Source organism: Pseudomonas sp. NFX224 (assembly GCF_048565165.1).
Lineage (GTDB): Bacteria > Pseudomonadota > Gammaproteobacteria > Pseudomonadales > Pseudomonadaceae > Aquipseudomonas.
Window position 1 is genome coordinate 5024104 of the sequence record NZ_CP183416.1, and the last position, 57671, is coordinate 5081774.

Genomic DNA, 57671 nt, shown 5'->3' on the forward strand with positions numbered 1-57671 from the left:
CTGTACCACCACGACAGCCTGCCGGCGCTGACCGGTCGCTATGCCGACTATATCGCCTGGCTGCAGCGTCAGGACGATGCACAGGCCGAAGGTTTCTGGCGCGAGCGTCTGGCGTTGCTGGAGGCCCCGACCATTCTGGCCAAGGCTTCGGGTGCCGCGGGCTCTGGCCACGGCGTGATGTACAGCGACCTCAATGCCGAGGCGACACGCAAGTTGCACAGCTTCGCCAAGCGTCAGCGCGTGACCCTCAACACCTTGGTGCAAGGTGCCTGGCTGTTGCTGTTGCAGCGCCATAGCGGACAGCGCAGCGTGGCCTTCGGTGCGACGGTGGCAGGGCGCCCGACCGGTTTACCCGGTGCCCAGGAAATGCTCGGCCTGTTCATCAACACGTTGCCGGTGATCCAGACCCTCGACCCGCAACAGCCGCTCGGCGAGTGGCTGCGCGAGTTGCAGGATTACAACCTGGCCGTGCGCGACTACGAACACACGCCGTTGTCCGACGTCCAGCGTTGGGCCGGGCAGGGTGGCCAGGGCTTGTTCGACAGCATCATCGTGTTTGAAAACCATCCGGTGGACCGTGCCTTGCGCGGTGGCGAGGAAGGCGAGTTGCGCTTCGCCGAAGTCGGCAGCGGTGGCGTCACGAACTTCCCGATGGACTTGATGGTCAGCGCCAATGACGAAGGCCTGGAAGTCGAATACCTGTACTTGCGTGATCGCTTCAGCGAACAGGAAGTCGAGCGCATTCGTGCCCAGCTGGAAGGGTTGCTGCGCGCCTTGCCGGAAGACGCCGACTGCCTGCTCGGCAACATCGGCTTGCCCGAAGCGCGCTTGAGTCTGCCGCAAGCGTCTACCGACAACGCTGATCTGTTGCATGCGTTCAATCAGCATGTGCGCAGTCAGCCACAGAAAGTCGCGTTGTTCTGCGAGGATCGTGAGGTCAGCTATGCCGATCTGAATGCACAAGCCAACGGCCTGGCGCAGCAACTGATCGCTCGCGGCATCGGTGCGGAAAGCCGGGTGGCGGTGGCGTTGCCGCGTTCCGAGCGCACCATCGTTGCGTTCCTCGCGGTGCTGAAGGCGGGGGCGGCGTATCTGCCGCTGGACCTGGCGTACCCGGCCGAACGATTGGCGTACATGCTCAGCGACTCGGTGGCGAGCCTGTTGATCTGCGACAGCGATCTGGGTGAACGCCTGACCTTGGCGGACAGCCCGCCGCGTTTGCTGCTCGATCAACTGACCGTGGCTGACAGCAGTGAATGCCCGGTTGTTAATCCACTGCCGGGGCATTTGGCGTACCTGATCTACACCTCCGGCTCCACCGGTCAACCGAAAGGCGTGGCCGTGGCGCGCGGACCGATTGCCCGGCATTGCCGCGGCATCATCGACCTCTATGAACTGGCGCCACGCAGCCGCGAACTGCACTTCATGTCGTTCGCCTTCGACGGCGCCCAGGAACGTTGGCTGAGTGTGATGCTGGCCGGTGGCAGTCTGGTGATCCGCGAAGACTGTTTGTGGACCCCGGAACAAACCCTGGAAGTGCTGCATCGTCATCAAGTCACGGTGGCCTGCTTCCCGCCGGCGTACCTGCAACAAATGGCTGAAGTGGCCGAGCGCCTGGGCAATCCGCCGGCGGTCGAGGTGTACTGCTTTGGCGGTGACGCGGTGCCGGACGCCAGTTTCGAACAGGTCAAGCGTGCCTTGCGTCCGCAGCGTCTGGTCAACGGCTACGGCCCGACTGAAACCGTGGTCACGCCGTTGCTTTGGCGTGCCGAGGCCAGCGAAACCTGCGACGCGGCTTATGCGCCGATTGGTCGTGGCGTGGCCGGGCGTGGTTTGTACGTGCTGGATGCCGATCTCAATCCGTTGCCGGTGGGCGTGAGCGGTGAGTTGTACCTGGGCGGCGAATGCCTGGCGCGTGGTTATCACCAGCGTCCGGGGATGAGCGCCGAGCGCTTCATTCCCGATCCGTTCGAGGCCGGTGGCCGCATGTACCGCACCGGCGACCTGGTGCGCCAGCGCGAGTGCGGCTTGATCGATTACCTCGGCCGACTCGATCAGCAAGTGAAGATCCGTGGTTTCCGCATCGAATTGGGCGAGATCGAAGCACGTCTGCGTGAATGCGCAGGCGTGCAGGATGCCGCGGTGGTGGTGCACGACACGCCGACCGGCAAACAGTTGGTCGGTTACGTGGTGGCTGCCGGTGCGGTCGGGCTGGATCGTCGCTTGAAGGCTGAACTGCAAGCGCAAATGCCGGACTACATGGTGCCGGCGCGAATCCTGGTGCTGGAGCGTTTCCCGCTGTCGGCCAACGGCAAGCTCGACCGCCGCGCACTGCCGGAACCGGAATGGGCGCTGGGTGGTTATCGCGCACCGCGCAACGCACTGGAACAGGCGTTAACCGTGATCTGGCAAGAGGTGCTCGGCGTGCCGCAAGTGGGCATCGACGACAACTTCTTTGAACTCGGTGGCGACTCGTTGCAGGTACTCAAGGTCATCTCGCGAGTTCGCAGCCAGCCGCAACTGGGCTTTGAATTGAAACTACGCGACCTGATGCAGAAACCGTGCATCGCTGAACTCAGCGGTTATCAAGCAGCCGAGCCGGCCAGGGCACCGGACCCGTTGCTGGCATTGAATGGCCGTGTTGCCAACGTGCCGGCGCTGTTCTGCCTGCACGCCGGTTTCGGCACGGTGTTCGACTACGAGCCGCTGGCCCGGCGTCTGGAAGGACGACGCACGGTGTACGGCCTGCAATGCCGCATGCTGCTTGACCCGCAGTGGCAGGACGAATCGCTGCTGGTGATGGCCCAGGCCTATACCCAGCGGATTCGTGCGCAGCAGCCGGATGGTCCGTATTACCTGTTGGGTTGGTCGTTGGGGGGCGCGTTGACGCAACTGGTTGCCCATGAACTGGAAGCCCAAGGTCAGACGGTTGCGTTTGCCGGACTGGTCGATAGCTACGTGGCAGGTACGGCGGAAGCGGGGGACTGGCGCGAAGATTTAGCCGACTTCCTTAAGTTCGTCCTCGGTCAACCGTCTGAAGAAGCAGAGACGCTGATTGCCTTGAAAGCCGCAGGCCTGAACGAGCGTGAAGGTGCCGCAGCCGTGATCGAAGCGGCAATGCACGGTTCCAACGAAAACGCGGCGCTGGGCGCGAGCGAACTGACGCAGATCTTCGCCACCGGTTCATCGCTCAAGCAACTGGCCCTCGCCCAGCGGCAGTTGCCGAAGGTGCAGGCGGCGGCGCATCGCTGGTGGGTGGCCGAGCGTGACGACGAGCGCCGGGTGTTTGAGGCGCAGGTCGGCCATCACGGGGTTGATCGCTTGTTGGCGGGCGGGCATTACGAGTTGCTGCGCGGTGATGAGTTGCTCGACGAACTCGAAGACTTGCTGGAGCGCCGGCCGGCGATCGCCTAAAAACAATTGTGGCGAGGGAGCAAGCTCCCTCGCCACAGATTTCCTTATTTGTGTAAAAGGATTCACCTCATGGCCGTGTTGCCAGAACTTGAAGCTTTCCTCGAACTCGCCGAGTTCGGCCGGCTGACCGGCAAAAGCCGCGCGATGCACGAACAGACCCCGCAACAGGCGCGCATCGATTTCGAAGCGTCCTCGGGGTTTCTCGATGTGCCGCTGGACAACATCGTCTGCGAGCACTTCACCATCGCCGCACGCGACGGCCACAGCCTGGCGGCGCGGCTGTATCGCGACGGGAATACGGTCGGCGGTTTGCAACCGGTGATCCTGTATTTCCACGGCGGCGGCTACGTAGTCGGTAGCCTCGATTCCCACGATGCGCTGTGCCGGCGCTTGGCCGCGCAAGGTGGTTTTGCCTTGTTGACCGCGGATTATCGACTGGCGCCGGAGTGGCGTTTCCCGACCCCGGTGCAGGACGCCTGCGATACCGGCAACTGGCTGGTGCGCGAGGGCGCGGCTCATGGCCTGGACGCGTCGCGGGTGGCGCTGGCCGGTGACAGCGTTGGTGCAACCTTGGCCACGGTGCTGTCACTGATTGCCGTGCGTGAACCCGAAGAGTTGGTGTTGAAACCCAAGGCGCAATTGCTGGTGTACCCGGTGACCGACGCCACCACACACCGCGCCTCGCACCGGGACTTTGCCGAAGGTTACTTGCTGGAAACCCCAACCCTGGACTGGTTCTACGCCCACTACGGCCGCACCCCGGCCGATCTCGCGGACTGGCGCTGTTCACCGCTGCTGGCCGAAGACCTGTCGGGCATGGCGCCCGCCCTGGTGTACCTGGCCGGCCACGATCCGCTGCACGACGAAGGCCTGGCCTATGCCGAGCGTTTGCGCGCTGCCGGCAACGACGTGACCTTGCTGGAACAACCGGGCATGACGCATGACTTTCTGCGCATGGCGGGGTTGTTGAGTGAGGTGGAAGGGATTCATGCGGAAGTGGCGGGGTGGGTGCGCACAAGGCTGTGAGTTGAAGTGACAAAACCCGCCATCTCGGTGAAAGGGGATGGCGGGTTTTTTTGTGCCCGCGATGACGGCATAGCGTCCAATTCAAATCCTGACCCATAAAAAATGCCCGCATCTCACGACACGGGCATTTTTCATTTCAGCTCAGGCGACTCAGAAGTCGTACTTGGCCGTTACCTGGAAGTTACGCGGCTCGCCGTAGAAGGTCGTGCCGAAGTTGCCCAGGCCTGTCAGGTACTTTTTGTCGAAGACGTTGTAGGCGTTGGCGGTGAAGCTCAGGTGCTCGTCGTACTGATAACGGGTCATCAGGTCGACAAGGGTGTAGCCGCCTTGCTTGAGGGTGGCGGTTGCACCTTGACCACTGCCATCGACGCTCGGGTTGAAGCTCTGGCCGTAAAACGCGCTCTGCCAGCTCACACCACCACCGACGGTGACCTGGTCAAGTGCGCCGGGCAGACGGTAAGTGGTGAACGTGCGCACGACGTGTTCCGGCTTGGTGGTGGCCAACGGGAAACCGTAGATGCGCTGTTCGTCCTTGTCACGGGAGCGGGCGTAGGTGTAACCGGCCGACAGGTTCCAGCCTTCGGCCAGTTCACCGGCCAGTTCCAGTTCCACGCCCTTGGTGGTGGCGCCGGAGGTTGGTTTGTAGACGTCTTGACCGGTGTCGGTGTCGGTGGTGACGTACTGGGCGACGTTGTCCTGCTCGATGCGGAAGAAGGCCAGGCTGGCGTTCAACTTGCCTTCGAAGTAGGCCGCTTTCAGGCCGGTTTCGTAGCTGTTGCCTTCCACCGGCTCCAAGGTCTTGCCGCTGGCGTCCTTGTAGATTTGCGGCTGGTAGATGCTGGTGTAGCTGGCATACACCGAGTACGTATCGTCGAGGTCATAGACCACACCGGCGTAAGGCGTGACCACGCCGTGTTCCTTGTAGCTGGCATGGGTGTCGGTCAGGCTCGCGCCTGGATAGTAGGTGTAGTCTTCGTTGTATTTGAAGGTGCTGACACGGCCGCCGAGGATGAACGACAGGTCGTCGGTCGGACGCAGGCGCGTGGCGAGGTAAGCGCCGTTCTGGCTTTGGGTACGTTCGTACTTGCCGTTTTTCGGGAATTCCTGTTTGGCGATGTGGCCTTCCCAGTCAAAGATGTTGCCCGGCACCAGTTCGAAGGCGCTGGTGTCGTAGGTGGAACCTGTCTGACGCGAGTGGGAGGTCATGAAGCCCGCGACCAGTTCATGCTCACGGCCGCCGAGGGAAAACGGACCGGAGACATTGATGTCAGCAGTGTTCTGTACGCGGTGGCCTTCCCAGCGACCCCAGTAGAAGAACATGCCTTCGCCGGTGGCGCGATCCGGGTTGCCGCCGCTGGCGGAGGCCAGTTGGGTGTCGTGATCGGTGGTTTTCTGGTCCAGGGTGGCCTTGAGTTTCCAGTCGTTGGCCAGCGCCTGTTCCAGGGACGCGAAATAGGTGGTGCTCTCGAAATCACGACGGCTCCAGTCGGAGCCCGGGTTGAAACTGCGCGAGAAATCGGTACGGCCACCGTCGCTGTAGAACGGCGAGTTACCGGTCCAGGAACTGCCGCGCGGGGTGGCGCTGGACTTGTCGACGCCCAGGGTCAGCAGGGTGTCGTCGGTCAGGTCAGCTTCGAGGATGCCGTAGTACAGGTCTTTCTTCTGGCTGTAGTGGTCGATGTACGAATCTTTGTCTTGCAGGGCGCCGACGAAACGGCCACGCACGCTGCCGGTATCGTTCAGCGAACCGGAGATGTCGCCTTCGCCGCGGTAGTTGTCCCAGGAACCGGCGGTGGCGCTGACCGATGCCTTGAAGTCCTTGGTTGGTTTCTTGCGCACCAGGTTGACGGTCGCGGCCGGGTCACCGGCACCGGTCATCAGGCCGGTCGAGCCCTTGATGACTTCGATGCGGTCGAGGCTGGCGGAGTCGTCACTGTTGTTCGGGTTTTCACCGTAGACACCGTCGTAGGGAATGTTGACGCCATCGTACTGAAAGTTGGTGATGGCAAAACCACGGGTGGAAAACTCGGTACGGTCACTGTCGTATTTTTGCATGGTGACGCCAGGCGTGTTGCGCAGGACATCACCCACGCTCTTTGAGCCCTGGTCATCCATCTGCTGACGCGTCACCACGGTCACCGATTGTGGCGTTTCGCGAATGGTCAGCGGCAGCTTGGTGGCGGTGGTGGTGGCGCCGGTGGTGTAGGAACCGGTGTCTTCAGTGGTCAGGCCCAGGGCCTGGCCGGAGATGGTGGTCGCGCCCAGTTGCAGGCTCGAAGAGCCGCCGGAAATCAGCGTCACGCTGTTGCCGTTGATCTGGAACGAAATGCCGGTGCCCTTGAGCATCTCGGTCAGGGCCGCAGACGGCTCCAGCGAACCGGACACGGCGCGGGACTTGATGCCGGCTACCTGGTCCGGGCTGTAGAGGATCTGCAGGTTGGTCTGCATGCCCAGCTCGGTCAGTGCGCTGGACAGCGGCTGCACGGAGATACTCACTTTTACAGGCGCTGCGTTGGCCATGTTGCTCCCCAGCAACGTGGCGGTCAGCAGAACGCTGGTCAACAGGGTTCTATGCAGAGACGGGCGCTGTACGGCCAGTGCGAGAGGTGTGCGGCGTGGAAGAGATCGCATTACTTACCTGTGCTCCTGAAAAGTGTTGTGCAGAGTTTTTGTTAATAGGAATGATTATTAAGACGAGATGCGAATGCGAAACCGGAAAAGAAATGTGAAAAAAATGTCATTGAGGTTCAGGCAGGCATCAGCTCGGTGACGACCCGGCCGCTTTCCATGCGCACGAGTTGGTCGGCGACATCGAAATAACGGTCGTCGTGAGAGATCACGATGATGGTCTTGCCCAGGCGTTTCAGGTCCGGCAGCAGCTCGGTGTAGAAAATCCGGCGGAAGGTCGGGTCCTGGTCGGCGGCCCATTCGTCGAATACCAGCACCGGTCGTTCTTCCAGCCAGGCGTTGACCAGTGCCAGGCGTTTGCGCTGGCCGGTGGAGAGGTCGGTGGTGGTGAAATTGCCGTCCTTGACGCTGACCTTGTGTGCGATCTCCAGGCGTTGCAGGTATTTGTTGGCGTCTTCCGGGATCTGCGTGTCGCCCTGGACCACGTCGTCGAACAGGTAGTAGTCGGCGAAAATGGTGGTGAACAACTGGCGATAGTCGTCGCGGTTCTGCGCGTCGATGGCCTCGCCGTTAACGCGGATCTGCCCCTGTTGCGGGGTGTACAGGCCCAGCAGCAACTTGATCAGCGTGGTCTTGCCGCAGCCGTTCTCACCGACGATGAAGGTGATGTCGCCCTGTTTGATCGTCAGGTTGACCGGCCCCAATTGAAACGGCGCGGCGCCGTCAACCGACGGGAAGGCGTAGCGCACGTCCGCCAGTTGCAGTTCGTGCACGGCCGGTTTGACGTTGCCCTGATCGCTGAGCAGCAGGTGCGCTTCCGGGGTGGAAAACTGCTCGGACAATTCGGCGATGCGGCGGAAGGCGATCTGCGCGCGGCTGACGATTGGCAGGGTGCTGATTAAGTGTTCCAGCGGACCTTTCATGTACAGCAGCACCAGCACGAAGCCGCTCATCACGGTCTTGTCGGCGCTCGGCCAGAAGGTTTGCAGCGCCAACGCCAGGCCGATGACCACGAAGAACAGCATCGACCCGAAGGTCTTGGCGATGACGAAGGTGTTGATCGAACGCACCTGGGTGTTGCAGATGAATTCGGCAGTGCCCTTGATGCCCGAGGTGAACATGCGCTGGCGGCGTGGGCGGTGAATGCGCAGTTCCTTGGCGCCTTCGGCGATGGCGTTGTAGTGCTTTTGCAGTTCGTCTTCGGCGTCACGGGCGGCCATGAAGCCTTGCACGCCCTTGCTCTGGGCATAGGCCTGAATCGCGGTGCCGATCAGGATCGCGGCGACCATGATCAGGAACATCGGCCACGAGAGGATCGCCAGGTAGCCCATGCAACCCAGGGTCACGGTCACGGAAATCGCCAGCGGCGCGAAGGCGAAGGCGAAGTCGCTGATGGTGTCGACGTCGTGGGTCAGCACCGGGATCAGGCGATGGCTGCGGTAGCGCTCGATCTGTTCGATCGGCGCCGACAGGACTTTTTCACCCAGCTGTTTACGCAGTTTGGCGATGATGTGCTGGCCGACGTAGTTGGTGCCGATGTCGGAGCAGATCGAGCTGGCCAGCGCCAGCAGGCACAGGCCGGCGAACAGCGCGACCACGCCCTGGGTCAGGCCGCTGTCCGAATGCAAAGCGTTGTTGATGGTCGCCAGCAGCACCGTGACGCTCAGGCCGCCGACCATGCCCAGGAAAATGGACGCGGCGACGATCAGTCGAAAGGGTTTGAGCAGGGCGAACAATTCGCCGATGGCGCCTCGGGTGGGCTGGATCATGGAAGACAGTTCCTTGGGTCGGAAGGCAGATACCCAGTAGAACGTCTGGTCGAGGGGTTAATTTAGAGAGGTGCCGACTGGTGGTGAGGTTGCTCCTGCCACTAAACCCTGTGGGAGCCAGCCTGCTGGCGATAGCGGACTGTCAGGCGATATTTTAATCGACTGGAAGTCAGTCATCGCCAGCAGGCTGGCTCCCATAGGGGGAAAGTGGTACGCCTTAGAGCTGGCGCACGACACGAAAGCCCATCCAGTCGCCGCGCTCCTGCGGGTACTGGCTGTTGCGGTTGCCGGAGCGGGAGAACACCGGCGCTTCACCCCAGTCGTTGCCGCGGATGCGCACGGCTTCGCAGTTGGGTTCCAGCCAGGCGCTGCCGTCGGTGGGTGCGCCGACGTAGTTCGGGTGTTCGCAGTCTTCGACCCATTCGTAGACGTTGCCGTGCATGTCGTACATGCCAAAGGCGTTGGGCGGGTAGCTGCCCACTGGCGAGCTGTAGCTGTAGCCGTCCGCCGGGCCGTAGGTGTTGGCGTGTTTGGCGATGCTGTATTCCTTGCCTTCATCGAACGGGAAGGGGAACGGGCCCTGGGTGCCGCCGCGTGCGGCATATTCGCGTTGGGCTTCGCTGACCATGCTGTACTTCTGCCCGGTTTTCTTCGACAGCCAGGCAACGTAGTTCTTAACGTCGTCGAAGTTCATGCACACCGCCGGCTGGCGTGGGCTCTGTGGATAACGCGGTTTGCTGGCGATGCATTCTCGGCCGGGGCGGGTATCGCCGTTGGCGATGGTGACGCCGCTCTCCTTCACGTAGCTGTCCCACTCACCGGCGGTGATCTGGAATCGGCTCATGGCGAACGGCTTGGCGAAGGTCACATCATGCATCGGGCTTTCATCGGGCTCGCGACCGACTTCGTCGTCAGGGGTGCCCATGGTGAAGGTGCCGGCCGGTAGAACGACCATTTCCGGGCAGTTCTTGCAGTCCTTGAATACCTTGCCCGGTGGCGGGGGCGTGGCGGCTTGCGCGGCGGCGGGCAGCAGGCCGGCCAACAGCGCGGTCAGGGCGAGGGCCTTGAGGGGAGACAGCTGATCACTGTTCATTTGTCATCTCGATTTGAAGAAAAGCAGGGTGCCCCTGTAGGGGGCGTCAGGCCGTTTTGTTGAGCAAGGCCATGAAGCGGTCGACTTCGTTTTCGCTGTTGAGCAGGCCGGGGGCGATACGGATCACAGGGCCGACGTCGCGGTCGACCGAGTCACAGACCACGCGGTTCTGCATCAACCCGCTGGCGACTTTTTCGCAGTCCGTATCCTTGATCCGGAAGAAGGTAAAACCGGCGGACAATTGCGGACTCTGCGGCGTGACCAGTTCGATCCTTGGCTGTTCCAGCAGGCGATTCTTGGCATAGGTGTTGAGCGCGTGGATGCGTGCCTGGACCTCGGCCTTGCCCAGGTCCAGGTGCAATTTGAACGCTTCGTCCGCCGCCCAGCGGTGTTCGAAACTGTGATAACCGCCAGGGGTCATGATGGTCGCGAAGTCGGTGGATTCGCTGAAGGTCGGAATGATCGGCGTGACGTCCTTGACCTCGGCGGAGCGGGCGCAAATGATCCCGGTGCCGCGAGGACCGAACATCCATTTGTGGGTGCCAGCGATGAAGAAATCGCAGTGCATGTCGGGAAAATCGAGGTTCTCGACGCCAAAACCGTGCACGCCGTCGACCACATACAGGATGCGATCCTTCTCGTCGCGCTGACGGTTCAGCTCTTCGACCAATTTGCCGATTTCACCAATCGGCAGTTTCACGCCGCTGCCCGATTGCACCCAGGTCATGCCCAGTACGCGGGTTTCGGGGCGGATGCCTTTGCGAATCGAGTCGAGCACTTCATCTACGGAAATGTCGTGGCTGTTTTCGAACAACTTGAGTTTGCGCACCTGGGTGCCCTGGCGTTGCTGGCGGAATTCCAAGGTGTAGTGGGTGGAGTAATGCTCGTGTTCGCTGACCAGGATTTCCTGATCCGGGCGCACATGAATGCCGCCGTAAATCATTGCCAGGCCTTCGGTGGTGCTGCCGGTGAGGGCGATCTGCTCAGGCTTGGCGTTGAGGTAGCGACCGGCCCAGACCCGCACGTTGTGCTCGCGCTTCTCGGTTTCCTGCAGGTCCCAGTCCATGGCGCGGCCGGGGTTGCGGTCGATGTTGGCGCGGTGCAGGTCGATCGCGTTGCGCACGGGCGTCGGGTGCGAGGTCACCAGGAAGTTGGCGAAGTGCAGGTAGTCCGGGTCCTGATTGAATAACTGGCGCAGTTGCGCCCATTTACCCTTGGGCAACGGTTGCGGATTGGTGGCGGCCAGCGCCGGCAGACTCGCACCGGCAGTCAGGGGCAGGCCGGCGGCAAGAATTCCGGCCTGCTTGAGGAATGAACGACGGTTGGTCATGGCTTCGGCTTCGCTTGGCAATAGTGGCATCAGTTTTTGGCGACGGGTTTGGAGGACTTTTCCACCTGGTCCCAGACCCGGAGGAAATTGCCGCCCCAGAGCTTGGCGATGTCGGCCTCGCTGTAACCGCGACTGATCAGTTCGGCGGTCACGTTGCGCGCCTCGCTGACATCCTTCCAGCCATCGAGGCCGCCGCCATCGTTGAAGTCGGAGCTGATGCCGACGTGGTCGATGCCGATTTTTTTCACTGCGTAGTCAATCGCGTCGCCGTAATCCTTGAGGGTGGCCTTGGGTTCTTCGTCGACGATGGCGTAGAGCTGGCTAGCGTATTCGCCGAAACGTTGCTCGGACCACACGGTGATGATCGGATCGCCCGGCATCAACGCCATCTCCAGGCCTTGCAATGGTTGCAGGTCGAAGCGCGCACGCAGGGCGTTGAGTTTGTCCTGGGTGGCCTGGCTCAGTGGGCGGATGTAGGTCGGGAAACCGACAATCTGCACCACGCCGCCGCTGGCCTTGATCAGTTGCATTTCGTGGTCGCTCAGGTTGCGCGGAATGTCCACCAGCCCTCGCGGTGCCGAGTGCGACGCGACCATCGGCGTGCGGCTCAAACGGGCGACTTGCTCAAGCGCTTTGGTCGACATCTGTGACACGTCGATGATCACGCCCAGATCGTTGAGGCGGTGCACCGCTTGTTTGCCGATGTCTGAGAGCCCCCCAAGAGCATCCCGCGAGTCATTGAAAAACGGCAGCGGCCGCGACGAATCGGCCCAGGCATTGTTGCCCACATAGCTGAAACCGAACATGCGCATGCCCCGTGCGGCCCACTTGTCCAAGGCATTGAGGTCGTTACCCAGCGGGTAGGCGTTGAGCATGCTCATGAAAATCGCAAACTTGCCTTCGCCGTGCAGGCGACGGAAATCGTCGGGGGTGTAGGCGATGGCGACCTGATTGGGGTAGTCGCGCACCAGCGTGGTGATGATCTTGAAACGGGTTTCCTGCTCGAAGCGTGCTTCTTCGATGAAACCGGCAGTGGGACGATGCGGCGCGTTGGGACCGTTCCAGATTTCCGGCCAGCCGAAGATGGTCAGCGCCGCGCCGGACAGGCGTCCGCGCCCGGTTTTCACCAGGTCGAACTGGCCGCTGCCGTCTTTGTCGGCTTCGTTGCCGGCGGTGCCGAAATCCATCGGCACGGTGATGTGACTGTCGAACGAGAGAAGACGCTCATGCAGTTCATTGGCCTGTTTCATTACCTTGATCGGGTAGCCGGGATTGTCCTTGAACCAGTAATCCCAGGCCGCGAAGCCGGCGCCAGCGGTGATCGCCAGGGCCAGCGGCAGGCCGATGTAAAGAGCCTTTTTCGAACGTGGTTTTGTCATTGCCGTCTCAGTCAGGTTCGCCGCAGGGGGCTTTGCTATCTGGGAGGAACGAGTGGTTGATCCGGAAATTTAGCTGTTTGTGCCGACCTCATCGCTGGCAAGCGAGCTCCCACAGTGACCGCCGTCCATTGTGGGCGCTGGCTTGCCAGCGATGCTTCTAAATTTTGCAGGGCAACAAACGTTCTAGCTTGGATAAAGCCTGCTTCATGGCTGACACAGGTAGGGCAATGACGATTTCTCGACGATGGTTCATGGCGGGCCTGGCGCTGACCAGCGCTGCCGTGCCGGCGGCTTTTTATGGGCATCGCGAATGGACGAAACCGGATCCGACGATCACCCCCGGCGAAGCTTCATTCGATGTGGCGGACGTCGCCGGTCAACGCCTGGCGGATACGCTGCGCGGTGTCTGGCAGATTCGTTTCGAAGGTCGTGACGCGGGGCTTGAAGGCTTGCCGCGGGATGGTCTGGAAGTGTTTCTCGACATCGGCCACAAAGGTCGTGGCCTGATCGGTTTTCTCGACACCGCCGAACGTTTGCGTTCCAGCGAACAGCCTCGATATCGGGTGCTCGGCGATCTGGCCGGAGTCAAACCGGCGCAGTTGAGCTGGCGACTGGTCAGTGCCAATGGCAGCTGTGACTACGAATTCAGCATGACGCTGGATGAAGTCTGGGCCGGTTTCGGCAATGCTGGCAGCGGCTCTTTGAGCGGTCGCGTGCTGGATCTGGATCGGCCCTTGATGCTGACGGCGCAGGACAATCGGTTCGTCGCCGTGAAGAAAGTCTTCCCCGAAGCCCGCGAGCGCACCGGCCTGAATCCACCGCTGTTGGGTTGGCTGACGTCCCAGGAACATCGCCTGTTTCACCAGCTCTGGCATGCCTCCCGGGACAAGTGGCACACCTTGCCCGAAGACAAACGCAACGCCTTGCGCGGTATCGGCTGGCAGCCCGGCCCACGGGATCAGGAGCGTGATGCCCGGGGCAAGCGCAAGGATCGCAATGGTTCGGGCGTGGACTTTTTCTTCATGCACCGGCACATGCTGGGCACGGCGCGTTCGATGCAGGATTTGCCGTCGTGGACGCATTTCCCGCTGCCCCAACCTGAGTTGGCCCGGGACCGCATCGGCTTCGCCAACTATTTCGACAACCACGATGGCACCGCGCTGCCGCCGACCTGGCTGGCCGAGGACGATGACGAGTACTCGCAGTGGGTCAGCGACATCAAGACCGCAGAGACCTATCACAGCAATTTCCAGGTTTGGGAATCGCAGTACCGCGACCCGCGTTATCTGTCGAAGCTGACGTTGGGGCAGTTCGGTTCGGAGGTGGAACTGGGCCTGCATGACTGGCTGCACATGCGCTGGGCTTCGGTGCCGCGTGATCCGTCCAATGGGCAGCCAGTGCCGTTCGCCCGCGATCCGGCCGACTTTTCCGCACGTTGGTATGCGCCGGAGAATGACTTTCTGGGTGACCCGTTTTCGTCTCATGTGAACCCGGTGTTCTGGCATTTCCATGGCTGGATCGATGATCGTCTGGAAGACTGGTTCCGCGCCCATGAGCGCTTCCATCCGGGGGAAGTCAGTCGCCTGCAGGTCAATGGCGTGCCGTGGTTTTCACCGGGGCGTTGGGTCGAGATTGCCGATCCGTGGCTCGGGCCGGGCACTCATGGTTGCAGCACCACGCCGGGGTTGCAGGCTGGCAAGTCGGTGGAGATGGACCCGGAAACCATGAAGCTGGCGCTGCGGATTACCTTTGGCGAGGATGAAAAGACACTCGCGGATCTGTTCCGCAAGGTGCCGCAGCGACCGTGGTATGCGCGGCATTTGAAGGCCAAGGCCTAAAGCAAAAGATCGCTGCCGAAGGCTGCGATCTTTTGATCTTCAGAGCGTTTGCCACCCACCCCCAAGTGCCTTGTACAACGCAATGCTCGCCTGCATCCGCGACAGCCGCAGTTGTACATTCAAATCCTGCGCCGCATACAGCGTGCGCTGGGTCTCCAGCACTGTCAGCAAATCCTCGGCGCCGGCTTCATAGCGGCTTTGCGCAATGTTGAACGCGGTTTGCGCCTGGTTCAGTTCTTCGCTTTGCCACTGCCGTTGCTCATCCAGTCCGCGAATGCTGTTCAGGGCTTTTTCCACGTCGGCGAAACCATTGATGATCGCCCCGCGATAGCTTTCCAGCAGTTCTTCCTGCCGGGCTGTGGCTTTGTCGCGTTCGGCGCCGAGGCGGCCGTTGTTGAACACAGGCGCGAGCAATCCGGCGGTGAGGTTGTAGAACGGGCTGCGCAGAATGTCGCCCGCGCGGTCGGCGCCGGAGCCGATTTCCGCGCTGAGGGTGACGGTCGGCAACATCGCGGCGCGGGCCACGGTGACGTCGGCCTGGGCCGCGGCCAGTTGCGCTTCGACCCGGGCGATGTCCGGGCGACGGCTGAGCAATTGACTGGGCACGCCGGCATCGATGGCTGGCCATGACAGTTGGTCAAAGCGCTCCTGGCCGAGGGACAACGCCTGCACCGGACGACCGAGCAGGGCGGCGAGGCTGATCTGCGCGTCCGCGGCCTGTTGCTGCACCAGCGGCAATTGCCGTTGCTGTGCCGCCACCAGGCTTTTTTGCTGGGCCAGTTCCAGCGCGGTGGCCGAACCTGAATCGAAGCGGGTCTGCACCAGTTTCAAAACGTTCTGCGCATTCGCCAGATTCAACTCGGCAATGCGGCTTTGCTCCTGCAACGACAGGGTTTGTGCATAGCCGTTGGCAACACCGCTGAGCAACGTCAGCTCCACCGTTGCCTGATCGAACTCGCTGGCGCGCAGGGCGAATTGTGCGCTGTCGCGGGAGGCACGCTGGCCACCCCAGAAATCGATCTCGTAACTGGCCGTCAGATTGGCGTTGAAGTAATCCACGGCGCTGTTGTCGCTGTCGGCGTCCAGTTGGCTGTAGCCATCGCCGCGCAGCAGTTTCTGGCGATTGGCGTTGGCACCGGCCTTGATCTCGGGCAACTGCGAGCCACCAGCGACCACGGTTTGAGCCTGTGCCTGACGCACTCGGGCGATGGCGGCGGCCAGGTCGTAACTGCCGACACGGGCCTGTTCGATCAGGCGTCCCAGTTGCGGACTGCCAAAACGGTTCCACCATTGCTGGTTGTCGCGGGTGGCGCCGATGGTGTGCGGCGATTGCCAGGCGGCGGGCGGCGCAATGCCGCTGTCCGGGCGCGGGGCAGGGCTGCCGCAGGCGCTGAGTAGCAGGCACAAGGTCAACAGGCTGAGTTGCGGCTTCATAAATCGATCATTCACTGGTAAGGGCCGTGACCGGGTCGAGTCGGGCAGCTTTGCGGGCCGGCATGAAGCCGAAGACAACACCGGTGACCAGGGCGCAGCCGAAGGCGCCGAGTACCGCTATCAGGGAGAACGCGACCGCGACTTCGCTGAGAATCAGCACGCCGCCGACGATCAAGGCCAGGGCAATCCCGGCGAGCCCGCCGACCACCGAGAGCATCACTGCTTCGGTGAGGAACTGGCGCAGGATGTCCCGCTGCCGGGCGCCGGTCGCCATGCGGATACCGATCTCGCGGGTACGCTCGCGCACGGTCATGAGCATGATGTTCATCACGCCGATGCCACCCACCAGCAACGAAATCGCGGCGATCGAACCGAGCATCAGCGACAGGGTATTTTGCGTGCGCGCCTCGGCCTGGATCATCGCCGCGTTGTTGGTCAGCTCGAAATCCTTCTTGCCGTTGTGCAGGCGCAGCATCAGTTGCTCGATAGCGTGTTCCGTCTCTTTGACCTTGCGCGCATCGGCAGCGGCAATTGCGATGTACTCCGGATTGTGCGTGCCGAACAGCCGCACGCTGGCGGCAGAGTAGGGGATGGCGATGCGGTCGTCGCTGTCGGAGTCGCCGGAGCTGGCGCCTTTTTCCGCCAGCACGCCGACCACCTGGAACGGCACGTTCTCGATCAGGATGTACTGGCCGATGGGATTGGCCACGTCCTTGAGCAGTTTGGTGCGGACCTTGTGCCCGATCACGGCCACCGCGGCTGCATTCTGTTCATCGGCCTCGGTGAAGTAGCTGCCCTCGACCACGGGCCAGTTGAAGATCGCCGGGAAATGGGTGTCGTTGCCGCCGACGTAGCTCAAGTGGTCGAGGTTGCCGAAGCGCACCCCGGCTTCCTGGCCGTTGACCGGCATGATGCGCATCACTTGTGGCAGGCTCGCCACGGCTTTGACTTCGTCGAGGGTGATGATGCCCAGCGGCGTGCGCGGGTTGGGTGCCGAGCCGCTGAGGTAAATGATGTTGGAACCGAACGCGCCCATCTGCGCCATGACCTGGCGTTTGCTGCCTTCACCAACGGCCAGCATCACCACCACCGACGCCACGCCGATGATGATCCCCAGCAGGGTCAGTGCGGTGCGGAACTTGTTGATCCACATCACCCGCCAGGCCGCTTGTACGGCATCCACCAGTTCGCCTTTCCAGGCACCTGTTGCTTCGGCGCCTTCGCTCAGGCGTTTGCGTAAATCGACGGCTTGCAAGGCGCCGGGGGTGGCCGAGTGTTGTACGGCCGGGTTGTCTTGGGCGCTGTCGCTGATGATCAGGCCGTCACTGATTTCGATGATGCGCTTGGCTCGCGCCGCGACTTCGCGGTCGTGGGTGATCAGGATGACCACGTGGCCCTGGCTCGCCAGTTCGTCGAGCAGCGCCATGACTTCTTTGCCGCTGTGGCTGTCGAGTGCGCCGGTGGGTTCGTCGGCGAGGATGATGTGGCCGCCGTTCATCAAGGCGCGGGCGATGGACACCCGTTGCTGCTGGCCGCCGGACAGTTGGTGCGGACGGTTGCCGGTGCGCGTGGCCAGGCCGAGGCGGTCGAGCAGGGCGGCGGCGCGGGCGTGGCGCTCGGCGGCCGGAGTGCCGGCATAGATTGCCGGCATCTCGACGTTTTCCTGGGCCGAGCCGGATGGAATCAAGTGGTAGCCCTGGAACACGAACCCGAACGCTTCGCGGCGCAACCAAGCCAGTTCGTCGCTGTCGAGGGCGGCGACGTTTTCCCCGGCGAACCGGTATTCGCCCGAGGTCGGACGGTCGAGACAGCCGAGGATGTTCATCAGCGTCGACTTGCCGGAACCAGAGGCGCCGACGATCGCCACGAACTCCCCGGCATGGATCGACAGGTCGATGCCGCGCAACACGTGAACTTCAGGCGCGTCGCCACCGCCGTAGGCTTTGCGGATGTCCGAAAGGTCGATCAGGGGCGTTTGCATTCAACCGCCGCTCCCGTCAGCCGGGCCGATCAACAGGTGATCGCCTTCCTGCAAGCCTTCGAGGATCTGCACCCGCAGGCGATCGCTGATGCCGGTGCGCACGTTGCGTTGTTCGATGCTGCCGTTCTTGGCGACCACTTGCGCGATCTGGCTATCGGCTTGCGCACCGGCTTGCAGCGCAGCAATCGGTGCGGTCAGCACGTTTTGCGCCTGATCGGCGACGAAAAATACCTGGGTGGTCATTTCCGCCATCAGCGCGTTGTCGGCGTTGTCGACGTCGAGCAACACGGTGTACAGCACCACGCGAGCGCTGCCGCTTTTACTCGAACTGGCGGGGCTGCCGCCGCCCTGGCTGGTCTGATCCAGAGGTTTTGGCGGCACTGGCAGAATCTGCCGCACGGTGCTTTTCCAGCGCCGGGTGCCGCCGCTGAGGGTGGTGAACCACGCCGTCATACCGGGTTTGACGTGGCCGATGTCGGCTTCCGAGACTTCGGCCCAGACGGTCATCGGCGACAGTTTGGCGATGCGCAGAATCAGTGGTGTCTGCTGCTGGGCATTGAGGGTCTGGCCTTCACGGGCATCGAGCGCGACCACGGTGCCGGACATCGGCGCGTAAATCCGTGTGTAGCCGAGTTCGGCCTGATCGCTGCGCAGGCTGGCCTGAGCCTGGCGAATCTGCGCCTGGAACATGTCGATTCGTGCCTGGGTGGCACGCCGTTCGGCCTGGGCGGTCTGCACGTCTTCTTCACGGGTGGCGCCGCCGGCCTTGAGGTTCTGTTGGCGCTGGAATTTCTGCCGGGCCAGTTCATGCAGCGCCTTTTGCTCTTGCAGCTGTGCCTGGAGGTTCTCGATGGAGAAACGCCCGGCGTCGAGTTTGGCCTGTTGCGTGGAGGGATCGATTTCCACCAGCAACTGGCCCTCCTTGACCACGTCGCCGACTTCCACATGGATTTTGTGGATTTGCCCGGACGCCTGGGCGCCGACATCGACATAGCGACGCGGTTGCAGGGTGCCCAGTGCCGTGACACTGCTTTCTATATCGGCGCGGGTGACTTGCACGGTGGCGAACTGGTCACGGCCTGGCGGGATGATTTTCCAGGCGGCGACGGCGATGACGGGGATCAGGCAGAGTGCGACAAGCAGGGCGCGTCGGGTGTGACGGGGACGTTTCATGCAGTGTTCCGGCCAAAGGATTTCGGCCCGTCCTTCAGCGGCGGGAAGACGGGGAGCTGTCCTTTATACGTTGGAAGACCCGGGGAATTTAGCCCCGGACATATGGGGTTACACGTGTAGACCATGACTATTTGTCGGGCAACACAAAGCAGTACTTTAAATCTATATGAGAATTACTATAAATTACGCAGCTCAAACTGCCACTATCGTGCCATTGCCTGGTTTTATGGTCGAGCAGCTGGCCCAAGGACAGAAACCGCACCCGTGCGGACGGGAGTCATGTTGGAAAACTACTATCGAGAGCTGGTGTGTTTCCTGAACGCCAAGCTCGGCAACCGTCAGGTCGCCGAAGATGTGGTGCATGACGCTTATCTGCGGGTGCTGGAGCGTTCCAGCGAGACGCCGATCGAGCAGCCCCGGGCATTCCTTTATCGCACGGCACTGAACCTGGTGATCGACGATCACCGGCGCAATGCCTTGCGTCAGGTCGAGTCCCTGGACGTGCTCGATAATGAAGAGCGCTATTTCAGTCCTTCGCCTTTCAGCACCCTCGACCATGGTCAGCGCCTGGACATGCTCCAGCGTGCGTTGGCAGAATTGCCACGGCTGTGCCGCGAGAGTTTCCTGCTGCGCAAGATCGAAGGCCTGTCGCACCCGGAAATTGCTGAACGCCTGGGCATTTCCAAGGCGCTGGTCGAGAAACACATCGTCAACGCGATGAAGCATTGCCGGGTGCGTGTGCGGCAATGGGATGCGCATTGATCCTCCTTTGATCCCTTCTTGTTAAATTTTATTTCACTGTCCTCGTTCCTACTCAACAGACGACCTACTGTCCTGCTCAAGGCCGGTCAGGTCACTTAGGCTCTCCTTGCCCCGCTGTTGAGGGGTTCATCCAGAGGACACTGGAAATGACACAGGCAATTGCATCGCCCATCGTTCACGACCTGATCGGGGTCGGTTTCGGCCCTTCGAACCTGGCGCTGGCCATCGCTCTGCAAGAGCGCGGGGCGATCCAGGGCGAACTGGATGTACTGTTTCTCGACAAGCAGGCCAACTACAGCTGGCACGGCAACACCCTGTCGACCCAGAGCGAGCTGCAGATTTCCTTCCTCAAGGACCTGGTGACCCTGCGCAACCCGACCAGCCCGTATTCGTTCGTCAATTACCTCAAGGCCCACGGCCGTCTGGTGGACTTCATCAACCTGGGCACCTTCTATCCGTGCCGCATGGAGTACAACGACTACCTGCGCTGGGTCGCCGCTCAGTTCGAACGTCAGAGCCGCTACGGCGAAGAAGTGCTGACCATCGAGCCGGTGCTGCACAACCAGCAAGTCGAAGCGCTGCGGGTCATTTCCCGTGATGCGACGGGGCATCAACATGTGCGCACCGCGCGTTCCGTAGTGGTCAGCGCCGGCGGTACGCCGCGTATTCCCGAAGCGTTCAAGGCGCTGAAGGATGACGGCCGCGTGTTCCACCATTCGCAGTACCTGGCGCAGATGGCCAAGCAGCCGTGCGTGAACAACCAACCGATGAGCATTGCGATCATCGGCGGCGGGCAGAGCGCGGCGGAAGCCTTCATCGACCTTAACGACAGCTTCCCGTCGGTACAGGTCGACATGATCCTGCGCGGCTCGGCGCTGAAGCCTGCTGACGATAGCCCGTTCGTCAACGAAGTGTTCTCGCCGGAGTTCACCGACCTGGTGTTCCAGCAGGAGAGCAGCGAGCGTGAGCGACTGGTCAACGAGTACCACAACACCAACTACTCGGTCGTGGACATCGACTTGATCGAACGCATCTACGGGATTTTCTACCGTCAGAAAGTCTCGGGCATTGCCCGTCACGCGTTCCGTACCCTGACCACTGTCGAAAAAGCCACCGCTACCGAGCGCGGCATTGAGCTGGCGGTGCGCAATAACGCCACCGGCGAAGTCACGGTTCGTCACTACGACGCCGTGGTGTTGGCCACCGGTTACGAGCGCCAGATGCACCGCAAACTGCTGGCGCCACTGGAGCAGTACCTGGGCGATTTCGAGGTTGATCGCAACTACAAACTGATCACCGACGAGCGTTGCAAGGCCGGCATCTACATGCAGGGTTTCTGCCAGGCCAGCCACGGCTTGAGCGATACGCTGCTGTCGATCCTGCCGATCCGCGCCGATGAAATTGCCGGGTCGCTGTATGACCATGGCAAGAACCGGGGGCACAGCCGTTCGGTGGTGGATTTGTTGTTGGTGACTGCCAGCTGATATCCAGTTGAACCGCAAAAGATCGCAGCCTTCGGCAGCTCCTGCATTGAAATGCTATGCACCTGCAGGCGCTGCCGAAGGCTGCGATCTTTTGATTTTGCAATCAATCCTGAACCCTTCCTGAAGAACCCCGCATTTCCCCAGCCATTCCCCGCCACAGCGTTTACTCTGCAAAAACCGGGGCGTAAGCTTCGCGCGTTTTCAATCAATAGCGGAGACCCACAGTGGGTACTTGTTCGAGTGACAGTAGTCGGCCGGTTTCGATAACCGGCACATCCTCGGCCAGATAACGCGCAGACTTTTTGTGCCGTTGTCTCGCCGTAAAAGCGAGCAGCGGCATCCCGATCACGGCCGGTCCCGGTCCGTGTCCCGACGTCCTTCTCATCGACGCTGAACCGTGCGTGATGTTCGACCCCGTGTCGTCATCGCGGCGCACCGACACGCCTGCTCGACGGTTTCCCGGCTGATCCTGGGGGAACTGCCATGAACCTGACCCTGCTCAAAGAATTCTTCGCCGGATTCCTGCGCACCCGCCACATCGCCCGCCACTTCCGTCGCCTGGCGCTACTGGAAAACTTCACCGACACCACGGTCAGCCGTGAGGTGCCGCCGACCCTGGCGCAAACCCTCGTCAGCGCCGCCGGCAGTGACACCGTCCTGTTGCTGGATGCGCTGGGCAGCCACACCGATGGCTTGAGTGAACTGCAAGCCCAAGCCCTGCGTGGGCAATTCGGGTTCAATGAAGTCGAGCACGAACAACCGCTGCCGTGGCGGATCCATCTGTGGCACTGCTACAAGAACCCGTTCAACCTGCTGCTGACCTTGCTGGCGGTCATCTCCTGGCTGACCGAGGACATGAAAGCTGCCACCGTGATTTTTTCCATGGTGGTGCTCTCAACCCTGTTGCGCTTCTGGCAGGAAAGTAAATCCAACCAGGCTGCCGATGCGCTCAAGGCGATGGTCAGCAACACCGCCACGGTGCTACGTCGCGACGAAGCCCGTCGTGAGTTGCCGATCAAGCAACTGGTGCCGGGCGACCTGATCGTGTTGTCGGCCGGTGACATGATTCCCGCCGATTGCCGGGTGCTCAGTGCCAAGGACCTGTTCGTCAGTCAGGCGGCCATGACCGGCGAATCGATGCCGGTGGAAAAATTCCCGCGTCAGCAGGACAGCTACACGCTCAACCCTCTGGACCTGGACAACATCCTGTTCATGGGCACCAACGTGGTGTCCGGTACGGCGATGGCAGTGATCCTCACCACCGGCAACAGCACTTATTTCGGCGCACTGGCTCAGCGCGTCGGCGCCACCGATCGCGCTCCGACTTCGTTCCAGACCGGGGTCAACAACGTCAGCTGGCTGCTGATCCGCTTTATGTTCGTCATGGCGCCGCTGGTGCTGTTCATCAACGGTTTCACCAAGGGCGACTGGACCGAAGCGCTGCTGTTCGCGCTGTCGATTGCCGTGGGCCTGACCCCGGAGATGCTGCCGATGATCGTCACCTCGACCCTGGCCAAGGGCGCGGTGTTCCTGTCGCGTAAAAAAGTCATCGTCAAACGCCTCGACGCGATCCAGAACTTCGGCGCCATGGACGTGCTGTGCACAGACAAGACCGGCACGCTGACCCAGGACAAGATTTTCCTGGCACGCAACGTCGATGTCTGGGGCAACGATTGCGATGACGTGCTGGAAATGGCCTACCTCAACAGCTACTACCAGACCGGCCTGAAAAACCTGCTGGATGTGGCGGTGCTCGAACACGTGGAAATCCATCGTGAACTGAAAGTCGGCACGGCGTTTCGCAAGGTCGACGAAATTCCGTTCGACTTCACCCGCCGGCGCATGTCGGTGGTGGTTGCAGAACGCGATCAACCGCATCGGTTGATCTGCAAAGGTGCCGTGGAAGAAGTGTTGGCCGTGTGCACGCGCGTGCGTCACGGCGTGGTGGATGAAGTGTTGAGCGAAGAACTGCTGGCGCGGATTCGTCAGGTCACTGCGGCGTTCAATGCCGAAGGCCTGCGGGTGGTGGCCGTGGCTGCACGGCCGATGATCGAGGGTCGCGACACCTACAGCCTCGCGGATGAACAGGCACTGACGCTGATCGGTTACGTGGCATTCCTTGATCCGCCAAAAGAAAGCACCGCACCGGCGCTCAAGGCATTGGCAGCGCACGGCGTGGCGGTGAAAGTGCTGACCGGCGACAACGAGTTGGTGACCGCGAAGATCTGCCGCGAAGTCGGGCTGGAGCAACAAGGCCTGCTCATGGGTAACGACATCGAGCGCATGAGCGACGCCGAACTGGCGATGGCGGTGGAGACCACAAACGTCTTCGCCAGACTCACCCCGTCGCACAAAGAGCGCATCGTGCGCCTGCTCAAGGTCAACGGTCATGTGGTTGGCTTCATGGGCGATGGCATCAACGACGCCCCGGCCTTGCGCACCGCCGACATCGGGATTTCCGTCGACAGTGCCGTGGACATCGCCAAGGAAGCGGCCGACATCATCCTCCTGGAAAAGAGCCTGATGGTGCTGGAGGAGGGCGTGCTGGAAGGTCGGCGGACCTTCGCCAACATGCTCAAGTACATCAAGATGACCGCCAGCTCCAACTTCGGCAACGTGTTCTCGGTGCTGGTGGCCAGCGCGTTCATTCCGTTCCTGCCGATGCTGCCGATGCACCTGCTGGTGCAAAACCTGCTCTACGACATTTCGCAGATTGCCATCCCGTTCGATAACGTCGATGCCGACATGCTGCAAAAACCACAACGCTGGCAACCGGCGGATGTCGGGCGGTTCATGCTGTTTTTCGGGCCGATCAGCTCGATCTTCGACATCACCACGTTTGCCTTGATGTGGTACGTGTTCGACGCCAATACCCCGGATCACCAGACGTTGTTCCAGTCTGGCTGGTTCGTGGTCGGGCTGCTGACCCAGACGCTGATCGTGCACATGATTCGCACACCGAAGGTGCCGTTCCTGCAAAGTCGCGCGGCCATGCCATTGATGGTAATGACCGGGATCATCATGGCGGTGGGGATTTTCCTGCCGATGGGGCCGCTGGCGCACTACTTCAAATTGCAGGCGCTGCCATCGCTGTACTTCGTGTTCCTGCCGGTGATTCTGCTGGCGTACATGGGGCTGACTCAGGCGGTGAAGGGGTTCTACATTCGACGGTTCGGCTGGCAATGATTGTAGGAAGTTGCGCGAGGTATTTAGGAATAGTCCTACAGAAAGCACTGCGGGTCTTCCGTAGCCTTGCCCCCTCGTTAATCTGACCCGGGGGCCACGTTGTCCAACAAGTCCTTACGTATCCTGATTGCTGATGAACAACACTTTAATCGGATGAAAATCGAGCGACTGTTCAACCAGCTCGATTACTTCCGGGTCGCGCCGGTGCCGAGCCTGGAAGAGCTGCTCACTCTGGTGGAGTACGCCTGCGAACCTTTCGATCTGCTGGTCGTCAATGCTGCGCTGGCAGGCGCGAAGCTGGACTTGCTGGATTTCTGCCTGGACAACCGGCAACTGGATCGCGTGTTGATCTATGACGGCCAGCAGACCGATCTGCTGCCGATCCCGGCCTGCGGGCAGCAGAAGGTTCAGGTGAGTCATGCCTTGTTGCCTGACTTCGCGTCGATCCAGCGCTTGATGGCGCTGGTTGATCCTCGTCTACCGTTCGTCGGCACTGTCATTTCTGTCAGGTAGTGCGGCGCGGTTTTCCGTGCCAGAGTCTATGCGCAGCGACTGCGTTTGGTTCGGGCCTTGCCCTCGGGCAATCGCTGCCCGGTCGTCGTGTGTTTGCCCAGGGAGTTGCCATGAAGTCAGTGCTGATTGTGGACGATCATCCGGTGATTCGCGGCGCGGTCAAAATCGTCCTCAAGCTTGAGGGCTACAAACGAATTTACGAAGCCTCCAACGGCAATGAAGTCTTGCCGATGATCCGCGAGCATCAACCGGAACTGGTGGTGCTGGATTTGAACATCCCGTCCCTTGACGGGCTGGACGTGCTGGCACGGATAAAGGGGGGGGAGGTGCCGTGTCGCGTCGTGGTCTTCACCTCCCAGGAACCGATGTTTTATCAGGATCGCTGCATGCGCGCCGGTGCTTCGGCCTACGTCGCCAAGACCAACGATCTGCAGCATCTGCACAAGGCGGTACATGCCGTGATGGGTGGCTACACGTATTTCACCCGTCTCCCGTCGAGTTCGGTGTCGATGAGTTCGTTGCAACGTAGCGAAAAGCAGATGATCGACAATTTGTCGGACCGTGAATTGACGATCTTCCAGCACTTGGCCCGAGGCATCAGCAACAAGGCCATTGCTGAAATCATGCATCTGAGCCACAAGACCGTCAGCACCTACAAAACCCGGTTGACCGAAAAGCTCAACGTGGAGTCGTCGGTGCATCTGCGCGATCTTGCCCGACGCAACCATTTGATCTGAATGAATACCGTGCGCCGTCTGCATCGCCTGAAATGCCTGTTGGTGCTGGGGCTTGGCCTGTGGGGGGCGAGTGCCAGTGCCGAGCCGCAAACCCTGACATTGCTCGGACGCTCCTACGTGGAAGGGGTGACGGTCAAGCTATCGAAGTCTGACGCTCGCTGGCTGCAGCAAAAGGGTCGGTTGGTGCTGGCCGTCTCTGCCCCGGACTATCCCCCCTTTGATATCACCACCACAGGTTATGCGCTCGAAGGGGTGACGGCGGACTACGCCGGGCTGCTCAAGCAACTGTTGCAGGTGGAGGTCGACGTCCAGCGTTATGCATCGCGAGGCGAGGCAGTCCGGGCGCTCAAGCAAGGGGCTGCGGACCTGCTGGGAACGGCCAACAGTTATGAGGCGCAAGATCCACAGCTACAAATGTCCAGCGCCTATGCGGACGATCAACCGGTACTGGTGACCCGCACGGGATCGCCGCGAATACTCGACCCGACGCTGGCCGGCAAGCACCTGGCGATGTTGTATCACTACTTGCCTGAACAAAACGTGCGGCAATTCTACCCCCGGGCGCAGGTCGAGCTGTTTTCGTCGACGCTGGGAGCCGTGGGGGCCGTGGCTTTCGGGCAGGCGGATGTCTACCTTGGCGATGCAATCAGCGTTCATTATCTGATCAGCAAAAACTACCTGAACAACGTGCAACTGGCCGACTTCTCGCCTCTGGAATCCGGTCGCTTCGCCTTTGCCATGGCCCGCGACAACCCGGCGTTGCTGCGCATCGTCAACGAGGCCTTGTCGACGATAACGGCCAATGAGCAGATGAACATTCTGCGGCGATGGGGGGCGAGCGGAGTGTCCATGCCGGGCACGCAGTCATTGCAATTGAGCGTGGCCGAACAGCGTTGGCTCGACCGGCACCCACGTGTCAGTGTGGCGATTAACGAGAATATCCCGCCCATCACCTTCATCGACAGCGAGGGCAATTACCGTGGGATTGGTGTCGATGTGCTGGCGAAAATCAGTCTGCGCACCGGTCTGCAATTCGACATCCGGCCCATGCATTCAGTGGCTGACATGTTGAAGGCGATCAAGAGCGGCCAGGTCGATGTGCTGGCTGGCATAGGCCTCAGTTCCCGTCGTGAAGAGGACTTGCTGTTTACCCGGGCTTTTTTGACCAGCCCTTCGGTGCTGGTGACGCGCGTGGCGCCGGACAGCCCCCGGACGCTGGATGATCTGGCCGGAAAAACCCTGGCGCTGACCCAGGGCAACATTGCCAGCGAGTTCATCCGCCAGCACTTTCCATTGATCAGGTGCATGGATGCGCCGTTGTCCGCGGATGCCATGGAAATGGTCGCCCAAGGCAAGGCACAAGGCAGCATCAATTCATTGATCAGCGCCCGTTACCTGATTTCCCGGCAATACCGTGATCGTCTCCAGGTCAGCAGTACGGTTGGCATCGACCCCGCGCGCAGTACCCTGGCGACCAGTCGCGATGCCACCGAGCTGCATTCGATCCTGGACAAGGCATTACTGAGTATCCCCCCTGAAGAAATCGACGAGCTGATACTGCCCTGGCGCAATGACCTGATGGTGGAGCAGAGCTATTGGCTGCGCCATCGACAAAGCATTTTTCAGGCGTTCGCGGTCGCCGGTGCCTTGCTCCTGCTCGCCATGGCGTGGATCGCCTGGCAGCGTCGGCAGATCCGCCAGCGCCAGCAATTGCTCGCCCAATTGCAGGAAGCCAAGGATGCCGCCGACGATGCCAATCGGGCCAAAACCACGTTCCTGGCGACCATGAGCCATGAGATCCGCACGCCGATGAATGCCCTGATCGGCATGCTTGAGCTGGCGCTGAAACGGGCAGATGAGGGCGTTACCGACCGCGCGGCCATCGAGGTCGCGTCAAATGCCGGGCAACAGTTGCTGGCCTTGATCGGCGATATTCTGGACATCGCCCGTATCGAGTCGGGGCATCTGTCGGTATCACCGGAGCGGGCCAATCTACAGGCGCTGGTGGTGTCGGTGTGCCGGGTCTTTGAAGGCCTGGCCCGGCAGAAAAACTTGCAGTGGCGGGTCGAAATGGACGAACACAGTGACCGCGACGTGCTGATCGATCCCACTCGTTTTAAGCAGGTGTTGTCCAACCTGGTGAGCAATGCCATCAAGTTCACCGACAAGGGAGAGGTCAGCCTGAAATTGTTGGTCGAGCCTGTGTCGCCGGAACGCCTCGCGGTCAGCGTGCGTATCGAGGACAGCGGCATCGGCATCAGCGCCTTTGACCAGCAGCGACTGTTCAGCCCGTTCGAGCAGGCCGGGAACAACCCGCTATCGGGCCGCCAGGGTTCCGGGCTGGGACTGGTAATCAGCCGCACGCTGTGCGAAATGATGGGCGGCCAGTTGCAGCTCGACAGCGATCTGGGGCGAGGCACCCGGTTGGACATCACCCTGGAACTGCTGGCGTTGCATCCATTGCCCGCCCCTGCAACGTTACCGGACCAATCCCGGGTGAAGACCCGACCACTGACGATTCTGGTGGTGGACGATTATCCGGCCAATCGGTTGTTGCTTTCGCGGCAACTGAGTTATCTGGGGCACCGCGTACAGCTCGCCGAGGACGGTCGGCAAGGGGTCGAGCAATGGCGTGAGCAGGCCTTCGACCTGGTCATCACCGACTGCAACATGCCGGTGGTCAGCGGCTATGAACTGGCGGGTGCGATACGCGATGAGGAACGCTTTGGCGTGGAGCAACCGACGGTGATTCTGGGCTTCACCGCCAACGCACAACCCGAAGAAAAAAACCGCTGTATTGAAGCAGGCATGGACGATTGCCTGTTCAAACCGATTCGACTGGTCGACCTGAGCGGATGGTTGGCTGTGAGATTTTCCAGCGAATCGCCAGACGTGAGCGAAGCGCCACCCGGCACCGAAATCGATTTAAGCGGGCTGCAGCATTTCGCGGGTGCCGACAGCGAGCTGATCCTGCAACTGTTGCGTGATGTGGCGGCGACCAATCGCGATGATCGCGAACGCCTGCTGCACGAGCATGCCAGCGGCAATTGCCACGGTTTGCAGGATCTGGCGCACCGTATCAAGGGTGGGGCGCAGATGATCCGGGCGCGTGCGCTGGTGGATTGTTGCGAACGACTTGAGCGTGCCTGCGGCGAGGGCGATGCAGCACTGATCGACGCCGCCGTCGATCAGTTGTATCAGGCCATGACGCGCCTGGACCAAAGTCTTGAGCAGGGCTGAAGATCAGTCCCAGGCCGGTGCAGACCAAATCGATGACTACCTGGCCTGCAAGCGAAACGTCCCCAGGCCAGAAAGTGAGTGGTGTGTGCCGGCCTCATCGCGAGTAGGCTCACTCCCACATTGGATTTGCGTAGACCACAATCCACCTGTAGGAGCGAGCCTGCTCGCGATGGTCGCGACTCGGTCTAAAGCCTACCCCCGCGTCTCAAGAATCATGCAAGTCGTCGACCCGGTCGCATACAGCCGCCCATCCACGTCATAAATCCGCCCCTCGGCCAACGCCGTCGAGCGCCCCAGATGAACAATCTTGCCCTCGGCCCGCACCGGTCCGCTGGCGCTGTTCAAGGCGCGGACATAACTGATGCGCAGATCCAGCGTGGTGTAGCCCTGGCCTTTTTTCAGCTGCGTATGAATCGCGCAACCCATGCATGAATCCAGCAACGTCGCGGCGTAGCCACCGTGCACCGTGCCCAGCGGGTTGTAGTGTCGTGAGTCCGGTGTGCCCTGGAAAATGAACACGCCGGCCGACCATTCGATCGGTATGAAATCCATCAGTGTGCCAATCGGCGGGGAGGGCAGCGTGCCGTCGCCGATACCTTCGAAAAACTCTGCGGGCGTCAGGGCACTGACTTCGGCCATGGACAAACTGCCGGGCCCGGCGAGGCGGGCGCGCATGGCCTGCTCCTGAGCGATCCATTGGGCGAGCGTGACGTCGCGGGTTGGGCTTTGCATGAGATCAAGTCCTCGGACGGGAACGGATATTATGGTTGTAATCCTTAAAGATATTATGTCCGAAATAAAAACTCCACCAGTCCCATGTGTCGCCGGCCTCAAGCGATATCGCTGTGACTGAATTCCTCCCCAAGAAAGTCGATCAAGCTGCGCACCGACGGCAGCAACCCTCGGCGCGAAGGAAAGATTGCGTGGATGATGCCGCTTTTCGGTGCCCAACCCGACACCAGTTCAACCAATTTCCCGGTAGCGATTTCATCGCGTACCACCACGCTGGGCAGGTGCACGATGCCGACCCCGGCGGCCGCCGCATGGCGCAAGGCCAACAGGTCATCGGTGACCATCCTCGGTGCGTGCCGGATCAATGCGGTGCTGCCCTCGGCGCCGAACAGTTCCCACTGATATTCACGTTGCGCCGCGCCCCAATGCAGACTGGGCATGCCGCTCAGGTCCGCCGGCGACGGCGACGGCGGTGTCGACAGGCGTTCGGCGAACGCCGGGCTGCCGACGACGCTCTGGGTACTGTTGCCCAATCGGCGGCTGCGAAACCGTGATGTTCCACCACTTGGGTGAAGTAGTAGAGGGTGTTCAGGTCTTCCACCATCGTTCTCCAGATAGAACGCTAAGGCTGATTTTTGCAGTCTAGCGCAGCAAAGGACACGGTTTTAAGCTTTGTCCATGGCTTCACTCACTTCATCAGGAGACACCATGAAAAACATCATCGGTATCTACACCAGTCCTCGCGGCCATTGGGTTGGCGACGGTTTTCCGGTTCGCACGCTGTTTTCCTACGACAACCTGGGTAAACACATCAGCCCGTTCCTGCTGCTCGATCACGCCGGCCCCGCTGAATTCACCCCGACCACCGAACGGCGTGGCGTTGGTCAGCATCCACACCGCGGCTTCGAAACCGTGACTATCGTTTACAAGGGCGAACTGGAACACCGCGACTCCACCGGCAGTGGCGGCAAGATCGGCCCAGGCGACGTGCAATGGATGACCGCCGCCTCGGGAATTCTCCACGAAGAGTTCCACTCCGAAGGTTTCGCCAAGAGCGGTGGCACCCTGGAAATGGTCCAGTTGTGGGTCAATCTGCCGGCCAAAGACAAAATGGCCGATGCCGGATATCAGACGATTCTCGATGACGACATTCCGAACATCGCCCTGCAAGACAACGCCGGCAGCCTGCGCCTGATCGCCGGCGAGTTCGACGGCCGTAAAGGACCGGCGCGGACCTTCACGCCGATTGACGTCTGGGACCTGCGCCTGAAAGCCGGCAAGTTGCTCACCCTGGATCTGCATGAAGGACGCAATACCGCACTGGTGGTCTTGCGCGGTGCGGTTCAGGTCAATGGTCTGGAATCGGTGCGTGAAGGGCAGTTGGCCCTGCTCGATCGCAAGGGCGATCAGTTGACCCTTGAAGCTAGTAAAGACACGGTGGTGTTGTTGCTCAGCGGCGAACCGATCGACGAACCGATCGTCGGCCACGGCCCGTTCGTGATGAACACCGAGCAAGAAATCCACCAGGCGTTCGCCGACTTCCAGTCCGGCCGCTTCGGCCAGATGCACGGTTAAACCGTTTCGCTTCAACACTCCGCCCTACACAGGACGCATAGGCCGGTTGTCGGGCCAGGGATGGCTGTTGCCTGTCAAAAAGAGGAAACGCTCATGAACACCGTCAATGCTGCCAACTTCAATGGTCAAAAACCGACCATCGACCCCAACGACGCCGCAATGCTGTTGATCGACCCAAGGCCCAGCAAGTGGCCAACGAGCACGAAAAGCTGGATTCCGAACGTTAACCGGTTACTTCACGCCGATTTTCAATCGGCACCGATAACTCAATCAGGACCACTGCAATGACTACTTCTTACAAGCGACTCGACAAGGATAACGCCGCCGTTCTGTTGGTGGATCATCAGACCGGCCTGCTGTCGCTGGTGCGCGACATCGACCCGGACCGTTTCAAGAACAACGTGCTGGCTCTGGCTGACCTGGCCAAGTACTTCAAGCTGCCGACCATCCTCACCACCAGTTTCGAAACCGGCCCCAATGGCCCGCTGGTGCCGGAGCTCAAGGCGCAGTTCCCGGACGCGCCGTACATCGCCCGTCCAGGCCAGATCAACGCCTGGGACAACGAAGATTTCGTCAAGGCGATCAAGGCCACCGGCAAGAAGCAATTGATCATTGCCGGCGTGGTGACTGAAGTGTGCGTGGCGTTCCCGGCACTCTCGGCCCTGGCCGAAGGCTTTGATGTGTTCGTGGTGACCGACGCTTCCGGCACCTTTAACGAACTGACCCGTGAATCGGCCTGGAGCCGCATGACCGCGCAAGGTGCGCAATTGATGACCTGGTTCGGCCTGGCCTGCGAGCTGCACCGCGACTGGCGCAACGACGTGGAAGGCTTGGGCACGCTGTTCTCCAACCACATCCCGGATTACCGCAACCTGATGACCAGCTACAGCACGCTGACCAACAGCAAGTAACTCAGGCAATACACCTCACCCCTGTAGGAGCGAGCCTGCTCGCGATGGCGGTAGAACAGACACCTTTGCTGTGACTGTCAGACCGCTATCGCGAGCAAGCTCGCTCCCACAGTGTTTTGTGTTGTTCTGACGACATCAATTGCTCCTACACTGTGCTCAATCTGTAAGATCTTTTGTTCATCGTCCCGTGCTGGAGTTGCTTGATGCTGTCGTTGCTCGCTGAACACCCGCTGATCTGCGCCTTGGTCTTGATCCTGATCGATCTGGTGTTGTGGCGCTTGATCGATGCCAGCCATCACAACTGGAAACTGCTTGCGCGGCTGGTGATTTTTTCGTTGTACAGCGTTGTGTTGTTCAACGAAGGCATGAACCCGATGGTGCCGGCACCGTGGGTGGACAACGTGCCGCTGCACCTGGCGGCCACCGGTTTGCAGATCACCTGGTGGCTGTTCGCCGCGCGCACCCTGACGGTGATGATCGGTGCCGTGATGATGCAGCGGGTCGGGCACACCGGGCGATTGCTGCAAGACTTGCTCGGGGCGGTGATATTCCTGATTGCCGTTATTGCGGCCCTGGCCTATGTGCTCGACCTGCCGGTCAAAGGCGTCCTGGCCACGTCCGGCGCCTTGGCGATCATCGTCGGCCTCGCATTGCAAAGTACCCTCAGCGACGTGTTTTCCGGGATCGTCCTCAACACCACCAAGCCCTATCAACTGGATGACTGGATCGCCATCGACGGCACCGAAGGCCGGGTAATCGACATCGATTGGCGTGCCACGCGGCTGCAGACTTCCCAGGGCAGCATGATCGTGATTCCCAACTCGCTGGCGGCCAAGGCCAAGATCACCAACTTCAGCCGACCCAGCGACATGTTCGGCGTTTCCATCAGTTTGCAGGTCAGCCCCCATGTTCGTCCGCAAACCGTGATCGATGCCCTTGAGCGGGCGATGCAGGGCTGCCGCATTCTGTTGAGCGCGCCCGGCCCGAAAGTGGCACTGAAAAGCTCCACCGCCGCTGGCGCGGAGTATGAAATCAGCGGGTTTGTCGCCTCGATGAGCGAGAAGCGCACGGTGCGCAATCAATTGTTCGATCTGGCGTATCGGCACTTGCACGCATCGGGGATCAATTTGCTGTCGAGTGTGGAGCCCAATCCGGAGAGCGATTCTTCAAAGCCACGGGCGTTGCTCGACAGTTCGCCGATTTTCTCGACCCTACGCCAGGAAGAGAAAGAAACTTTCAGCCAGAACATGAACCTGCAAACCTTCCGCGCCGGGGAGACGATCCTGGCGGCGGGGGAGGTCAGCCATCACTTGTTCATCATCGAATCAGGGGTGGTTTCGGTGACGCTGAACATCCACGGTGCGCCCATCGAAACCGGGCGCATGGGGCCGGGGGAAGTGATCGGCGAGGCCGGTATCCTGACCGACACCTCATCGGCCGCCGAATTTGCCGCGAAGACCTTTTGTACGCTTTACAGCATCGAAAAGGATTACCTGAAACCGTGCCTGGATGCCCGTCACGACATCAACGATGCGATGAAAACCTTACTGGATTTCCGCCTGCACAAAGTGCAATCGCTGATTCAGGAAGAGCCGGTGGTGGTGCGCAAGAAAGGGTTTTTGCAGTGGTTGCTCAAGCGGGCTTAGCGGTGAATGGCCGCTGCGCGGATCGCTGGCAGGCTAGCTGTGTAAACCCACCACGTTGTTCACAAATGCTACCCGGCACAGCTTGCAGGCGAGAATGACCAAGGCCCGGGCACTGGCTATGTCGGCCGTTTGGCCGTGCATCGGCAGTAGCGCCGCGCAGCCCAGGGCAATGCGCAAAAACGAATGCTTGAACATCAATGACTGACCGCGTCAGACCCTCGGTTCGACCGACAACCAGTAGCGGGTCAGGCGGCTGATGTTCAGCGGCAGGGTATCGCTGAGCAGGCGCAGACTGGCGTCGGTGTCACGCAGGGAAAACGCGCCGGACACCCGCAGCGCCGCGACGTCCGGGTGGCAGCGCAAGACGCCCGGTCGGTAGCGGCTCAGTTCGCCCAGCAGTTCATCCAGGCGCATGTTGTTTGCCAGCAACATGCCCTTGTCCCAGGACACGGCCTCGATGTCGAAGCTTTCGGGGGCATCGAGCCTGTTCAACTTGAAGCTCTGGCGCTCGCCGGCGTTGAGGGTCGTGCTTTGGTGCAGCAGTTGCGGCGTGACCACCACCTGTCCTTCGAGGACTGAAACGTGGCTGCGTGAGCCCTCGGTCCGTACGCAAAACCGCGTGCCCAGCGCACGTGCAGTCCCTTGGGGCGTTTCGACGATAAATGGCAAGGCTCCGAGGTCTTTCGCGGTGCTGATCAGTACCTCGCCGTTGAGCAACATGACGCGTCGTTCACGTGGGTTGAAAGCAATATTCACCGCACTGTCGGTGTTGAGCAGCAACTGGCTGCCATCGGGCAATTGCAGGTTTTTCTGCTCGCCCACGGCGGTGCGCTGGTCGGCGGTCCATTGCTCCCAAGGCAGGTGTTGCGAAGCGATGCCCACCGGCCCGGCCATCAACAGCAAGCCCAGGCGGGTGAGGGTTTGCCGGCGACTCAGACCTTCTTTGCGCGAAGCCCGTTGCAGGGTTTGCATGGCGAGGTTGGCCGGTACGCCACGGAAATCTCCGAGCAACACTTCGGCCCGCTGCCAGGCCTGGGCATGCTCGGCGCTGCGGTTGCGCCATTGGGCGATGGCCTGGTGGTCGGCAGGGGTGGCCGTGCCGGAATGCAACTGCACCAGCCAATCGGCGGCTTCGCCGAGAATTTGCGGGTTGATCATCGACGAGTTCATCAGGCGACACTCAGGCAGGCAATGAACGCCGCGCGCATGTGGCGCTTGACCGTAATCAGCGAGACATTCAGCCGAGTGGCGATCTGGGCATAAGTCAGGCCTTCGATCTGCGACAGTAGAAAGGTATCGCGGGTAACGGCCGGCAGTTCCCGCAGCAGTGCTTCGATGCGCCACAGGGTTTCGAGGATCAGCAGACGGGTTTCCGGCGATGGCACCTCAGCCATCGTCAAAAGTGCGATGGTTTCCAGGTACGCGCGCTCGATGTCCTGGCGCCGCCAGCGGTCGATCACGAGGCCCTTGGCGATGTGCGTCAGCAACGCCCGCGGTTCGCTGCCCAGTGGTTTGACCACCTGGCGCGTCAGCAGGCGCAGGAACGTATCGTGAGCCAGGTCGGCCGCATCACAACGGTTACCCAGTTTGCGGTGCAGCCAACCTTGCAGCCAACCGTGATGTTCGCTGTAAAGGGCGTGGATTTGCTGGTTCAGAGGCTGATCGGCGGACGACATGGCGGGCAGATACTCAACTCGGGCATCCTGCGTGAGTGCAATTAAGAATTGATCGCATTCTAGTGGCCCGGACCGAGTGAAGGCAATTCTCATTTGGAACTTTCTTTCAGTGTTGATGCCAGTGGCCTCCTCGACTTCTGAGGAATTGGCTATTTGTGCAATTCGCCCGTGGGACTAACGTAGTGACACACCCACTTGCCCTGGAGCACGTAATGCAACCGCGCATCGATTTCTACACCGCTAGCCCTGACGCCCTGAAAGCCATGATTGCCCTGGAAACGGCCGTTTCCAAGTTGCCGCTGGAAAAGAACCTGATCGAACTGGTCAAGCTGCGTGCTTCGCAAATCAACGGCTGCGCGTTCTGCATCGACATGCACACCGCCGACGCGATCAAGGGTGGCGAAACCCCGCGTCGTCTGTTCGCCGTAACGGCCTGGCGCGAGGCGCCGTTCTTCACTGACCGTGAACGCGCCGCGCTGCTGTGGACCGAATCCCTGACCCAACTGAGCTTGACCCATGCTCCGGACGAAGATTACGAAGTGGTCGCCGCCCAGTTCTCGCCCAAGGAAATGGTCGACCTGACCGTGGCCATCAGCACCATCAACAGCTGGAACCGCTTGGCAGTCGGTTTCCGCAAAACGCCTCAGGCCTAATGAGCCAGCAAGCGTGCCGAACCTCAATGCGCATCGGCACTCGGCGCCGCCGGTGGTTGCACCTTGCGCATCAAGGGCACCATGGCCGTGGCGATGACGAAGCACACCCCGATCATCAGGAACGCGTCGCCGTAGGTTTGCGTCTGCGCTTCGCGGTAGGTCAACAGCCAGAGTTGATGCAGGCTGGCCGTCACGCTGATATCGCCGGTCTGGCCCAGGGCGGCGAAGTTGTTGCCGACCTGGGACAGCCATTGGTTGAGCGCCTCGTTGGTGCTGTTGAGGTTCTCGGCCAATCGGGTGAAATGCAGATTGGTGCGGTCATTCAGGATGGTTGCGCACGCGGCGATGCCGATGGCGCCGCCGAGATTTCGCATCAGATTGAATAACCCGGAAGCATGCTTGAGCCGCGACGGTGCGAGACCGCCGAGGGTCAATGTCACGGCCGGCGGCACCGCCAGTTGCTGGGCAATCCCGCGCAAGGCTTGCGGCAGCATCAATTCCTTGGCCCCCCAGTCATGGGTGATCGGGCTGAAATCCCACATCGATAACGCGAACAAGCCAAGGCCGGTCATCATGATCCAGCGCAGGTCGACGCGGTTAGCCAAAAAGGCGTACAGCGGAATCGCCATGATCTGGAACACGCCGGTGGAGAAAACCGCCAGACCAATGTCCAGTGCGCCGTAACCGCGAACCCGGCCGAGAAATAGCGGCGTAAGGTAAATGGTGGCGAACAGGCCGATCCCGGTGACGAACGAGAAGAAACAGCCGAGGGCGAAGTTGCGGTCCTTCAAGGCGCGCAAATCGACGATCGGGTTGGCCACGTGCAGCGTCCGGCCAATAAACGCCAGACCCGACAGGCCACTGATCCACGCGGTGGTCAGAATCGTGCTGTCGCTGAACCAGTTCCAGCGCGGGCCTTCTTCGAGGGTGTATTCCAGGCAGCCGAGGAATAGCGCCAGGAACACCATGCTTATATAGTCGGCGCCTTTGAGCAGCGACAGTTCCGGTTGATCGATCTTCACCAGCATCGGCACGGCCACCGCGACGAAAATGCCGGGGACGAGGTTGATGTAAAACAGCCAGTGCCAGGACGAAATGTCGGTGATCCAGCCACCAATTACCGGCCCGAGGGTCGGTGCCAGCGAGGCCACTGCGCCAATGGTCGCCGCGGCGATCACCCGTTGTTTTCCGGTGAAGAAGACGAACGCGGTGGTGAACACCATCGGGATCATTGAGCCGCCAAGAAAGCCTTGCAGTGCGCGGAAAGCGATCATGCTCTGGATGTTCCAGGCCGCGCCGCAGAGCAGGCTGGTCAGGGTAAAACCCACGGCTGACGCGCAAAACAGCCAGCGCGTGGAAAACACTCGCGAGAGCCAGCCGGACAGCGGAATCACGATGATCTCGGCGATCAGGTAGCTGGTTTGTACCCATGCGGTTTCGTCAGTGCCCGCGGACAGTCCGCCGCCAATATCACGCAACGATGCCGAGACGATCTGAATGTCCAGCAGCGCAATGAACATGCCGATGCACATGCTGGCGAAAGCGAAGACTTTGGTCGCCGTGGCCATGCTCGCAGCATTGAACGGTTGCGCCGGGGCGGCGAGGGTACGGCTCATGGCGCGCTGGCCACGGCTGTCGTTTCAGGCTCCTTGCGCGTGTCCACTTCAGCGGTCACTGACAGACCGGGACGCAGATGACCGAGCACGCTGTCGGCAGGATCAAGGTGAATTCGCACCGGCACCCGCTGTACGATTTTGGTGAAGTTGCCGGTGGCATTTTCCGGTGGCAGCACGCTGAATTGCGAACCGCTGGCCGGTGCGAGGCTGTCGAGGTGACCGTGGAACTCCTGGCCCGAGAGCACGTCGGCGTGAATCACCACCCGTTGCCCCGGCACCATGCGCGCCAGTTGGTCTTCCTTGAAGTTGGCATCGACCCATAGACCGCTGGACGGCACCACCGACAGCAGTTGCGAACCGGCCTGAGCATAGGCACCGACCCGTGCCCGGCGGTTGCCGATTACGCCGTCCACCGGGGCTTTCAATTCGGTATAGCCGACATTCAACTGCGCCAGGTCACGCTCGGCCTTGGCTTGTATTAACGCGGCGCGGGCTTGCTGCTTCTGTGTGGCGATCACGTTCAATTGCCGTTGCGCCGCCAGCAATTCGGCCTGGGCGCGGTTGCTTTGGGCCTGGGCGGTCTTGAACGTGGCGTTCGCCCGTTGCGCACTTTCCACCGAGACGGCGCTGGTGGTGACCAGGCGTTTGTAGCGAGCATCGTCATCCCGCGAACGGGCGGTTTCCGCCCCGGCGGCATCGATGCCGGCGCGGGCCTGGCCGATCACCGCCTGTTGCAGTTGTTCGGTGGCATCGAGATTGGCGAGCAGGGCTTCTTCAGCCGCCACCGCGCCTTCGGCTTTGGCCAGGTTGGCGCGGTAATCGCGCGAATCCAGACGAATCAACACGTCGCCAGCCTTGACCTTCTGGTTGTCGGTCACCAGCACTTCGTCGATGTAACCGGCGACCTTCGACCCGATCACCGTTACGTCGCCACCGATGTAAGCGTCGTCGGTTTCCTCGATGAAACGGCCGGCTGTCCACCAGTGCGTGGCGTACACGCCAACCAGCACCAGCGCCGCGATGCCTAATGTCGACAAGAGCAGGCGTTTGAGCAGGGGCGGTTTGGCGGTGGTCACCGGGGCAGCCAGGTCAGGTTCAACGGAGGACATGCTGGTCATGAAGGATTACCTGTCGGAGCGGTGTTATTTATGATGCATGTAATATGACGTAGGTAATATATTGTTGCAATTGGTTTTCTCTGCCGATGGTCGGGTGGTGAGAGGGGGAATCAGCTCCTGAACTGTCTGATGAACCACAGAGGGAGATTCTACGTGCAGGACGCGATGCTCGAACACGGCGCCTACCTGTGGGCTCTACTCGACCTTGGCGCGCCTTTGTACCTGTGTGGCAACAAAAGCAATCTGGAGCGGGCGATCGACGGGGCGATTATCGAGCCGTCGGAAAAGCTGCCGACGCTACCGTCCACGGAAGTCGCGGTGATCGGCGACGAGCCCCGCACCCAACATATGCTGCAACCTTTGGTCGCGTTGCTGACCGAAGGTCTGATGTCGGGTACGAGCCTCACCGGATAGATAGCGCGATTAGACGCGTTCGAAAATCGCCGCAATCCCCTGACCACCACCAATGCACATGGTCACCAGCGCGTAACGGCCGCCGGTGCGATGCAGTTCGTGGATGGCTTTGGTGGCGATGATCGCGCCGGTGGCGCCGACCGGGTGACCGAGGGCGATGCCCGAGCCGTTTGGGTTGACCTTGGCCGGGTCGAGGTCCAGTTCCTGGCTGACGGCACAGGCCTGCGCGGCGAAGGCGATGTTGGCTTCGATCACGTCCAGGTCGGCGACGGTCAGGCCGGCGCGCTTGAGTGCCAGGCGCGTGGCGGGGATCGGACCCAGGCCCATCAGTTCCGGCTCAACGCCGGCGTGGGCGTAGCTGACCAGGCGGGCGAGCGGTTCCAGGTTGTTGACCTGCACCGCGCTGCCGGTGGCCATGACCAGTGCGGCGGCGCCGTCGTTCAGGCCGGAAGCGTTGCCTGCGGTGACCGAACCGTCCTTCTTGAACGCCGGCTTCATACCGGCCAGCTGTTCCAGCGAGGTAGCGCGCGGGTGCTCGTCGACGCTGAACAGCTTGGTGCCCTTGCGATCCTGGATTTCCACGGTCGCGATCTGCTCGCTGAAGTAGCCGTTGGCGATCGCATGGGCGGCGCGTTTCTGGTCTTCAAAGGCCAGGGCGTCTTGCATTTCGCGGGTGATGCCGTTGCGCGCGGCGACGTTCTCGGCGGTGATGCCCATGTGAATGCTCTGGAACGGGTCATGCAGGATGCCGAGCATGTAGTCGACGGCTTGCACGTTACCCATGCGCGAACCCCAACGGGCCGATGGCAGCAGATACGGGCCACGGCTCATGGATTCGGCGCCGGCACCGACGACGATGTCGGCATCGCCCAGCAGCAAGGTCTGCGCGGCATTGATGATCGCTTGCAGGCCCGAACCGCACAGGCGGTTGACGTTGTAGGCCGGGGTTTCTTTCGGGATACCGGCGTTCATCGCGGCGACGCGGGAGATATAGGCGTCGCGGGTTTCGGTCGGGATCACGTTGCCCATCACCAGATGACCGACCAGCGCCGGGTCCACGGCAGCGCGTTGCAGCGCGGCTTTCACGGCTGTGGTCGCCAGGTCGGCCAGTGGCACGTCTTTGAGCGAGCCGCCGAACGTGCCGATGGCGGTACGGGCGGCGCTGACGACGTAGATTTCTGGAGTGTTCATGGCTGGTTTCCTTTCGGTGGATTCTTATCTGTACTGCGATTGAGCAGGGCGTTCAACGCGGTTTTCGCCTCATCGCTATTGAGGCGCTGGATGAACAGCGTGTTTTCTTCGCGCAGGGTGGCTTGCAGTTCTTCCATCCCGGGCTGCTTCATCAGTTGCCGGGATTGGTGCAAGGCCTGTTGAGGCATTGCCAACAAGCGTTGGGCGATTTTTTTTGCCGCCGCCAGGCATTGCTCGCCGTCATCGAAGGCTTGGTTGGCCAACCCCCAGGCCACCGCTTCGTTTCCGTCGAAGCTGTCACCCAACAGCAAAAGGCGTGCGGCCCGGGCCTGACCCAGCAGGCGCGGCAACAATAGGCTGGCGCCGAACTCCGGGCACAGACCGAGGTTGACGAACGGCGTGCGCAGCTTGGCGTTGCGGGTCACCAGCACCTGATCGCAATGCAGCAGCAACGTGGTGCCGATGCCGATGGCGGCCCCGCACACCGCTGCAATCAGCGGCTTTTGCAGGTGAGTCACGGCGCGCATCAGGCGGAACGCCGGGCTGTCCAGGTGCGTCGGCGGCTCTTGCAGGAAGTCCACCAGGTCGTTGCCGCTGGTGAAACAGTTCGGTCCACCGGTCACGATGATCACCCGGACGTCTTCGTTCTCGTCAGCGGCAAACAACAGATCGGCCAATCGCGTGTACATGGCGTTGGTCAGCGCGTTGAGCTTGTCCGGGCGGTCGATGGTCAGTGTCAGCACGCCATCGTGTAGTTCTTGTTTGATCAGGTCGGTCATGGGAGGCGCCCGCGGGTTCGGTTTGGCGGCCACTTTAAGCGTCAGGCAAACCCCGCATCTATGACAAAACGGGTCAACCGGGCTGATGCTTTTTGCCATGTGCGCGGTGGACACACCCATTCGGGGTATGGTGCCACCGGCTGAATCGCCCAATAGTAGGGACATCCGCTCATCCAGAGCCGAACTCGCTTGATAAGGTGCATTTGCTATGGGCAAGACACTGCTTAAGGTGATTTCCAGTCTGTTTGTTGTACCGCTGACCCTGAATGCCTACGCCGCCGAGGTAAACGACAGCAACACGCTACGGCTCTATAACTGGGCGGATTACATTGGCGAAAAGACCCTGGCCGATTTCGAAAAAGCCAGCGGCATCAAGGTCATCTACGACACTTTCGATGCCTACGAAACGGTGCAGGCCAAGTTGCTCACCGGCCACTCCGGTTATGACCTGATCGTGCTGAACGCGTCCCTCGCGCCACCGCTGATCCAGGCCAAAGTGTTCCAGCCGCTGGACAAGAAACTGCTGCCGAGCTGGACCAACCTTGACTCGAAAATCTTGCAGGATCTGCAAGGCTTCGATCCGGGCACCACTTACTCGGCGCCCTACACCTGGGGCAGCAACGGCGTCACTTACAACGTCGACAAGATCAAGGAACGCATGCCGGACGCGCCAATCGGTTCGCTGGCGATGATTTTCGATCCGAAGATTGTCTCGAAGTTTGCCGACTGCGGTGTGACCCTGCTCGATGCACCCACCGAAGTCATTCCCATGGCGTTGACGTACCTGGGGCGTGACCCGCGAAGCGCCGCGCCGGAAGACCTTAAAGCAGCCCAGGCGTTGCTGCTGTCGGTGCGGCCGTACATCCGCAAGTTCGACTCGGTCAATTACCTGAGCAGCCTGCCCAATGGTGATGTGTGCATGGCCATGACCTGGTCAGGCGATTACGCCACCGCCATGGCCCGCGCCGCAGAAGCCAAGAAAGAGATCAACCTGGCCTACTTCATTCCCAAGGAAGGCTCGCTGATCTGGTTCGACAACATGTACATCCCGGCCGACGCCCCGCACGTGGCCAACGCCCACAAGTTTCTCGAATACCTGATGCAACCGCAGGTGATGGCCGATGTGAGTGATTACATCAACTACGCCAACAGCAACGCCGCCGCCACCCCGTTGCTCAATGCTGCGGTGCGCGACAACCCGGCGATTTACCCCGATGCACAAACCCGTGAGCGGCTGTTTCCGCAAAAGACCCAGAACGCCAAGGACATGCGGGCCATGACCCGGGTCTGGAGCACGGTGAAAAGCGGCATTTAATTTGGTTTCGATCGTTAGTCAATCCGGTTAGAGGTTTATTTATGGCGACGCCAACACGCACCGTTTTTTCCCCAGCGGACGAGTCCCGGCTGGTCAAGGCCGACAAGGCCCACCATATGCACGGCTATCACGTGTTCGACGAACACGCCGAACAAGGTTCGCTGAATATCGTTGCCGGCGACGGCGCCTACATCTACGACACCCAGGGCAACCGCTTTCTCGATGCCGTGGGCGGGATGTGGTGTACCAACATCGGCCTGGGCCGTGAGGAAATGGCCGAGGCCATCGCCGATCAAGTGCGGCAACTGGCCTATTCGAATCCGTTTTCCGACATGTCGAACAACGTGGCGATCCAGCTTTGCGAGAAGCTCGCCAGCCTGGCGCCCGGCGACCTCGACCATGTGTTCCTGACCACCGGCGGCTCCACTGCCGTGGATACCGCGTACCGGCTCATCCAGTACTACCAGAACTGCCGTGGCAAACCGGAAAAGAAGCACGTCATCGCGCGCTTCAACGCGTATCACGGCTCCACCACGCTGACCATGTCGATCGGCAACAAGGCTGCCGACCGGGTGCCGGAGTTCGATTACGCCAATCCATTGATCCACCACGTCTCCAACCCCAACCCGTACCGCGCACCGGACGGGATGGACGAGGCGCAGTTCCTCGAATTCCTGGTCAAAGAGTTCGAAGACAAGATCCAGTCGATTGGCGCGGACAAGGTCGCAGGGTTTTTCGCCGAGCCGGTCATGGGCTCGGGCGGTGTGATCATTGCGCCGAAGGGTTACCTCAAGCGCATGTGGGAAGTCTGCCAGCGCCACGACATCCTCTTTGTTGCTGACGAAGTGGTGACTTCGTTCGGGCGTCTGGGCAAGTTCTTCGCCTCCCTCGACGTGTTCGACGTGCAACCCGACATCATCACCACCGCCAAGGGTCTGACTTCGGCTTACCTGCCGCTGGGCGCGTGCATTTTTTCCGACCGCATCTGGAAAGTCATTGCCGAGCCGGGCAAGGGTCGCTGCTTTACCCACGGGTTCACCTACAGCGGCCATCCGGTGTGCTGCACGGCGGCGCTGAAGAACATCGAAATCATCGAGCGGGAAAACCTGCTGGCCCATGTCGACGATGTCGGCGGCTATCTGGAACAGCGTCTGGCCACGTTGCGGGATTTGCCGCTGGTGGGCGATGTGCGCTGCCTGAAACTGATGGCTTGTGTGGAATTCGTCGCCGACAAACGCACCAAGGCGCTGTTCGCCGACGAGATCAACATCGGCGAGAAAATCCACGTACGGGCGCAGGCCCGGGGGTTGCTGGTGCGGCCGATCATGCACCTCAACGTCATGTCGCCACCGCTGATTCTCACCTATGAGCAGGTGGATGAAATCGTCGAGATCCTGCGGGTATGCATTCTGGAAGTGGCGGCTGAGCTTGAGGCGAGCGGACAGTACGCCGGCCAATGATTTCGTCAGTGCGGCTGTTACCAAGGGCTTGTTCAGCCGCTAGACTGCGGGGCATGAGCAAACCAAACGACGATACGCTGATCGCGATACCTTTCGGGGCATTGCATAAATGGCATGGGGGAATGCGCGAGGCATTCGCCCATGTCGATGAGCCTGATGCCCTGCAATACCTGGCGTCAGCGTTGGGGCAGCTGGTGTCCATCGAGTCGGTGATGATCAGCCTGGAGCGCAAGGATCGCGCACCGCAGTTGCTGCACCAGCGCGGGATTGCGCAGGAATATCAGGTCTCGATTCTGGAGCGCTATTTTGCGGGGGGGTATCTGCTTGACCCGTTCTGCCTGGCGGTGGAGCAAGGGTTGGCGCAGGGGTTCTATCACCTGGAGGAGATTGCGCCGGACAACTTCTTCGACAGCGACTATTACAAGACCTATTACCTGAAGGCGAACTGTTCGGAAGACAGTTACTACATCGTCGATACGGGCAATGACACGAAAATTTCCGTCAGCCTCTTTCAAGGTTTCGGCGGTGAATGCCTGGGTGTCGAACAGTTGAATCTGCTGCGCGCCGTCGAACCGCTGGTGCGCGAGTTCATCAGCGAATTCAGTCAGCGTGGCCTGCAACGTAGCAGCGAGATCCAGGGCAATAATGATCAAGGCATGCGCGATGACCTCAAGCAACGGGTGCAATCGGCCTTCGAGCAATTCGGTTGCGACGTGCTCACCGAACGCGAGCGGGAAGTGGCGCACATGGTGCTCAGGGGGCACTCGGTGAAATCCACGGCGAGCCAGATGAGCATCTCACCGGAAACCGTGCGCATGCACCGCAAGAACCTGTACCTGAAACTGGAAGTGGGTTCGCAATCAGAGTTGTTTGCGCTGTTTATCGAGTGGTTGCGCAGGCATTGAACCAAGTGGCGTTCAAATGTGGGAGCCTGCTCGCGATAGCGGACTGTCAGACGCCATTGATGTTGACTGACACTCCGTCATCGCGAGCAGGCTCGCTCCTACAGGTGTTGCGTTACTCTTCGCGCTTAACCACCAAGGTGAGAATGTCATAGCTCGCCACCAGTTCACCCAACTGGTTGGTCACTTCCACATCCCACGCCACCACCCCTTGCGGGACGCCCTGCGGGCTCTTCTTGCCCTGGTCGATCTTGCGTTTGCAAGTCAGGCGCGCCTGGATGGTGTCGCCGATGCCCACCGGGTTGATGAAGCGCAGGGTATCCAGGCCGTAGTTGGCCAGAACCGGGCCGACACCAGGGGAGACGAACAGGCCCGCCGCTGCCGACAGCACGAAGTAACCGTGGGCAATACGCTTGCCGAACTGCGATTCCTTGGCCGCGATGTCATCGAAGTGCATGTAGAAGTGGTCGCCCGACAGGCAACCGAAGTTCACCAGATCGGCCTCGGTGACGGTGCGGCGGTGAGTCAGCAGCGACTCGCCGACCTGCAGGTCCTGGAAGTAGCGACGGAACGGATGCACTTCGGTTTCGATGACCTTGGCACCGCGCACGTATTCACCCGTGACCGCTGCGAGCATGGTCGGCGAGCCTTGCACTGCGGCGCGTTGCAGGTAGTGCTTCACTGCGCGCAGGCCACCGAGTTCTTCACCGCCGCCGGCGCGACCCGGGCCACCGTGTTTGAGTTGTGGCAGCGGCGAGCCGTGTCCGGTGGACTCGCCGGCGCAGTTGCGATCCAGCACCAGCAGGCGCCCGTGCAGGGCTGCCGCCACCGGAATCGCCTTAGCGGCGATTTGCGGATCTTTGGTGATCAGGCTGGCCACGAGGCTGCCTTTACCGCGCGCGGCTAACGCCAGCGCTTCGTCGAGATCGTCATAAGCCATCAACGTGCTGACCGGACCAAACGCTTCGATATCGTGAGCGCCGCCTTCGGCGTGTGGGTCGCGGGCCTGCAACAGGGTCGGGGCGAAGAACGCGCCTTTGTCGACATTTTCACCGCGCGGTTCGAAACCGTCGCGGGCGCCGAACAACAGGTCGCTGCTCTGCAACAGGGCTTCCAGACGCTCGGCCACGTCTTTCTGCTGATCGTGGGATGCCAGTGCGCCCATGCGCACGCCTTCCACCGACGGGTCGCCGACCACGACTTTGGCCAGACGATCGCGCAGACGGCTGGCGACGGCGTCGATGTGCTTGGCCGGGATGATGGCGCGGCGGATGGCGGTGCATTTCTGCCCGGCCTTGGTGGTCATTTCCCGGGCGACTTCCTTGATGAACAGCTCGAATTCTTCGTCATCCGGGGTCACGTCCGGGGCGAGAATCGCGCAGTTCAGCGAGTCGGCTTCGGCGGTGAACGGCACCGAGTTGCGGATCAGGTTCGGGTTGACCCGCAGCTTGGCCGCGGTGTCGGCGGAGCCGGTGAAGGTCACAACGTCCTGGCCTTGCAGGCGGTCGAGCAGGTCACCGGTACCGCCGATGATCAATTGCAGGCTGCCTGCCGGCAACAGGCCGGATTCATCGATCAGGCGCACCACGGCTTCGGTCAGGTAGCTGGTGGCGCTGGCCGGTTTGACGATGCATGGCATGCCCGCGAGGAAACTCGGGGCGAATTTTTCCAGCATGCCCCAGATCGGGAAGTTGAAGGCGTTGATGTGCACCGCCACGCCACCGCGAGGCACGAGGATGTGAGTGCCGGCGAAGGTGCCCATTTTGCTCAGCTGCATGGCTGGGCCTTCATGGACGACGTTGCCCGACGGCAGTTCACGGGAGCCGAGGCTGGCGTAGGTGAATAGGGTGCTGTTGCCGCCTTCGATGTCGATCCAGCTGTCGGCGCGGGTCGCGCCGCTGTGATGGGAGATCGCGTAGAGCTGTTCCTTGCGCTCGCTCAGGTACAGGGCCAAAGCCTTGAGGCACTGGGCGCGCTGCTGGAAATCCAGCGCCATCAAGCCGCTGATACCCTGGCGACGGCCGTGCTCGATGGCTTCGGCGAAGTCCGGGCGCTCTTCATGGGTGCGGGCGATTTCATGGCCGTCGATGGCGCTGCGCAGGACCTGTGCGCCGTGCTGGCCGATCCAGCGACCGGCGATGAAACTCTGCAGGGTAGGGGAGTGGGACATGGTGGCTCCTGGAATCAAAATAGTCGGACTGCCTGTAGGGGCGAGCATGTTCCTGGCGGCGTTCCGACGATGAACCTAAGATCGCCGCGGGGTCTCAGGTACCCAGCGTTATCGTTGACGTCCATCGCGAGCAGGCTCGCTCCTACAGGGTTTTGTGTTATTTCAGAGTTGATCGAAATCCAGCACAACCTTGTCGCTGATCGGGAAGGCCTGGCACGACAGCACATAACCGGCAGCCACTTCGTAGTCTTCCAGGGCGTGGTTGCTGTCCATTTCCACTTCGCCTTCGATGACCTTGCACTTGCAGGTCGAGCACACGCCGGCCTTGCACGAGTAAGGCAATTCGGCGCCCTGGGCGTTGCCCGCGTCGAGGATGCTCTGGCTGTTGCGCGGCAGGTCGAAGGCCAGGGCGCGGCCGTCGCTGATGACGGTGATCTGGCTGACCGCGGCGTCCACCTGGCGCGCCGCCTCGCGGGCTTCGCGTTTTTGCTGGCTGCCAGCGGCGGCGAACAGTTCGAAGTGAATGCGCTCAGGCGCCATGCCCTTGGCCTTGAGGCTGTCGCGCACGGTTTCGGTCATTCCCTGAGGACCGCAGATGAACGCGGCGTCGAGGGTCTTCACGTCGAGCCAGCGGCTGAACAGTTGCTCGCATTTCTCGGCGTTGATCCGACCGTTGTAGAGGTCGACATCCTGCTGCTCGCGGCTGAACACGAAGATCAGGTTCAGGCGTTGCAGGTAGCGGTTCTTCAGGTCTTCGAGCTGCTCGCGGAACAGTGCGCCGGAGCTGGAGCGGTTGCCGTACAGCAGGGTCACGCGGCTGTGGGGCTCGGTTTCCAGGGTGGTCTTGATGATCGACAGGATCGGCGTGATGCCGCTGCCCGCCGCTACGGCCAGGTAGTTGCCGTGGCGAGTCGGGTCGAGTTCGACGCAGAAGTGCCCGGCCGGAGGCATCACTTCCAGGGTGTGCCCGGCTTTCAGCTGTTCGTTGGCAAACGCCGAGAAACGCCCGCCGGCCACACGCTTGACGGCGACGCGCAACTCACCGTCGTTGACCCCGGTGCAGATCGAGTACGAGCGGCGCACTTCTTCGCCGTCCAGTTGCGTGCGCATCACCAGGTGCTGGCCCTGGGTGAAGTGAAAGCTGTCTTGCAGGTCCTGCGGAATCTCGAAGGCGATGGACACCGCATCACGGGTCTCGGTGCGCACATCCTTGATGGTCAGGCTGTGAAATTTGCTCATTGTTGTTCTCCCGCTGGGACGGCCGATTGGCCGCTCAGATGCACTTGAAATAGTCGAACGGTTCCCGGCAATCGACGCAGCGGTACAGCGCCTTGCACGCGGTGGAGCCGAACTCGCTGAGCACTTCGGTGTGAGCGCTGCCGCATTGCGGGCAGACGATCACCGGGCTCTCGCCGAGCAGGCTGCGTTTGCTGGTGCTGCCCTCGGGCGGCGCAATGCCGTAGGCGCGCAGGCGTTCGCGGCCGCTGTCGCTGATCCAGTCGGTGGTCCAGGCCGGGGTCAACTTGCGCTCAAGTTGCGGCGCCTTGAATCCGGCCAGCTCCAGCGCCTGGCGGATATCGCCCTCGATCACTTCGGTCGCGGGGCAACCGGAGTAGGTCGGCGTGACCACTACGTGCAGGTGACCGGCCTGCCAGTCCAGGTCGCGGACGATGCCCAGGTCGACCACGCTGACCACCGGCACTTCCGGGTCCATGACTTCGGACAGGATCGCCCACGCGGCGGCCAGGTCGGTCGGTTGAGCCGGCCGGGCGCCGAGGTCGCTGGCGATCAGCTCACCAGGTTGCATCGGGGTACGCTCGTGGCAGGAACTGCATTTCGGCCAGCAGGATGCCCAGGTGTTCGGTGTGCAGGCCCTTGCGCGCATTCAGGTAGAAATAGCTCGGCGCGGCAGGCACGGGCAGGGTGGCGCTGATGAAGAAATCGTTGACCTTGGCTTGCCATTGCGCGGCGACGCTGGCGATGTCCGGGGTGATACCGGCTTCGCACAGGCGCTGTTCGCTGTCATCGGCAGCGATCAGTTCCACGGTGAAGCGCCAGACTTGCGCAAGCGCCGCGAGCATGCGCTTGTGGCTTTCTTCGGTGCCGTCACCCAAACGCTCGACCCACTCGCCGGAGCGGCGCAGGTGGTAGGTGACTTCTTTCACGGCCTTGGCGGCGACCCCGGCGATGCGCTCATCGCTGGACTGGCTCAGCCCGTGCAGCACCGGCAGGTGCCAGGCGTCATACAAAAACTGTTTGAGGATGGTCACCGCGTAATCGCCGTTGGGTTGTTCCACCAGCAGCAGGTTGCGGTAGGCGCGCTCGTCGCGGCGGAACGCCAGGTCGTCGGCGCTGCGGCCGTCGTCCAGCAGATCGGCGGCGTATTCCAGCCAGTTGCGTGCCTGGCCTACCAGGTCGAGGCCGACGTTCATCAGCGCCAGTTCTTCTTCCAGCGCCGGCGCCTTGCCGCACCATTGGCACAGGCGCTGGCCCTGGATCAGGGCGCTGTCGCCGAGGCGCAGCAGGTATTCGATCAGATCGGTCTTGTTATTCATGGTCGCCCTCACATGTGCCCGACTTCGGCCGGCAGCTCGTAGAAGCTGGCGTGGCGGTAAACCTTGTCGTCCGACGGGTCGAACAGCGGGTCTTTTTCATCCGGCGACGAAGCGGTAATCAGCGCCGAAGGCACGACCCACAGGCTCACGCCTTCGCTGCGACGGGTGTAGAGCTCGCGCGCGTTCTCGATGGCCATGGTGGTGTCGGCGGCATGCACGCTGCCGACGTGCTTGTGGTTGAGGCCGTGCTTGCTGCGCACGAAGACTTCGAAGAGGGTCCACTCGGACATTTCAGTTACTCCACATCAGGTGGCCGGATCAGGCGGCGTTCTTGTTTTGTTTTTTGCGGGCGTGGGCGACGGCGGCTTCACGGACCCAGGCGCCGTCTTCAATCGCCTTGCGGCGGGTGGCGACGCGTTCGGTGTTGCAAGGGCCGTTGCCCTTGAGCACTTCGTAGAATTCGCTCCACTGGATTTCGCCGAAGTCGTAGTGGCCGCGCTCGGCGTTCCACTTCAGGTCCGGATCGGGGCAGGTGCAGCCCAGCAGTTCCAGTTGCGGGATGGTCTGGTCAATGAAGCGCTGGCGCAGTTCGTCGTTGCTCTGGCGCTTGATTTTCCAAGCCATGGATTGCGCGCTGTTCGGCGAGTGTTCGTCGCTTGGGCCAAACATCATCAGCGACGGCCACCACAGGCGGTTGATCGCGTCCTGGACCATGTCTTTTTGCGCCTGGGTACCGTGACGCATCATGGTCAGGAGAATTTCGTAGCCCTGGCGCTGGTGGAAACTCTCTTCCTTGCAGATGCGCACCATGGCCCGGGAGTAGGGGCCGTAGGACGTGCGCTGCAGCACCACCTGATTGACGATGGCCGCGCCGTCCACCAGCCAGCCCACCGCGCCCATGTCGGCCCAGTTCAGCGTCGGGTAATTGAAGATGCTCGAATACTTGGCTTTGCCGCTGTGCAGCTTGGCGATTTCTTCATCGCGGTCGGCGCCCAGGGTTTCCATGGCGCTGTACAGGTACAGGCCGTGGCCGGCTTCGTCCTGGATCTTGGCCATCAGTTGCAGTTTGCGTTTGAGCGTCGGCGCACGGGTGACCCAATTGCCCTCGGGCAGCATGCCGACGATCTCGGAATGGGCGTGCTGGGAAATCTGCCGGATCAGCGTCTGGCGATAAGCATCTGGCATCCAGTTCTTCGCTTCGATCTTGATTTCTGAATCGATTTTTTCCTGGAAGGCGCGTTCCTGTTCGGACATCTCCGACAGGTCCTTGATGCGCTTGACGCCGGTTTCTACGAGCTGTGCGTACATTTTTGTTCTCCCGCCGTGAATCTGTTCTAAGGCATGGATAACTTTATAAGCGATACAGGATTTAATATCAAGCAGAAAAATACGTGTCGCATTTGTTTTTGGTATCGCTTTGTCGGTTTCCTCGGTAATAGGTACCTGTAGGAGCGAGCCTGCTCGCGAATGCGGCCTTGCAGTCGACCAAGCTGCGGATACCCCCAACCCCTGTGGGAGTTGGCTTGCCAGCGAAGGCGGCCTGTCAGCCAGCATCAATGCTGGATGTGCCGGCCTCTTCGCGAGCAGGCTCGCTCCCACAGGGATTGTGCTAAAGCCTGGGCAAAAAAAACCCCGCATTTAGCGGGGCCAAAAAGGGTGCAGCAGTCATGCTTTAGGACGTTTGTCCAATACGTGGCAAGCCTTGCCCTCGGAGCGCTTGATCGAATGGAAAGGCTGTAAAACGATCCGCGAACTGATCCCGATGTACGTCTTGATGTGCTTGCTCAACTCCCCGCAAACAGCTTTCTGTTGTTCATCGGTCAGGTGTTGATGTTCAGCCTTTAGCTCGACATGCACGTCAACGCTGTCCAGGTTGCCATTGCGATACAGATGGATCTCATAACACTCGGCCAGTTGTTTAACTTTCAGTACCTGCTCCTCGATCTGCGTCGGGAACACGTTGACCCCGCGAATGATCAGCATGTCATCGCTGCGTCCGGTGATCTTGTCGATACGGCGCATCGGCCGCGCCGTACCCGGCAGCAGGCGGGTCAGGTCGCGGGTGCGGTAGCGGATCATCGGCAAGGCTTCTTTGCTCAATGAGGTGAACACCAGTTCACCCATCTGCCCGTCCGGCAGCACTTCGCCAGTGACCGGGTCGATGATTTCCGGGTAGAAGTGGTCTTCCCAGATGGTCGGGCCGTCCTTGGTTTCGGCGCATTCCATGGCGACGCCCGGCCCCATGATTTCTGACAAGCCGTAGATGTCCAGGGCGGTGATGCCCAGGCGCGCTTCGATGGCGCTGCGCAGTTCGGCGGTCCACGGCTCGGCGCCGAAGATGCCCAGGCGCAGGGCCAGTTTGTGCGGATCGATGCCCTGACGCTCGATTTCATCGGCGATGTTGAGCATGTAGGACGGCGTGACCATGATGATGTCCGGCTGGAAATCCTTGATCAATTGCACTTGTTTTTCGGTCTGGCCGCCGGACATCGGGATCACGGTGCAGCCCAGGCGTTCGGCACCGTAATGCGCGCCGAGGCCGCCGGTGAACAGGCCGTAGCCATAGGAAATGTGCACCTTGTCGCCTCGTCGGCCGCCAGCGGCGCGGATCGAACGTGCAACCACGTTGGCCCAGGTGTCGATATCGTTCTGGGTGTAGCCAACGACGGTCGGTTTGCCGGTGGTGCCGCTGGACGCGTGCAGGCGAACGATGTCGTTCATCGGCACGGCAAACATGCCGTAGGGGTAGTTGTCGCGCAGGTCTGATTTGGTGGTGAAGGGGAACTTCGCCAGATCGTCCAGGGACTTGATGTCGTCCGGGTGCACGCCCAACGCGTCGAAGCGCTGGCGGTACAGCGGCACGTTGTTGTAAGCGTGGTTCAGGCTCCAGCGCAGGCGCTCCAGCTGATGCTGGCGCAGTTCGTCGACGCTGGCGGTTTCCAGCGGGTCCAGCACAGGGTTCAGCACGGCTTGGGCAATTGGCATGTTCATGTGTTCACTCGAATTGTTTTTGTGTTCCAGCCCCCGCACGCAGGGGCTTTGAGTGCATGCCCCAAGGATACCTCTCGGCTCCCCGGGAATCGCGATTCTTTATCGGGATAGACGCTCGATGATCAGCGCAATCCCTTGGCCAACGCCGATGCACATGGTGCACAGGGCGTAGCGGCCATTACGTTCTTCCAGTTCGTGCAGGGCGGTGGTCACCAGTCGCGCGCCGCTCATGCCCAATGGGTGGCCGAGGGCGATGGCGCCGCCATTCGGGTTGACCCGTGGGTCGGTGTCGCTCAGGCCCAGTTCACGCAGCACCGCCAGGCCTTGTGCGGCGAAGGCTTCGTTGAGTTCGATCACGTCCATGTCGGCCAGGCTCAGGTTGGCCAGTTCCAGCACCTTGCGGGTCGCTGGCACCGGGCCGATGCCCATGATCCTTGGTTCGACGCCAGCGGTGGCCATAGCAACAACGCGACCACGGGCGGTCAGGCCGTGGCGTTTGGCGACTTCGGGGCTTGCCAGCAGCAATGCGCAAGCGCCGTCGTTGACCCCGGAAGCGTTGCCGGCGGTGATGCTGCCGCCGTCGCGGAACGGCGTGCCGAGTTTGGCCAGTTGCTCAAGGGTGGTGTCGCCGCGCGGGTGTTCGTCGTGTTCGACCACTTTGGCCGGGCCTTTGCGCTGCGGGATTTCCACGGCGACGATCTCCTTGGCCAGGCGCCCATTGGCCTGGGCGGCCGCTGCACGCTGCTGGCTGCGCAGGGCGAAGGCGTCCTGGTCGGCGCGGGAGATGTTGAACTGTTCGGCGACGTTCTCGGCGGTTTCCGGCATGGAGTCGATGCCGTAGGCCTTTTTCATCAGTGGATTGACGAAGCGCCAGCCGATGGTGGTGTCGAAGATCTCTGCCGAACGGGAAAACGCCTGCTCAGCCTTGCCCATCACCAGCGGTGCGCGGGACATCGATTCGACGCCACCCACCAGCATCAACCCGGCCTCGCCACTGCGAATGGCGCGAGCTGCGGTGCCGACTGCATCCAGCCCGGAACCGCACAGGCGATTGAGGGTGGTGCCGGGCACGCTCACCGGTAACCCGGCCAGCAGCGCCGACATGCGCGCAACGTTGCGGTTGTCTTCGCCGGCCTGGTTGGCGCAGCCGTAGATCACGTCGTCGACGCTGCTCCAGTCCACTTGCGGATGCCGGCGCAGCAGTTCGCGCAGCGGCACCGCGCCGAGGTCGTCGGCGCGCACGCTGCTCAGTACCCCGGCGTAACGGCCAATCGGGGTGCGGACGGCGTCGATGATCAGGGCGTCATTCATTCGGGTTCTCCTGCGTCAGCACCGGGCCGCGCACTTTGTAAGATTTGCCATGGAACAGGGCGATCAACTGGCCCTGCTGGTTTTCAATACGTACGTCGTAGTTGCCGGTGCGCCCGGAACGGCTCTGCTCAATGCAATCGGCGTTCAGCGTGTCGCCCAGGCGCGCCGGGGCGATGTAGTCGATGCTGCAACCGATGGCCACGGTGGCTTCGTTGTAGCTGTTGCAGGCAAAGGCGAACGCCGAATCGGCGAGGGCAAACAGGTAACCGCCGTGGCACGTGCCGTGGCCCTGGAGCATGTCGGCGCGCACGGTCATGCCGACGCGGGCGCAGCCGGGACCGGCAGAAAGCAGACGCATGCCCATGGCCTGGCTGGCGGTGTCACGCTGGAACAACGCTTGCGCGCAGTCGCTGGCCAATGTCATGGCTTCATGATTAGTCATGGAAGTTTCCCCCTTCGGCGACGCGGCGGCGCAACAGCAGCGATGGCCGGTAGCGTTCTTCGCCATAACTGACTTGCAGGTTTTCCAGCACGTTCAGAATGTGGGGCAGGCCGATGGCATCGGCCCAGGCCAGTGGACCTTGCGGGTAATTGACCCCGGCGCGCATCGCCAGATCGATGTCGGCGGCTGAGGCCACGCCTTGCAGCAGGGCGTCGGCGGCTTCGTTGGCGAGCATCGCCACGGTGCGCAGAACGGCGAGGGCCGGGCTGTCGCTGAGCAGGCTGACCTTGAGGCCGGCCCGTTGCAGCAGGGCGATGCCTTGGTCGAGGGCCAGTGGATCAATGCCTGCCGCATAGCTGATGGCGATACGCTTGGCAGTGCCGTAATCGTGCGCCAGATCCAGCAGGATCAGATTGCGCAGGCCGTCTTCCTTGGCGCGTTGGCAAGCCATGCGCCCGTCGCTCAAGGCCAGCACGGCGTCACCGACTCGCAGCAGACCCTGGCCATCGCGCGGGATGATCTCGACGCCTTGTTCACGCAGTCGCACAAGCAAACCCTGGGCGATACCGAGGTCGCCTTCCGCGGCACACACCTCGACCTGCGCATCGCTGCTAATTTCCGTAGGGTGCGGGCGCTCTGCACCTTGGGCGTAGCGATAGAAACCCTGACCGCTCTTGCGTCCCAGACGCCCGCCGTCCACCAGTTCTTTCTGGATCAGCGACGGCAGGAAGCGGGTGTCCTGGTAATAAGCATCGAACACCGAGCAGGTCACGGCATAGTTGACGTCATGGCCGATCAGGTCGGTCAGCTCGAACGCGCCCATGGCAAAACCGCCGGCCTCGCGCATCAACGCATCGAGTGTCGGGCAGTCGGCGGCACCTTCTTGCAGCAGGCGCAAGCTCTCGGCATAAAACGGTCGGGCTACGCGGTTGACGATGAAGCCCGGCGTGGAGCGGGTGTGAACCGGTTTTTTTCCCCAGGCCTTGGCGGTGTCGTACAGGCACTCGGCGAGTGCCGGATCGCTGGCCAGGCCGGAGACGATTTCCACCAGCGCCATGACCGGTGCCGGGTTGAAGAAGTGCAGCCCGAGCAGGCGTTCTGGGTGATCAAGCTGCGCGGCGATGCGGGTGATCGACAGCGACGAAGTGTTGCTGGCCAGAATGCAGTGTTCGCCGCAGATGCCTTCGAGCTGGCGGAACAGTGCGCGTTTGACCTCAAGGTTTTCGACGATGGCCTCGATGATCAGCTCGCAATCGGCCAGCGCCTCGATGGCTTCCGCCGCTTGCAGGCGAGCGATGGTTGCGTTGCGCGACTCGGCGGAGAGCTTGCCGTTCTCGACCCGTTTGCCCAGCTGTCGATCAATGCCTTCAATGGCCTGAGCGGCAGCGCCGGGGCGGTTGTCCAGCAGCAGCACCGGATGCCCGGCCTGCGCCGCGACCTGGGCAATGCCCGCGCCCATGGCGCCGGCGCCGATCACGGCGATGCGTGCGTTAGTGTTCAGTGCGGTCATGACTCAGCGTCCCTTGAAGTCAGGGGTGCGTTTTTCCATGAAGGCACCGACGCCTTCGCGGTAATCCTCGCTGCGCCCGGCCAGGCGTTGCAGGTCGCGCTCCAGTTCAAGCTGTTCGTCGAAGCTGTTGCTCAGGCTGGCGTTGAGGCTGCGCTTGATCAGTGCCAGGCCGTAGGTCGGCTGCGTCGCAAGGTGGCGCGCCAGTTTCAGGGCTTCGTCGCGCAAATCGGCGTCGTCCACACACTGGTAGATCAAGCCCCATTGCTCGGCTTGTTCGGCGCTCAGGCGGTTGCCCAGCAGTGCCAAGGCCTTGGCCCGAGCCATTCCCACAAGGCGCGGCAGCGTCCAGGTGCCACCGGAATCAGGGATCAGGCCGATCTTGCAGAACGCCTGAATGAAGCTGGCTGAATGTGCGGCCAATACCAGGTCGCAGGCCAGTGGAATGTTCGCGCCGGCACCGGCGGCCACGCCGTTGACTGCGCAGATCACCGGCATCGGCAGGTCGCGCAATTGGCGGATCAGCGGGTTGTAGAACTTCTCGATGGACTCGCCAAGGTCCGGCACGGCGCTGCCCGGCGCGACATTGCGGTCGCTCAGATCCTGCCCGGCGCAGAAGCCGCGACCTTCGCCGGTCAGCAGCAACACGCGCACTTCGGGGTTCTGCCGCACTTGCTTCAATGCTTCCTTCACTTCGCCATGCATCTGGGTGTTGAAGCTGTTGAGCTGGTCCGGGCGATTGAGGCTGAGCAGGGCAACGCCGGCCTCGATGGAAAACAGGATGTGTTCGAAGTTCATGGTCTTGGCGCTCTCTTGGAGGTCGTTCGAATTCGTTGGATTACTGGCCGATGAAGTTCGGCAGGCGCTTTTCCTGGAAGGCGGCAATGCCTTCGTCGCGGTCGCGGGTGCCGGCCAGCACGGTGAAGGCGTGACGCTCGAAACGCAGGCCGCTGGCGAGGTCGGTGTCCATCGCCTTGAGCAACGCTTCTTTTGCCAGGCGCACCGCCAGTGGTGCTTTGGCGGCGATGTTGCGAGCGATGTGCAGGGCGCGTTCAACGGTGAGTTCCGGTTGCGTGACTTCGCTGACCAGGCCGGCGCGCTGAGCCTGACGGGCGTCGATTGGCTCGCCGGTCAGCACCATTTGCATGGCCATGGATTTGCCGACGGCGCGCAGCAGGCGTTGGGTGCCACCGGCGCCGGGCATGATCCCCAGGTTGATTTCCGGCTGGCCGAAGCGTGCATCTTCGCCGGCAATGATGATGTCGGCGTGCATCGCCAGTTCGCAGCCACCGCCCAAGGCGAAGCCGTTGACCGCGGCGATCAGCGGTTTGCTGAAGCGGGTGATGGTTTGCCACGAGGCCTGGCGTGGGTCGTCGAGGATGCCGACCAGATCGCGCTCGGCCATTTCCTTGATGTCGGCGCCGGCCGCGAAGGCCTTGCGGCTGCCAATGAGCACCACGACGCGGGTGTTGGGGTCGGCTTGCGCGGCATTGAGTTCGTCGGCCAGTTCACCCAGCAACTCAGTGGTCAGGGCGTTCAGGGCTTGCGGGCGCTGCAGGGTAATCAGGCGGACGCCAGGCTCGATCAGTTCGACGGCAAGGGTTAGAGGCATGGCGGATGCCCTCACGGTGCACGCTCGGCGTGGTGCCGGCTCGTTATTGGATCGGCCGCAGGGGCCGGTTTTGCCCAAGTATAGCTACAACGTGATACGCAAATGCAA

The 57671-nt window shown here is 61.5% G+C and carries 44 protein-coding genes and 2 pseudogenes (1 of these 46 running past the window's edge); 18 read left to right on the forward strand and 28 right to left on the reverse strand.

The genetic code is table 11. From position 1 onward, the window contains the following. Window positions 1–3414 carry the 3' end of a non-ribosomal peptide synthase/polyketide synthase gene (locus tag ACNYC6_RS22915; RefSeq protein ID WP_419709282.1) on the forward strand. 8349 nt of this gene lie to the left of the window's left edge, so the window shows 3414 of its 11763 coding nt (coding positions 8350–11763); its start codon lies off the left edge, out of view; it ends in the stop codon at window positions 3412–3414. Window positions 3415–3483: 69 nt separating this feature from the next. Further along, a complete protein-coding gene (locus ACNYC6_RS22920) occupies window positions 3484–4440 on the forward strand; it encodes an alpha/beta hydrolase (RefSeq protein ID WP_419709283.1) in 957 nt (318 codons plus the stop codon). A gap of 150 nt (window positions 4441–4590) precedes the next feature. Here ACNYC6_RS22920 and ACNYC6_RS22925 read toward each other — a convergent pair whose 3' ends face one another. From ACNYC6_RS22925 to pvdM, 5 genes are all read right to left on the reverse strand, one after another. Next, window positions 4591–7071: a TonB-dependent siderophore receptor gene (locus ACNYC6_RS22925; RefSeq protein WP_419709284.1), complete on the reverse strand. Its 2481-nt coding sequence runs from the start codon at window positions 7069–7071 to the stop codon at window positions 4591–4593. 116 nt (window positions 7072–7187) lie between these two features. Further along, a complete protein-coding gene (locus ACNYC6_RS22930; RefSeq protein WP_419709285.1) occupies window positions 7188–8837 on the reverse strand; it encodes a cyclic peptide export ABC transporter in 1650 nt (549 codons plus the stop codon). Between the two features lie 217 nt (window positions 8838–9054). Further along, window positions 9055–9930, reverse strand: coding sequence for a formylglycine-generating enzyme family protein (locus tag ACNYC6_RS22935; protein ID WP_419709286.1), 876 nt, complete (start codon window positions 9928–9930; stop codon window positions 9055–9057). A gap of 46 nt (window positions 9931–9976) precedes the next feature. Beyond that, complete coding sequence (locus ACNYC6_RS22940) at window positions 9977–11260, reverse strand: aminotransferase class V-fold PLP-dependent enzyme (RefSeq protein WP_419709287.1); 1284 nt, start codon at window positions 11258–11260, stop codon at window positions 9977–9979. Window positions 11261–11289: 29 nt separating this feature from the next. Next, complete coding sequence (gene pvdM, locus ACNYC6_RS22945; RefSeq protein ID WP_419709288.1) at window positions 11290–12639, reverse strand: pyoverdine-tailoring dipeptidase-like protein PvdM; 1350 nt, start codon at window positions 12637–12639, stop codon at window positions 11290–11292. Window positions 12640–12866: 227 nt separating this feature from the next. Between pvdM and ACNYC6_RS22950 the strand changes: the two genes are divergently transcribed. Beyond that, window positions 12867–14477 carry a PvdJ/PvdD/PvdP-like protein gene (locus ACNYC6_RS22950; RefSeq protein WP_419709289.1) on the forward strand — a complete coding sequence of 537 codons (1611 nt, stop codon included), beginning with the start codon at window positions 12867–12869 and terminating at the stop codon, window positions 14475–14477. Window positions 14478–14516: 39 nt separating this feature from the next. Here the strand turns inward: ACNYC6_RS22950 and ACNYC6_RS22955 are convergent, their stop codons facing one another. From ACNYC6_RS22955 to ACNYC6_RS22965, 3 genes are read right to left on the reverse strand one after another with little or no spacing between them, the layout of a single operon-like run. Continuing rightward, window positions 14517–15911: an efflux transporter outer membrane subunit gene (locus ACNYC6_RS22955; protein WP_419709290.1), complete on the reverse strand. Its 1395-nt coding sequence runs from the start codon at window positions 15909–15911 to the stop codon at window positions 14517–14519. A 7-nt stretch (window positions 15912–15918) separates the two neighbouring features. Continuing rightward, window positions 15919–17892 (reverse strand): MacB family efflux pump subunit, encoded by a 1974-nt coding sequence (locus ACNYC6_RS22960; protein ID WP_419709291.1) that lies wholly within the window; start codon window positions 17890–17892, stop codon window positions 15919–15921. Next, a complete protein-coding gene (locus tag ACNYC6_RS22965) occupies window positions 17893–19065 on the reverse strand; it encodes an efflux RND transporter periplasmic adaptor subunit (RefSeq protein ID WP_419709292.1) in 1173 nt (390 codons plus the stop codon). It abuts the gene before it with no gap. A 279-nt stretch (window positions 19066–19344) separates the two neighbouring features. On the opposite strand from ACNYC6_RS22965, the gene ACNYC6_RS22970 reads away from it, so the two are divergent. The 6 genes from ACNYC6_RS22970 to ACNYC6_RS22995 all read left to right on the forward strand — a co-directional run bounded on the left by ACNYC6_RS22970 (window position 19345) and on the right by ACNYC6_RS22995 (window position 28987). Next, window positions 19345–19827, forward strand: coding sequence for a sigma-70 family RNA polymerase sigma factor (locus tag ACNYC6_RS22970; RefSeq protein WP_419709293.1), 483 nt, complete (start codon window positions 19345–19347; stop codon window positions 19825–19827). A gap of 146 nt (window positions 19828–19973) precedes the next feature. Continuing rightward, a complete protein-coding gene (locus ACNYC6_RS22975; protein WP_419709294.1) occupies window positions 19974–21311 on the forward strand; it encodes a lysine N(6)-hydroxylase/L-ornithine N(5)-oxygenase family protein in 1338 nt (445 codons plus the stop codon). Window positions 21312–21794: 483 nt separating this feature from the next. Continuing rightward, the gene (mgtA, locus tag ACNYC6_RS22980) at window positions 21795–24497 is read left to right on the forward strand and encodes a magnesium-translocating P-type ATPase (protein WP_419709295.1); all 2703 of its coding nucleotides are present in this window, start codon (window positions 21795–21797) and stop codon (window positions 24495–24497) included. Window positions 24498–24596: 99 nt separating this feature from the next. Continuing rightward, the gene (locus ACNYC6_RS22985) at window positions 24597–25010 is read left to right on the forward strand and encodes a response regulator (RefSeq protein ID WP_419709296.1); all 414 of its coding nucleotides are present in this window, start codon (window positions 24597–24599) and stop codon (window positions 25008–25010) included. 110 nt (window positions 25011–25120) lie between these two features. Continuing rightward, on the forward strand, window positions 25121–25747 hold the full coding sequence (locus tag ACNYC6_RS22990; RefSeq protein ID WP_419709297.1) for a response regulator: 627 nt from the start codon (window positions 25121–25123) through the stop codon (window positions 25745–25747). After that, the gene (locus ACNYC6_RS22995; protein ID WP_419709298.1) at window positions 25748–28987 is read left to right on the forward strand and encodes a transporter substrate-binding domain-containing protein; all 3240 of its coding nucleotides are present in this window, start codon (window positions 25748–25750) and stop codon (window positions 28985–28987) included. 192 nt (window positions 28988–29179) lie between these two features. Here the strand turns inward: ACNYC6_RS22995 and ACNYC6_RS23000 are convergent, their stop codons facing one another. Together ACNYC6_RS23000 and ACNYC6_RS23005 are read right to left on the reverse strand one after the other, a co-directional pair. Continuing rightward, the gene (locus tag ACNYC6_RS23000) at window positions 29180–29719 is read right to left on the reverse strand and encodes a PaaI family thioesterase (protein ID WP_419709299.1); all 540 of its coding nucleotides are present in this window, start codon (window positions 29717–29719) and stop codon (window positions 29180–29182) included. Window positions 29720–29817: 98 nt separating this feature from the next. Beyond that, window positions 29818–30252: pseudogene (locus ACNYC6_RS23005) on the reverse strand (LysR substrate-binding domain-containing protein); the annotation flags it as partial. Window positions 30253–30427: 175 nt separating this feature from the next. Between ACNYC6_RS23005 and ACNYC6_RS23010 the strand changes: the two are divergent. The 4 genes and pseudogenes from ACNYC6_RS23010 to ACNYC6_RS23025 all read left to right on the forward strand — a co-directional run bounded on the left by ACNYC6_RS23010 (window position 30428) and on the right by ACNYC6_RS23025 (window position 33851). Further along, a complete protein-coding gene (locus ACNYC6_RS23010) occupies window positions 30428–31294 on the forward strand; it encodes a pirin family protein (protein ID WP_419709300.1) in 867 nt (288 codons plus the stop codon). A gap of 93 nt (window positions 31295–31387) precedes the next feature. Then, window positions 31388–31468 (forward strand): annotated as a pseudogene (locus tag ACNYC6_RS23015) (hydrolase); the annotation flags it as partial. 110 nt (window positions 31469–31578) lie between these two features. Continuing rightward, window positions 31579–32205: an isochorismate family cysteine hydrolase YcaC gene (gene ycaC, locus ACNYC6_RS23020; RefSeq protein WP_419709301.1), complete on the forward strand. Its 627-nt coding sequence runs from the start codon at window positions 31579–31581 to the stop codon at window positions 32203–32205. Window positions 32206–32408: 203 nt separating this feature from the next. Further along, entirely contained in the window at window positions 32409–33851 is a 1443-nt protein-coding gene (locus ACNYC6_RS23025) for a mechanosensitive ion channel domain-containing protein (RefSeq protein WP_419709302.1), read from the forward strand. Window positions 33852–34061: 210 nt separating this feature from the next. On the opposite strand, the gene ACNYC6_RS23030 is transcribed toward ACNYC6_RS23025, so the two are convergent. Continuing rightward, window positions 34062–35021, reverse strand: coding sequence for a FecR domain-containing protein (locus tag ACNYC6_RS23030; protein WP_419709303.1), 960 nt, complete (start codon window positions 35019–35021; stop codon window positions 34062–34064). Continuing rightward, complete coding sequence (locus ACNYC6_RS23035; RefSeq protein WP_419709304.1) at window positions 35021–35527, reverse strand: sigma-70 family RNA polymerase sigma factor; 507 nt, start codon at window positions 35525–35527, stop codon at window positions 35021–35023. Before ACNYC6_RS23035 ends, ACNYC6_RS23030 begins: the two co-directional genes overlap by 1 nt. Window positions 35528–35739: 212 nt before the next feature. On the opposite strand from ACNYC6_RS23035, the gene ACNYC6_RS23040 reads away from it, so the two are divergent. Next, window positions 35740–36180, forward strand: coding sequence for a carboxymuconolactone decarboxylase family protein (locus ACNYC6_RS23040; protein ID WP_416129153.1), 441 nt, complete (start codon window positions 35740–35742; stop codon window positions 36178–36180). A 23-nt stretch (window positions 36181–36203) separates the two neighbouring features. Here ACNYC6_RS23040 and ACNYC6_RS23045 read toward each other — a convergent pair whose 3' ends face one another. Next, window positions 36204–37796 carry a DHA2 family efflux MFS transporter permease subunit gene (locus ACNYC6_RS23045; protein WP_419709305.1) on the reverse strand — a complete coding sequence of 531 codons (1593 nt, stop codon included), beginning with the start codon at window positions 37794–37796 and terminating at the stop codon, window positions 36204–36206. Then, on the reverse strand, window positions 37793–38914 hold the full coding sequence (locus tag ACNYC6_RS23050) for an HlyD family secretion protein (protein WP_419709306.1): 1122 nt from the start codon (window positions 38912–38914) through the stop codon (window positions 37793–37795). The genes ACNYC6_RS23045 and ACNYC6_RS23050 overlap by 4 nt, the downstream gene beginning before the upstream one ends. Window positions 38915–39067: 153 nt before the next feature. On the opposite strand from ACNYC6_RS23050, the gene ACNYC6_RS23055 reads away from it, so the two are divergent. Continuing rightward, entirely contained in the window at window positions 39068–39328 is a 261-nt protein-coding gene (locus ACNYC6_RS23055) for a hypothetical protein (protein ID WP_419709307.1), read from the forward strand. Window positions 39329–39337: 9 nt separating this feature from the next. Here ACNYC6_RS23055 and ACNYC6_RS23060 read toward each other — a convergent pair whose 3' ends face one another. Together ACNYC6_RS23060 and ACNYC6_RS23065 are read right to left on the reverse strand one after the other, a co-directional pair. After that, window positions 39338–40519 carry an acetyl-CoA C-acyltransferase family protein gene (locus ACNYC6_RS23060; protein ID WP_419709308.1) on the reverse strand — a complete coding sequence of 394 codons (1182 nt, stop codon included), beginning with the start codon at window positions 40517–40519 and terminating at the stop codon, window positions 39338–39340. Beyond that, the gene (locus ACNYC6_RS23065; protein ID WP_419709309.1) at window positions 40516–41298 is read right to left on the reverse strand and encodes an enoyl-CoA hydratase; all 783 of its coding nucleotides are present in this window, start codon (window positions 41296–41298) and stop codon (window positions 40516–40518) included. The genes ACNYC6_RS23060 and ACNYC6_RS23065 overlap by 4 nt, the downstream gene beginning before the upstream one ends. A 208-nt stretch (window positions 41299–41506) precedes the next feature. On the opposite strand from ACNYC6_RS23065, the gene ACNYC6_RS23070 reads away from it, so the two are divergent. The 3 genes from ACNYC6_RS23070 to ACNYC6_RS23080 are packed head-to-tail and all read left to right on the forward strand — an operon-like array spanning window position 41507 to window position 44978. Next, window positions 41507–42613, forward strand: coding sequence for a polyamine ABC transporter substrate-binding protein (locus ACNYC6_RS23070; protein WP_419709310.1), 1107 nt, complete (start codon window positions 41507–41509; stop codon window positions 42611–42613). A 41-nt stretch (window positions 42614–42654) separates the two neighbouring features. Continuing rightward, entirely contained in the window at window positions 42655–44073 is a 1419-nt protein-coding gene (locus ACNYC6_RS23075; protein ID WP_419709311.1) for an aminotransferase, read from the forward strand. Next, a complete protein-coding gene (locus ACNYC6_RS23080; RefSeq protein ID WP_419709312.1) occupies window positions 44070–44978 on the forward strand; it encodes a LuxR C-terminal-related transcriptional regulator in 909 nt (302 codons plus the stop codon). The genes ACNYC6_RS23075 and ACNYC6_RS23080 overlap by 4 nt, the downstream gene beginning before the upstream one ends. A 112-nt stretch (window positions 44979–45090) precedes the next feature. Here the strand turns inward: ACNYC6_RS23080 and paaZ are convergent, their stop codons facing one another. The 12 genes from paaZ to paaF form a co-directional block, all read right to left on the reverse strand. Further along, a complete protein-coding gene (paaZ, locus tag ACNYC6_RS23085; RefSeq protein ID WP_419709313.1) occupies window positions 45091–47145 on the reverse strand; it encodes a phenylacetic acid degradation bifunctional protein PaaZ in 2055 nt (684 codons plus the stop codon). Window positions 47146–47307: 162 nt separating this feature from the next. Continuing rightward, the gene (gene paaE, locus ACNYC6_RS23090; RefSeq protein WP_419709314.1) at window positions 47308–48384 is read right to left on the reverse strand and encodes a 1,2-phenylacetyl-CoA epoxidase subunit PaaE; all 1077 of its coding nucleotides are present in this window, start codon (window positions 48382–48384) and stop codon (window positions 47308–47310) included. Between the two features lie 34 nt (window positions 48385–48418). Next, window positions 48419–48952: a 1,2-phenylacetyl-CoA epoxidase subunit PaaD gene (gene paaD / locus ACNYC6_RS23095; protein ID WP_419709315.1), complete on the reverse strand. Its 534-nt coding sequence runs from the start codon at window positions 48950–48952 to the stop codon at window positions 48419–48421. Beyond that, entirely contained in the window at window positions 48939–49700 is a 762-nt protein-coding gene (gene paaC / locus ACNYC6_RS23100) for a 1,2-phenylacetyl-CoA epoxidase subunit PaaC (protein ID WP_419709316.1), read from the reverse strand. The genes paaD and paaC overlap by 14 nt, the downstream gene beginning before the upstream one ends. Before the next feature lie 8 nt (window positions 49701–49708). Next, on the reverse strand, window positions 49709–49990 hold the full coding sequence (gene paaB, locus ACNYC6_RS23105) for a 1,2-phenylacetyl-CoA epoxidase subunit PaaB (RefSeq protein ID WP_007943393.1): 282 nt from the start codon (window positions 49988–49990) through the stop codon (window positions 49709–49711). A 28-nt stretch (window positions 49991–50018) separates the two neighbouring features. Then, window positions 50019–51008 (reverse strand): 1,2-phenylacetyl-CoA epoxidase subunit PaaA, encoded by a 990-nt coding sequence (gene paaA, locus ACNYC6_RS23110; RefSeq protein WP_419709317.1) that lies wholly within the window; start codon window positions 51006–51008, stop codon window positions 50019–50021. A gap of 357 nt (window positions 51009–51365) precedes the next feature. After that, the gene (gene paaK, locus ACNYC6_RS23115) at window positions 51366–52691 is read right to left on the reverse strand and encodes a phenylacetate--CoA ligase PaaK (protein WP_150703179.1); all 1326 of its coding nucleotides are present in this window, start codon (window positions 52689–52691) and stop codon (window positions 51366–51368) included. Between the two features lie 99 nt (window positions 52692–52790). Further along, the gene (pcaF, locus tag ACNYC6_RS23120) at window positions 52791–54002 is read right to left on the reverse strand and encodes a 3-oxoadipyl-CoA thiolase (RefSeq protein ID WP_419709318.1); all 1212 of its coding nucleotides are present in this window, start codon (window positions 54000–54002) and stop codon (window positions 52791–52793) included. Further along, window positions 53995–54444, reverse strand: a complete 450-nt coding sequence (gene paaI, locus ACNYC6_RS23125; RefSeq protein WP_419709319.1) for a hydroxyphenylacetyl-CoA thioesterase PaaI — start codon at window positions 54442–54444, stop codon at window positions 53995–53997. Before paaI ends, pcaF begins: the two co-directional genes overlap by 8 nt. Further along, a complete protein-coding gene (paaH, locus tag ACNYC6_RS23130) occupies window positions 54437–55954 on the reverse strand; it encodes a 3-hydroxyacyl-CoA dehydrogenase PaaH (RefSeq protein ID WP_419709320.1) in 1518 nt (505 codons plus the stop codon). Before paaH ends, paaI begins: the two co-directional genes overlap by 8 nt. 3 nt (window positions 55955–55957) lie before the next feature. Then, the gene (paaG, locus tag ACNYC6_RS23135) at window positions 55958–56749 is read right to left on the reverse strand and encodes a 2-(1,2-epoxy-1,2-dihydrophenyl)acetyl-CoA isomerase PaaG (RefSeq protein WP_419709321.1); all 792 of its coding nucleotides are present in this window, start codon (window positions 56747–56749) and stop codon (window positions 55958–55960) included. Between the two features lie 40 nt (window positions 56750–56789). Beyond that, window positions 56790–57563 carry a 2,3-dehydroadipyl-CoA hydratase PaaF gene (gene paaF, locus ACNYC6_RS23140; RefSeq protein ID WP_419709322.1) on the reverse strand — a complete coding sequence of 258 codons (774 nt, stop codon included), beginning with the start codon at window positions 57561–57563 and terminating at the stop codon, window positions 56790–56792. Window positions 57564–57671: the final 108 nt, after the last annotated feature.

Excerpts from the sequence above, each read along its gene's own strand:
- ACNYC6_RS22995 (WP_419709298.1), top strand. The coding sequence starts at position 25,748 with ATGAATACCGTGCGCCGTCTGCATCGCCTGAAATGCCTGTTGGTGCTG.
- ACNYC6_RS22950 (WP_419709289.1), top strand. The coding sequence starts at position 12,867 with ATGACGATTTCTCGACGATGGTTCATGGCGGGCCTGGCGCTGACCAGC.
- ACNYC6_RS22940 (WP_419709287.1), bottom strand. The coding sequence starts at position 11,260 with ATGACCAACCGTCGTTCATTCCTCAAGCAGGCCGGAATTCTTGCCGCC.
- ACNYC6_RS23075 (WP_419709311.1), top strand. The coding sequence starts at position 42,655 with ATGGCGACGCCAACACGCACCGTTTTTTCCCCAGCGGACGAGTCCCGG.
- paaC (WP_419709316.1), bottom strand. The coding sequence starts at position 49,700 with ATGAATAACAAGACCGATCTGATCGAATACCTGCTGCGCCTCGGCGAC.
- ACNYC6_RS23035 (WP_419709304.1), bottom strand. The coding sequence starts at position 35,527 with ATGTCGTCCGCCGATCAGCCTCTGAACCAGCAAATCCACGCCCTTTAC.
- ACNYC6_RS22965 (WP_419709292.1), bottom strand. The coding sequence starts at position 19,065 with ATGAAACGTCCCCGTCACACCCGACGCGCCCTGCTTGTCGCACTCTGC.
- paaB (WP_007943393.1), bottom strand. The coding sequence starts at position 49,990 with ATGTCCGAGTGGACCCTCTTCGAAGTCTTCGTGCGCAGCAAGCACGGC.
- ACNYC6_RS23065 (WP_419709309.1), bottom strand. The coding sequence starts at position 41,298 with ATGACCGACCTGATCAAACAAGAACTACACGATGGCGTGCTGACACTG.
- ACNYC6_RS23070 (WP_419709310.1), top strand. The coding sequence starts at position 41,507 with ATGGGCAAGACACTGCTTAAGGTGATTTCCAGTCTGTTTGTTGTACCG.
- paaE (WP_419709314.1), bottom strand. The coding sequence starts at position 48,384 with ATGAGCAAATTTCACAGCCTGACCATCAAGGATGTGCGCACCGAGACC.
- ACNYC6_RS22920 (WP_419709283.1), top strand. The coding sequence starts at position 3,484 with ATGGCCGTGTTGCCAGAACTTGAAGCTTTCCTCGAACTCGCCGAGTTC.
- paaI (WP_419709319.1), bottom strand. The coding sequence starts at position 54,444 with ATGACTAATCATGAAGCCATGACATTGGCCAGCGACTGCGCGCAAGCG.
- ACNYC6_RS23045 (WP_419709305.1), bottom strand. The coding sequence starts at position 37,796 with ATGAGCCGTACCCTCGCCGCCCCGGCGCAACCGTTCAATGCTGCGAGC.
- ACNYC6_RS23010 (WP_419709300.1), top strand. The coding sequence starts at position 30,428 with ATGAAAAACATCATCGGTATCTACACCAGTCCTCGCGGCCATTGGGTT.
- ACNYC6_RS22935 (WP_419709286.1), bottom strand. The coding sequence starts at position 9,930 with ATGAACAGTGATCAGCTGTCTCCCCTCAAGGCCCTCGCCCTGACCGCG.
- ACNYC6_RS22925 (WP_419709284.1), bottom strand. The coding sequence starts at position 7,071 with ATGCGATCTCTTCCACGCCGCACACCTCTCGCACTGGCCGTACAGCGC.
- ACNYC6_RS23025 (WP_419709302.1), top strand. The coding sequence starts at position 32,409 with ATGCTGTCGTTGCTCGCTGAACACCCGCTGATCTGCGCCTTGGTCTTG.
- ACNYC6_RS23050 (WP_419709306.1), bottom strand. The coding sequence starts at position 38,914 with ATGACCAGCATGTCCTCCGTTGAACCTGACCTGGCTGCCCCGGTGACC.
- pcaF (WP_419709318.1), bottom strand. The coding sequence starts at position 54,002 with ATGAATGACGCCCTGATCATCGACGCCGTCCGCACCCCGATTGGCCGT.
- pvdM (WP_419709288.1), bottom strand. The coding sequence starts at position 12,639 with ATGACAAAACCACGTTCGAAAAAGGCTCTTTACATCGGCCTGCCGCTG.
- ACNYC6_RS22960 (WP_419709291.1), bottom strand. The coding sequence starts at position 17,892 with ATGCAAACGCCCCTGATCGACCTTTCGGACATCCGCAAAGCCTACGGC.
- paaA (WP_419709317.1), bottom strand. The coding sequence starts at position 51,008 with ATGTACGCACAGCTCGTAGAAACCGGCGTCAAGCGCATCAAGGACCTG.
- ACNYC6_RS22975 (WP_419709294.1), top strand. The coding sequence starts at position 19,974 with ATGACACAGGCAATTGCATCGCCCATCGTTCACGACCTGATCGGGGTC.
- mgtA (WP_419709295.1), top strand. The coding sequence starts at position 21,795 with ATGAACCTGACCCTGCTCAAAGAATTCTTCGCCGGATTCCTGCGCACC.
- ACNYC6_RS23060 (WP_419709308.1), bottom strand. The coding sequence starts at position 40,519 with ATGAACACTCCAGAAATCTACGTCGTCAGCGCCGCCCGTACCGCCATC.
- ACNYC6_RS22990 (WP_419709297.1), top strand. The coding sequence starts at position 25,121 with ATGAAGTCAGTGCTGATTGTGGACGATCATCCGGTGATTCGCGGCGCG.
- paaK (WP_150703179.1), bottom strand. The coding sequence starts at position 52,691 with ATGAACATGCCAATTGCCCAAGCCGTGCTGAACCCTGTGCTGGACCCG.
- ACNYC6_RS22970 (WP_419709293.1), top strand. The coding sequence starts at position 19,345 with ATGTTGGAAAACTACTATCGAGAGCTGGTGTGTTTCCTGAACGCCAAG.
- paaD (WP_419709315.1), bottom strand. The coding sequence starts at position 48,952 with ATGCAACCTGGTGAGCTGATCGCCAGCGACCTCGGCGCCCGGCCGGCT.
- ACNYC6_RS23000 (WP_419709299.1), bottom strand. The coding sequence starts at position 29,719 with ATGCAAAGCCCAACCCGCGACGTCACGCTCGCCCAATGGATCGCTCAG.
- ACNYC6_RS23040 (WP_416129153.1), top strand. The coding sequence starts at position 35,740 with ATGCAACCGCGCATCGATTTCTACACCGCTAGCCCTGACGCCCTGAAA.
- paaG (WP_419709321.1), bottom strand. The coding sequence starts at position 56,749 with ATGAACTTCGAACACATCCTGTTTTCCATCGAGGCCGGCGTTGCCCTG.
- paaH (WP_419709320.1), bottom strand. The coding sequence starts at position 55,954 with ATGACCGCACTGAACACTAACGCACGCATCGCCGTGATCGGCGCCGGC.
- ACNYC6_RS23080 (WP_419709312.1), top strand. The coding sequence starts at position 44,070 with ATGATTTCGTCAGTGCGGCTGTTACCAAGGGCTTGTTCAGCCGCTAGA.
- ACNYC6_RS22930 (WP_419709285.1), bottom strand. The coding sequence starts at position 8,837 with ATGATCCAGCCCACCCGAGGCGCCATCGGCGAATTGTTCGCCCTGCTC.
- paaZ (WP_419709313.1), bottom strand. The coding sequence starts at position 47,145 with ATGTCCCACTCCCCTACCCTGCAGAGTTTCATCGCCGGTCGCTGGATC.
- ACNYC6_RS23030 (WP_419709303.1), bottom strand. The coding sequence starts at position 35,021 with ATGAACTCGTCGATGATCAACCCGCAAATTCTCGGCGAAGCCGCCGAT.
- ycaC (WP_419709301.1), top strand. The coding sequence starts at position 31,579 with ATGACTACTTCTTACAAGCGACTCGACAAGGATAACGCCGCCGTTCTG.
- ACNYC6_RS22955 (WP_419709290.1), bottom strand. The coding sequence starts at position 15,911 with ATGAAGCCGCAACTCAGCCTGTTGACCTTGTGCCTGCTACTCAGCGCC.
- paaF (WP_419709322.1), bottom strand. The coding sequence starts at position 57,563 with ATGCCTCTAACCCTTGCCGTCGAACTGATCGAGCCTGGCGTCCGCCTG.